Annotated in this window: 47 protein-coding genes, 1 tRNA gene and 2 pseudogenes (1 of these 50 running past the window's edge); 28 read left to right on the top strand and 22 right to left on the bottom strand. The window is 42.9% G+C overall.

Annotated features, from left to right (window positions below; translation table 11 throughout):
• A protein-coding gene (locus H6G92_RS13225; RefSeq protein ID WP_190894139.1) for an eCIS core domain-containing protein crosses the window boundary here: on the bottom strand, positions 1-2,907 show its 5' portion. The gene continues 2,550 nt to the left of window position 1, outside the view; the window shows 2,907 of its 5,457 coding nt (coding positions 1-2,907); it begins with the start codon at positions 2,905-2,907; its stop codon lies off the left edge, out of view.
• Between the two features lie 346 nt (positions 2,908-3,253).
• Between H6G92_RS13225 and H6G92_RS13220 the strand changes: the two genes are divergently transcribed.
• Positions 3,254-5,140 (top strand): ABC transporter ATP-binding protein, encoded by a 1,887-nt coding sequence (locus H6G92_RS13220; protein ID WP_190894138.1) that lies wholly within the window; start codon positions 3,254-3,256, stop codon positions 5,138-5,140.
• Positions 5,141-5,153: 13 nt separating this feature from the next.
• Here the strand turns inward: H6G92_RS13220 and ureG are convergent, their stop codons facing one another.
• The 9 genes from ureG to argF all read right to left on the bottom strand — a co-directional run bounded on the left by ureG (position 5,154) and on the right by argF (position 15,108).
• Positions 5,154-5,750 (bottom strand): urease accessory protein UreG, encoded by a 597-nt coding sequence (ureG, locus tag H6G92_RS13215; RefSeq protein WP_190894137.1) that lies wholly within the window; start codon positions 5,748-5,750, stop codon positions 5,154-5,156.
• A 48-nt stretch (positions 5,751-5,798) separates the two neighbouring features.
• Positions 5,799-6,491, bottom strand: coding sequence for an urease accessory protein UreF (locus tag H6G92_RS13210; RefSeq protein WP_190894136.1), 693 nt, complete (start codon positions 6,489-6,491; stop codon positions 5,799-5,801).
• Complete coding sequence (gene ureE, locus H6G92_RS13205; protein ID WP_190894135.1) at positions 6,466-6,912, bottom strand: urease accessory protein UreE; 447 nt, start codon at positions 6,910-6,912, stop codon at positions 6,466-6,468. The genes H6G92_RS13210 and ureE overlap by 26 nt, the downstream gene beginning before the upstream one ends.
• 90 nt (positions 6,913-7,002) lie before the next feature.
• Positions 7,003-8,901 (bottom strand): DUF3370 family protein, encoded by a 1,899-nt coding sequence (locus H6G92_RS13200; protein WP_190894134.1) that lies wholly within the window; start codon positions 8,899-8,901, stop codon positions 7,003-7,005.
• A 327-nt stretch (positions 8,902-9,228) separates the two neighbouring features.
• Positions 9,229-11,301: an AAA family ATPase gene (locus tag H6G92_RS13195; protein WP_190894133.1), complete on the bottom strand. Its 2,073-nt coding sequence runs from the start codon at positions 11,299-11,301 to the stop codon at positions 9,229-9,231.
• Positions 11,298-11,471 (bottom strand): hypothetical protein, encoded by a 174-nt coding sequence (locus H6G92_RS13190; RefSeq protein WP_190894132.1) that lies wholly within the window; start codon positions 11,469-11,471, stop codon positions 11,298-11,300. The genes H6G92_RS13195 and H6G92_RS13190 overlap by 4 nt, the downstream gene beginning before the upstream one ends.
• Before the next feature lie 330 nt (positions 11,472-11,801).
• On the bottom strand, positions 11,802-13,283 hold the full coding sequence (locus tag H6G92_RS13185; protein WP_190894131.1) for a DNA phosphorothioation system restriction enzyme: 1,482 nt from the start codon (positions 13,281-13,283) through the stop codon (positions 11,802-11,804).
• Between the two features lie 88 nt (positions 13,284-13,371).
• Positions 13,372-13,977 (bottom strand): transcriptional repressor LexA, encoded by a 606-nt coding sequence (gene lexA, locus H6G92_RS13180; protein ID WP_190894130.1) that lies wholly within the window; start codon positions 13,975-13,977, stop codon positions 13,372-13,374.
• A gap of 210 nt (positions 13,978-14,187) precedes the next feature.
• Positions 14,188-15,108 carry an ornithine carbamoyltransferase gene (gene argF, locus H6G92_RS13175; protein WP_190894129.1) on the bottom strand — a complete coding sequence of 307 codons (921 nt, stop codon included), beginning with the start codon at positions 15,106-15,108 and terminating at the stop codon, positions 14,188-14,190.
• Positions 15,109-15,476: 368 nt separating this feature from the next.
• On the opposite strand from argF, the gene H6G92_RS13170 reads away from it, so the two are divergent.
• Positions 15,477-15,548, top strand: a tRNA-Thr gene (locus H6G92_RS13170).
• A 447-nt stretch (positions 15,549-15,995) separates the two neighbouring features.
• Positions 15,996-16,634 carry a peroxiredoxin gene (locus H6G92_RS13165; protein WP_190894128.1) on the top strand — a complete coding sequence of 213 codons (639 nt, stop codon included), beginning with the start codon at positions 15,996-15,998 and terminating at the stop codon, positions 16,632-16,634.
• 195 nt (positions 16,635-16,829) lie between these two features.
• On the opposite strand, the pseudogene H6G92_RS13160 reads toward H6G92_RS13165, so the two are convergent.
• The 3 genes and pseudogenes from H6G92_RS13160 to H6G92_RS13150 form a co-directional block, all read right to left on the bottom strand.
• Positions 16,830-17,082, bottom strand: a pseudogene (locus tag H6G92_RS13160) (nitrogenase component 1); the annotation flags it as partial.
• A gap of 136 nt (positions 17,083-17,218) precedes the next feature.
• Positions 17,219-17,659, bottom strand: coding sequence for a hypothetical protein (locus tag H6G92_RS13155; protein ID WP_190894127.1), 441 nt, complete (start codon positions 17,657-17,659; stop codon positions 17,219-17,221).
• Positions 17,660-17,958: 299 nt separating this feature from the next.
• Positions 17,959-18,816 (bottom strand): DUF72 domain-containing protein, encoded by an 858-nt coding sequence (locus tag H6G92_RS13150; protein WP_190894126.1) that lies wholly within the window; start codon positions 18,814-18,816, stop codon positions 17,959-17,961.
• Between the two features lie 765 nt (positions 18,817-19,581).
• Here H6G92_RS13150 and H6G92_RS13145 point away from each other — a divergent pair.
• The 16 genes and pseudogenes from H6G92_RS13145 to H6G92_RS13070 all read left to right on the top strand — a co-directional run bounded on the left by H6G92_RS13145 (position 19,582) and on the right by H6G92_RS13070 (position 38,840).
• Positions 19,582-20,634 (top strand): serine/threonine-protein kinase, encoded by a 1,053-nt coding sequence (locus H6G92_RS13145; protein ID WP_190894125.1) that lies wholly within the window; start codon positions 19,582-19,584, stop codon positions 20,632-20,634.
• A 446-nt stretch (positions 20,635-21,080) separates the two neighbouring features.
• Positions 21,081-23,138: a serine/threonine-protein kinase gene (locus H6G92_RS13140; protein ID WP_190894124.1), complete on the top strand. Its 2,058-nt coding sequence runs from the start codon at positions 21,081-21,083 to the stop codon at positions 23,136-23,138.
• Positions 23,139-23,212: 74 nt separating this feature from the next.
• The gene (locus H6G92_RS13135; RefSeq protein WP_190894123.1) at positions 23,213-24,817 is read left to right on the top strand and encodes a sensor histidine kinase; all 1,605 of its coding nucleotides are present in this window, start codon (positions 23,213-23,215) and stop codon (positions 24,815-24,817) included.
• Positions 24,795-25,463, top strand: coding sequence for a response regulator transcription factor (locus H6G92_RS13130; RefSeq protein ID WP_190894122.1), 669 nt, complete (start codon positions 24,795-24,797; stop codon positions 25,461-25,463). Before H6G92_RS13135 ends, H6G92_RS13130 begins: the two co-directional genes overlap by 23 nt.
• Positions 25,464-25,640: 177 nt before the next feature.
• Positions 25,641-26,003 (top strand): response regulator transcription factor, encoded by a 363-nt coding sequence (locus tag H6G92_RS13125; protein WP_190894121.1) that lies wholly within the window; start codon positions 25,641-25,643, stop codon positions 26,001-26,003.
• Between the two features lie 2 nt (positions 26,004-26,005).
• Positions 26,006-27,145 carry a HAMP domain-containing protein gene (locus tag H6G92_RS13120; RefSeq protein WP_190894120.1) on the top strand — a complete coding sequence of 380 codons (1,140 nt, stop codon included), beginning with the start codon at positions 26,006-26,008 and terminating at the stop codon, positions 27,143-27,145.
• 54 nt (positions 27,146-27,199) lie between these two features.
• The gene (locus H6G92_RS13115; protein ID WP_190894119.1) at positions 27,200-27,766 is read left to right on the top strand and encodes a hypothetical protein; all 567 of its coding nucleotides are present in this window, start codon (positions 27,200-27,202) and stop codon (positions 27,764-27,766) included.
• Between the two features lie 195 nt (positions 27,767-27,961).
• A complete protein-coding gene (locus H6G92_RS13110; RefSeq protein ID WP_190894118.1) occupies positions 27,962-29,209 on the top strand; it encodes a glycosyltransferase family protein in 1,248 nt (415 codons plus the stop codon).
• Positions 29,210-29,224: 15 nt separating this feature from the next.
• The gene (locus tag H6G92_RS13105) at positions 29,225-30,412 is read left to right on the top strand and encodes a glycosyltransferase family protein (RefSeq protein WP_190894117.1); all 1,188 of its coding nucleotides are present in this window, start codon (positions 29,225-29,227) and stop codon (positions 30,410-30,412) included.
• Positions 30,413-30,435: 23 nt separating this feature from the next.
• The gene (locus tag H6G92_RS13100; protein ID WP_190894116.1) at positions 30,436-31,647 is read left to right on the top strand and encodes a glycosyltransferase; all 1,212 of its coding nucleotides are present in this window, start codon (positions 30,436-30,438) and stop codon (positions 31,645-31,647) included.
• A gap of 117 nt (positions 31,648-31,764) precedes the next feature.
• Positions 31,765-32,823, top strand: a complete 1,059-nt coding sequence (locus H6G92_RS13095; RefSeq protein WP_190894115.1) for a glycosyltransferase family 2 protein — start codon at positions 31,765-31,767, stop codon at positions 32,821-32,823.
• Positions 32,823-34,673, top strand: a complete 1,851-nt coding sequence (locus H6G92_RS13090) for an ABC transporter ATP-binding protein (RefSeq protein ID WP_190894114.1) — start codon at positions 32,823-32,825, stop codon at positions 34,671-34,673. Before H6G92_RS13095 ends, H6G92_RS13090 begins: the two co-directional genes overlap by 1 nt.
• Entirely contained in the window at positions 34,657-35,880 is a 1,224-nt protein-coding gene (locus H6G92_RS13085; protein WP_242059118.1) for a histidine phosphatase family protein, read from the top strand. Before H6G92_RS13090 ends, H6G92_RS13085 begins: the two co-directional genes overlap by 17 nt.
• Positions 35,881-35,986: 106 nt before the next feature.
• Positions 35,987-36,199 (top strand): annotated as a pseudogene (locus H6G92_RS40830) (hypothetical protein); the annotation flags it as partial.
• A 48-nt stretch (positions 36,200-36,247) separates the two neighbouring features.
• Complete coding sequence (locus H6G92_RS13075) at positions 36,248-37,237, top strand: NAD-dependent epimerase (RefSeq protein ID WP_190894112.1); 990 nt, start codon at positions 36,248-36,250, stop codon at positions 37,235-37,237.
• A gap of 19 nt (positions 37,238-37,256) precedes the next feature.
• The gene (locus H6G92_RS13070) at positions 37,257-38,840 is read left to right on the top strand and encodes an iron uptake porin (protein ID WP_190894111.1); all 1,584 of its coding nucleotides are present in this window, start codon (positions 37,257-37,259) and stop codon (positions 38,838-38,840) included.
• 87 nt (positions 38,841-38,927) lie between these two features.
• On the opposite strand, the gene H6G92_RS13065 is transcribed toward H6G92_RS13070, so the two are convergent.
• Together H6G92_RS13065 and H6G92_RS13060 are read right to left on the bottom strand one after the other, a co-directional pair.
• A complete protein-coding gene (locus tag H6G92_RS13065) occupies positions 38,928-40,130 on the bottom strand; it encodes a pre-peptidase C-terminal domain-containing protein (protein ID WP_190894110.1) in 1,203 nt (400 codons plus the stop codon).
• Positions 40,131-40,182: 52 nt separating this feature from the next.
• Entirely contained in the window at positions 40,183-40,431 is a 249-nt protein-coding gene (locus tag H6G92_RS13060; RefSeq protein ID WP_190894109.1) for a hypothetical protein, read from the bottom strand.
• Positions 40,432-40,630: 199 nt separating this feature from the next.
• Here H6G92_RS13060 and H6G92_RS13055 point away from each other — a divergent pair, with 199 nt between their 5' ends.
• From H6G92_RS13055 to H6G92_RS13045, 3 genes are all read left to right on the top strand, one after another.
• Positions 40,631-42,703 carry a serine/threonine-protein kinase gene (locus H6G92_RS13055; protein WP_190894108.1) on the top strand — a complete coding sequence of 691 codons (2,073 nt, stop codon included), beginning with the start codon at positions 40,631-40,633 and terminating at the stop codon, positions 42,701-42,703.
• Positions 42,685-42,828 (top strand): hypothetical protein, encoded by a 144-nt coding sequence (locus H6G92_RS13050; RefSeq protein WP_190894107.1) that lies wholly within the window; start codon positions 42,685-42,687, stop codon positions 42,826-42,828. Before H6G92_RS13055 ends, H6G92_RS13050 begins: the two co-directional genes overlap by 19 nt.
• Positions 42,829-43,058: 230 nt before the next feature.
• Positions 43,059-43,358, top strand: a complete 300-nt coding sequence (locus H6G92_RS13045; RefSeq protein ID WP_190894106.1) for a WGxxGxxG family protein — start codon at positions 43,059-43,061, stop codon at positions 43,356-43,358.
• Between the two features lie 110 nt (positions 43,359-43,468).
• On the opposite strand, the gene H6G92_RS13040 is transcribed toward H6G92_RS13045, so the two are convergent.
• On the bottom strand, positions 43,469-44,092 hold the full coding sequence (locus tag H6G92_RS13040) for a 4Fe-4S single cluster domain-containing protein (protein WP_190894105.1): 624 nt from the start codon (positions 44,090-44,092) through the stop codon (positions 43,469-43,471).
• Between the two features lie 193 nt (positions 44,093-44,285).
• Here H6G92_RS13040 and H6G92_RS13035 point away from each other — a divergent pair, with 193 nt between their 5' ends.
• Positions 44,286-45,479 (top strand): NAD(P)/FAD-dependent oxidoreductase, encoded by a 1,194-nt coding sequence (locus H6G92_RS13035; protein WP_190894104.1) that lies wholly within the window; start codon positions 44,286-44,288, stop codon positions 45,477-45,479.
• Positions 45,480-45,627: 148 nt separating this feature from the next.
• Positions 45,628-46,275, top strand: a complete 648-nt coding sequence (locus H6G92_RS13030; RefSeq protein WP_190894103.1) for an HAD-IA family hydrolase — start codon at positions 45,628-45,630, stop codon at positions 46,273-46,275.
• On the opposite strand, the gene H6G92_RS13025 is transcribed toward H6G92_RS13030, so the two are convergent.
• The gene (locus tag H6G92_RS13025) at positions 46,221-46,508 is read right to left on the bottom strand and encodes a globin domain-containing protein (RefSeq protein ID WP_190894102.1); all 288 of its coding nucleotides are present in this window, start codon (positions 46,506-46,508) and stop codon (positions 46,221-46,223) included. The genes H6G92_RS13030 and H6G92_RS13025 overlap by 55 nt on opposite strands.
• A 254-nt stretch (positions 46,509-46,762) precedes the next feature.
• Between H6G92_RS13025 and H6G92_RS13020 the strand changes: the two genes are divergently transcribed.
• From H6G92_RS13020 to H6G92_RS13010, 3 genes are all read left to right on the top strand, one after another.
• Positions 46,763-47,623, top strand: coding sequence for a Tab2/Atab2 family RNA-binding protein (locus H6G92_RS13020; RefSeq protein WP_190894101.1), 861 nt, complete (start codon positions 46,763-46,765; stop codon positions 47,621-47,623).
• Between the two features lie 294 nt (positions 47,624-47,917).
• Positions 47,918-49,231: a TldD/PmbA family protein gene (locus H6G92_RS13015; protein WP_190894209.1), complete on the top strand. Its 1,314-nt coding sequence runs from the start codon at positions 47,918-47,920 to the stop codon at positions 49,229-49,231.
• Positions 49,232-49,341: 110 nt separating this feature from the next.
• Positions 49,342-52,038, top strand: a complete 2,697-nt coding sequence (locus H6G92_RS13010) for a chloride channel protein (protein WP_190894100.1) — start codon at positions 49,342-49,344, stop codon at positions 52,036-52,038.
• Between the two features lie 13 nt (positions 52,039-52,051).
• On the opposite strand, the gene H6G92_RS13005 is transcribed toward H6G92_RS13010, so the two are convergent.
• Positions 52,052-52,243, bottom strand: a complete 192-nt coding sequence (locus H6G92_RS13005; protein ID WP_190894099.1) for a hypothetical protein — start codon at positions 52,241-52,243, stop codon at positions 52,052-52,054.
• 484 nt (positions 52,244-52,727) lie between these two features.
• Between H6G92_RS13005 and H6G92_RS13000 the strand changes: the two genes are divergently transcribed.
• On the top strand, positions 52,728-53,759 hold the full coding sequence (locus H6G92_RS13000; RefSeq protein ID WP_190894098.1) for a FecCD family ABC transporter permease: 1,032 nt from the start codon (positions 52,728-52,730) through the stop codon (positions 53,757-53,759).
• 74 nt (positions 53,760-53,833) lie between these two features.
• Here the strand turns inward: H6G92_RS13000 and H6G92_RS12995 are convergent, their stop codons facing one another.
• From H6G92_RS12995 to H6G92_RS12980, 4 genes are all read right to left on the bottom strand, one after another.
• Positions 53,834-54,955: a geranylgeranyl reductase family protein gene (locus H6G92_RS12995; protein WP_190894097.1), complete on the bottom strand. Its 1,122-nt coding sequence runs from the start codon at positions 54,953-54,955 to the stop codon at positions 53,834-53,836.
• 414 nt (positions 54,956-55,369) lie between these two features.
• On the bottom strand, positions 55,370-55,918 hold the full coding sequence (gene frr, locus H6G92_RS12990; RefSeq protein ID WP_190894096.1) for a ribosome recycling factor: 549 nt from the start codon (positions 55,916-55,918) through the stop codon (positions 55,370-55,372).
• Entirely contained in the window at positions 55,905-56,633 is a 729-nt protein-coding gene (gene pyrH / locus H6G92_RS12985; protein ID WP_069074277.1) for a UMP kinase, read from the bottom strand. The genes frr and pyrH overlap by 14 nt, the downstream gene beginning before the upstream one ends.
• A gap of 71 nt (positions 56,634-56,704) precedes the next feature.
• On the bottom strand, positions 56,705-57,259 hold the full coding sequence (locus H6G92_RS12980) for a thioredoxin family protein (protein ID WP_190894095.1): 555 nt from the start codon (positions 57,257-57,259) through the stop codon (positions 56,705-56,707).
• Between the last annotated feature and the right edge of the window lie 412 nt (positions 57,260-57,671).

Genomic DNA, 57,671 nt, shown 5'->3' with positions numbered 1-57,671 from the left:
AAGTAAGAAATTAATAATTGGAGCTTTGTAGCAATCATCCAAAGCTTGCCAAGCCCAACCTGCCAGGATGACCGGAATCATTCCCGGATTCACGATCGCTAACCCTAATGAAGTTAGCACGCCAATGTAGGGTTTAATCTTCGTGATAATTTTGCTAGCGAATTCTTGGACAGTCTTTGCGGCTGATTGGAATCCTTCTTGACACCAGCTGATGAATTCCTTCACCCCATTTGATACTGTTTGCACTAAGCTTTGTGCCATGCTTAATAACGGCACTCCGCTAATTGCGCCTAACAATTCTAAAACTGCTTCACTTAATTGAACTGCCTGATTCACCAAACTGCTAACTGTAGATTGCATCGTTTGAGCAAATCCTTCTACATTACTCAGCAGTTCCGGCAAAATCGTATCGCCCATTTCCTCATGAGCTTTTTTGACAATATCTTTATCGTCTTTATGCGCCCATAACCATTGCACCGCTTTGACTAGCTGCGGCACATATTTGACGATGAGGTAGATTGAACCCACTGGTGAAAAAGCTAGCAATACACTACCCACAGTCTTCAAAGGGCCAAGTACTGGGGCAAGAGTGCCTTTAATTTCTGTCCACACCTGGGAAGCTTTGGTCTTCAGCCATCCCAGAACGCCACCTTCGCCATCACCACCAATGCCGAGTTGTTCTTTCACCCAATCCCAGGCAGCACCTAGAGTATTGCGAACGGGGGCACCCCATTCCCAGATTGTGGTTGCCAGTACCTTAACGGTGTCAAATACGCCGCCTGCAACACTCATCAACGCATCAAACGCTGGGGCGATCGCTAAATCAGTAACTTTTTGGAAAACGCCTTTAACTTGAGAAAATACCGCCTGAATTTGTTTGACAGCGGCATTTTCCATGAAGGCGTGTCCTAAGTCTTGCAACGCCTTTAAACTATTGGCAAAATTCCGACAAGAGGCTGGATCACCTTTAGTAACATCCTGAATCCCTTCAAACACCCCTGTAAAACTGCCCTGCAATTGAGCAATCACACCAGCAATATCGATGTTTCCAGTGATGCTAGAAACCCAGCTTTTGATGCCGTCTTTGATTTTTTCACCCAGTAACCCCATCGGCCCTTGGCGAATCAAATCAGCCAAACCAGGGGCGACTCTCGCAACTAGGGCAGCAAAGGCATCTTTACCCATAGAAGCCACATCACTAGCCTTATCTCCGACCCATTCAGCGCCTGCACTAGCTTTATCACCAACCCAGTTAGCACCTGCACCTGCTGCATCCTTGATATCATTCCAACCCAGTTTTTGAATTGATTTGTTGTCTTTGTGGGAAGTGATGTTTTGAGCGATCGTTTTACGTTGTACACTATCGTCTAGATCACAAGCACTACATTTCATCTGCACTTTGTTAGTCTGCGGTTGTGCTTGTATGGTCGAATAGGGCTGCGAAGTAACTGAGAGAGTAGGGCTAAGTTTTGTTTGCAGTGTCGTTTTATTAGACAGAAAATCGTTACTAGAATTGTGCTGTAGGGTTTTTATCCCCGCCTGCTGCTTAGTTTGAACTTCTGTCTCTGCATTTGATCCATCTTCACTTTGAGAAACTTTTTCTGGGCCACACTGTACCGGGGTTACTCCTGTACCTTGAGTCAGTCCGTGCTTAGTTGTGGTGTCGTAGGTGTTGTTATCAGTATTTGCTTGGGCGTAAGTATCATTAAAAATCTTGTCAGATGCTGAGGTTGTTTTGCCAAGAAGCTTTTTGTGTAAATCTTTAAAAGCCTTCTCGTCAATACTAATGTGCCCATTTTCGTGCGTATCTAGAGCGCTATAAAACCTTGCCCATTCTTTTTTAACGGGTTCGCACTGTTGGTCGAGTTCAGTCCAGACGGGCATTGCCTTAGTTTCTGTAACTAGAACGTCTGCTTCATAGACAATTTCAGCAGATTGATCATCAGCTTGGTAAGTTTGGACACTTTTCTCTGGGGCACAAGTAACACTGCCTGCTTCGCCCTTTCCTTGTGATGTTAAGTTTGTAATTGCTTCGGTGATGTTTTTCCCAGAAGCGGTAATTGTGCCATTCTTTTTGTCAATTTTGGTTGTGCCTTTTTTGGGCGGCATACCACTTGCTGTCTGTTCAACAGGGGCTGTTGCTGTGGATGTATCGCTTTGTTTTTGCACCTTGCCTGTCTGCTGTACCACATGGGTTAACTCATGGGCTGTCAACTCGTTATTTCCAGGTGATTTTCCTGCACCAAAGTAAACATCACTACCATGAGTAAACGCCTGCGCTCCCAACGACTGGCTCATCTGCACAGCATTGGAGCCAGTATGTACTCGCACATTGTCAAAGTTACTACCAAAGCGCGGTTCCATAAAGTCTCGCACTTCAGCAGATAATGGGTTTCCCCCACCCTTACTATTATTTAACTGAGTCTCAATATTCTCTTGGGTCGGAACGCTGTGATCACTAGCGCGTTGTACTTCCTCTTCTTCTTGCTCACAAGCTGCACATTTTCGCTGCACTATATCTTGTGAATCTATTTCACCGGGATTTATCTTGGATTGAGGTCTAGGCAGGAGCATAATTTGGTTAGCCACCCAGTCAGCTGACTGCTCATACTGGTCTCCTGGCTGGCTAACTGTAAGTTGCGGCTGTGGACGACGCAAAGATATGCGACTAATGTCATGAACAAGAGGCTTTTCTTTGATAGCTTCTGGTTCTAATGATTGCTCATCAGCAGATTGGGCTTCTTGAACGTCGCCTGCTACCTCTGTGACTGTTGCGAGTGGAGTATTATTTGTTGGTAAACCAAAACCGCGTGTTGGATTGGCCAATGTGGGAATATTGGATGAGACAAGCGATGGATTTGTAAATGATGTCCCTGCGTTGTGTCGCGTCCATGTGCGATCGCTCATCTCTCAATTCCTAGGTTAAATTAGCCAACCCCTTATCTTTGTATTCCAGTATCTTCTATCAAGAATTTAACTATTTTATTGACATACTTATGTATAGACCTTAGTCTAATTTTGTCATCAATCATTCAACTGCCCAAAATGTAGAACAACTTCAAATCTACCTATTCAATAACTTAACCTTATTGCAAATGCGTGTATATTGTGGAAGTATGTGATGTCAATTGTGGTTGAGGTTTAAGCAGTGAAAAACTGCCAAGGAGCATAAAAACCATATTTACCGACATAATAGATCAAAACTATTGTTAAAATCCAAATAATTTTAAGTTAAGATTCACACCCAATTCCTATGAGAGAAACTGTCCTAGAGGTTCGCAATCTACAAGTTGAATTTCCCAGTGATGGCAACACTGTCAGAGCTTTGGATGGTATTTCCTTTGGCTTGCATCGAGGTGAAACTCTAGGAATAGTAGGAGAATCGGGGAGTGGTAAATCAGTGACAGCCCTAGCTGTGATGGGTTTGTTGCAAACTCCCGGTATAGTTACTGGCGGTGAAATCTGGTTTCGTCCGCAGGAGAATGCCAATGCCATCGATTTGGTAAAATTGCCTCCTGAGCAAATGCAGCTACACCGGGGTGGCGACATCGCCATGATTTTTCAAGAACCGATGAGTTCGCTAAATCCGGTTTATAACATCGGGTTTCAGCTAACAGAAGCGATTATGCGGCATCAAAATGTGTCAGCAGCCCAAGCACGACAAATTGCGATCGCAGGTCTACAAGAGGTTAAACTTCTCGCTAGCGATGAGGAGATCCAGCAGCAGTATATCGAAACTTGGCATCAAACCAACAGCAATTCATCGAAACCAGAACCATCAAAGTTGTCCCAGTTGGTTAAAGAACACAAAGAAGCCATGCTGGAACGCTACCCTCATGAACTTTCTGGGGGTCAGTTGCAACGGGTGATGATTGCAATGGCAATTTCTTGCAACCCGTTAATTTTAATTGCTGATGAACCAACTACAGCCTTGGATGTGACGGTGCAAGCGACAATTTTAGATTTGTTGCGGCAATTGCAGCAAAGCCGTGACATGGCAATGATTTTCATCACTCACGACTTGGGGCTAATTTCGGAAATTGCTGACCAAGTAGCGGTGATGTATAGAGGTAAAGTTGTCGAATCTGGTACTGCGGAGCAAATTTTCAGCAGTCCCCAGCATCCATATACTAAAGGTTTAATAGCTTGTCGCCCCACACTCAACCGCCGTCCCCAAAAATTACTCACCGTTTCTGATTACATGAGTGCAGAAGAGACAGCAACGGGACAAGTAGTAATTCAAGCCAAAGAACCCACACAACCGACAGAAGTCACCACTGAAGAGATTGCTGCAAGATTAGCAAACTTCAATGAGAAGGAACCTTTGCTGCAAATCCGCAACCTGAAAGTTGGTTTTCCAGTGCGCGGGGTGTTTGGTGGGACAAAACGCTACAATATGGCAGTTAATGGCGTTTCCTTTGATGTCAAACCAGGGGAAACACTAGGTTTGGTGGGGGAATCTGGTTGCGGTAAAACCACCCTTGGCAGAACTTTGCTGCGATTAATTGAACCGATGAGTGGTCAGATTATCTTTGAGAAACAAGATATTACAAGCCTCAAAGGAGAACCGTTGCAAAAACTGCGGCGGGAAATGCAAATAGTCTTCCAAAACCCTTTCAGTTCCCTCGATCCCCGCATGAAGGTTGGGGACGCGGTGATGCAACCATTGTTAATTCACGCCGTTGGTAAAACAAAGCAACAACGACGAGTGCGAGTAGCCGAACTTTTAGAACGGGTGGGTTTGAGTGCAGATGCGATGAACCGCTATCCTCATCAGTTTTCTGGCGGTCAACGCCAGCGAATTTGCATAGCCCGTTCTTTGGCATTAAATCCTAAGTTTATCATCTGCGATGAATCAGTTTCAGCGCTGGATGTTTCCGTACAGGCGCAGGTATTAAATCTTCTCAAAGAATTACAGTCAGATTTTCAGCTTACTTATATCTTTATTTCTCATGATTTAAGTGTGGTGAAATTTATGAGCGATCGCATTTTAGTCATGAATCGCGGTCAAATTGTTGAAGAAGGGACAGCCGAAAGCATTTACCAAGAACCCAAAGAGGAATATACGCAAAAATTAATTGCTGCGATTCCTACTGGTAGTGCTGAACGTGTGCGAAGTCGTCATCTAAGGGCTTTATAGAAAACCTTCAGGTTTAACAGATATTTGTGCAAACAAAGTTAATTACATCTGCAAGTCCTAACTGAGTTTTTAAATTAGTAAAAATAAAAGGTTTATCACCGCGCATTTTTTTAGCATCTCGTTCCATCACACTTAAATCTGCACCAACATAGGGTGCAAGATCAGTTTTGTTAATTACCAACAAATCAGATTTAGTAATACCGGGGCCACCTTTGCGGGGAATTTTATCGCCTGCTGCAACATCGATGACGTAAATTGTTAAATCCACCAATTCGGGACTAAAGGTAGCAGCTAAATTATCGCCGCCACTTTCTAAAAATACTAAATCCAAATCGAGAAAACGTTCCTCGAACTGTTCAATTGCGGCCAAATTCATCGAAGCATCTTCGCGGATAGCAGTATGGGGACAACCACCAGTCTCTACACCCAAAATGCGATCGCTTGCCAACGCCTGAGAACGCACTAAAAACTGAGCATCCTCCTGAGTATAAATATCATTTGTCACCACCGCAATCTCATACTGCTCACGCAATCCCTTACACAAAGCATCAACTAAAGCCGTTTTCCCCGAACCCACTGGCCCAGCAACTCCCACTCGAAATGCATTCATAACTCCTAACTCCTAACTCCTGTACAGACGCGATTAATCGCGTCTCTCCTAACTCCTAAACAACCTTGTATACTGCGTTTCATGCTGCATACTCGCCAGCGACAAACCCCAACTACAACAGGCGAGTTGATCATCCTCCAACGCAAGAATTTCCAATGCCGCAGCACTAATTAATGGTTGTAAATCTAGCAATAACTGCTGTCCTGCGGTTTGTCCAAGGGGGATAAGTTTCACACCAGCAGTAATCAAATTACTTGCCCAACTATGCAGATATCCGAGTAATCCGGCTTTAATACTGATTTGCCAATGGGCAATGGCAATGCCAAAAGCGATCGCATAATTGCAAGGATTACCTATAGCATTGACAATAGGCGCAATCTGTGGTTCTAGTTTACCAAGTAATTGGATGAGCGATCGCCCCATCTGCCAACTAGAGGCGCGTAACTCTTCTGTTTCCCTAGCAGCGGATAACCACAGATTCCAACGACATAGCGACTCTACATCATGCATTTTGGCAGCTTGCTGCGATCGTACCATTACCGCCGCTTCTAGCCGAATTGCCCCGTAGAGTAACTCTGCTTTTAACCAATCTTTGAGATGTGTGTGGTTAGCGATCGTACCATTTTCCACCAGCATTTCCAAGCCTTCAGAATAGCTATATGCTCCCACAGGTAAAGCGGGGCTAGCCAGTTGTAAAATACTCAAAAGATGGCTATCAGTGAGCATGATGGTGTTGTCCATAAGCTCCCAATTCTGGCTGAAACGGTAAAATTTCTTCTTTAACTTCTAACCCCAATTGTTTCAACATTGTGTGTAAAACCGAATCTGAGGACAAGCGTAAATAAGTCGGGGTAATTTCTACAGGTACATGGCGATTTCCGAGATGGTATGCCGCCCGTAGTAATAAAAGTGGTGTTTGGGCAAAGGCAGTCAGCACTAGTTCTGGTTTGGCAGTAATTCTGATTAAACTGCTATGGGTTTCTTCTTGGAGAATATCACCATCATGTAAAACAGTTCCCCTGGGTAAATGTAGAAACACAACCTTGCTATCTTCTGTTTCAAAGCGATGACGGCTGCGGGTACGTTCTTCTGCTGTCAGCGCCAGAGTAAAGGTGACTGCGGCATCAGGATTAGGTGGTTTAAGTTGGGTAAATGTCAGCATAAGAGTTTTGCCTGGACTTCCACTTTTCATTATGATTTGAGTGTGAACACCAATTAGCACAGGGCTTCTGAAAGCTGTGTAGTGAAAAAATCACCCCTCCGTTTTCACCGTCAACACCTGCGGCGGCGTAGAATCTGGAGGATACAAAAAGTCCACCTGTACTTCTCGCTTCCCACCCGCCAACATCTTCAGCGTCACCAATGGTTCACCCCTTTGTCCCCGACGCTGTACCAAATGCACATAGCGCGTCTTTTCCACACCATTATCATCGATATAACGCACCCGCACCGTTCCCCGAAAGAATATTTGTTCTACACCTGGCTTTAAAAACAGCAGTCTATCTGTTCCTCCTTCATCCTTAATAGGAGTCTGGATTGATACATTTACAACCTGAGTTTGATTGGTAATATTTCTGAGGGGTAAAGTCAGATTATATTCAACACCATAGTTACTGTGAGCAAAGTACGCCGTATCAGGATAGCGTTTTAACATCGGTGCGCTTTGAATTTGTCCAGTGCTAAGAGTAATTAAATGTACAGTTCCCAAAGGATAAGAAAACGCCTTTCCTGGTTGGGGTATCGTTAACTCAGACACATTAAGATTATCCGTAAGCTGTGTTTGCCATTGCGTTCCTTGGGAGACACCAGCGACGCGACTAAATACTGTTGGTTCTCTGGGAGGGTCGAGAGGTGTTGGAATGGGGTCACGCTTTCCTGCTAAATTGGCTGTATCCAGAAGCTTTTGCCACTCGGCTAAGGTGGGTGAAATATTACTATTTTTAACTAAATTTGCGAGATAAACTGGGCTACTACTTGCCAAGCGCATCATCGTAGTGCGACCGTTAGAAGCAGGAGCCTGTACAGGAATGGGTAAATTCGCTAGGATTTGCGTTTCTTTTGGTTCTATTACCAGCTTTTGGGGAAAAATCCCTTGGCGAACTCCCCGCAATACATCATTCATTGTGCGATCGCCCGGCCCAGAGTAAACTGTACCTTGGGGATTTTCCACCACATCAGGTAAAGCGATAAACGGCGCTTCTCTGGTGAGATGACTAGCTGCTTGTAATACTTGCAACGTGACAGGTTCATTTCCTGGATTATGTACGATTATCCCTTGGTAAACAGTGCGGCTTTGGGCTGGTGTTTCCGCCCTGACGATATGATGAGCAAATATATCAAATCTGCCTTGAAAGGGATAATTTAAATGTGCTGACTGTACTTGTTTTCCATCTGGGGGGAAAGTTGATAGTAAAATTCCTTCAGTTGTTACCAGTTCGGGACTATTGCTGTTAAAGGTGGGAATAATATCGAGTTTTCCTGGTAAAGGGCGTACTTCTTGGGGATGTACTTCGACTCCAGCAATATATTGTGGCGGAACCGTGTAGATATTTAACGCCCGACATATCAAAGCCGCAACTTCGCCTCTAGTAGCGCTTTGCAGTGGTTTTAGCTGTTTGACATTGGGATAATTGACAACAATACTATTAATAGTCGCAGATGCGATCGCATTTTGGGCATAGTTAGGAATTTGTCCCGCGTCGTTAAAATATTGTTGTAATATCTGCATTGGGCTGGATACAAGGCTATAATTTTTCCCACCAGCTACGACACCAATGATTTGGGCGCGAGGAATTGGCTGGTTAGGCTGGAAAATCCCACCGGGATAACCAGAAAAAAATCCTTTTTGGTAAGCGGTAGAAATTGCTTTATTTGCCCAGTAATTAGCGGGTACATCTTTAAATGATGCAGCGGTGCGTTTCACTGGTGAATCAGGAAAAGCATTTAGCATTAACACTGCTGCTTCAGCGCGTGTCACAGTTGCTTCTGGGCGAAAACTACCATCAGGATAGCCTGTAATCAGTTTACGCTCTCCTAATTGCTGGACACAATTTTTTGCCCAATAGTTTTGGGTGTCAGAAAACGCTAGGGCGTTGGGAGTTGATAGAGTTAAGAGGGAGACGACGACTACTGAAGTTTTTCTGAGTAGCATTAATAAACTTTAGTATAAACTCAAACTATTAAAGCATTTTATGGATACTTGAGAAGAATCAACTTAACCTTAAAAAGGTACTTAAAAACCTCATCTGCACAAGACTTTACCCGCCTGCGCGGGTTAAAATAATTTGCTTAAGCGTCTTGTTATTTTGCTCTTACTCTTAACCCACCTCCGTAGGCTACCCTGCGGGTGACGCTCCTTCTCTGCGAGACGCTACGCGAACGTCGCTACCGCTGCGCTAACGCTGAAAGCGTTCTCGTAAGAGTAGCTGCTTTAGGTTTATGTTTTGTATAACCGCAAACTCCATTCGCCGGGGCGTAATTATCTATCTCGTTCAACTTCCATAATTTCGGTATACTCAAACTCATTCGGACTTTGTTTCACTAAAGCATATCTTTCGCCACCCAACTCAATATAATCTTGTTCGCAATCCGGCTTAGAAGAATAATATGTAAGCACATATTCTCTACCAATTCTGTCTGTCATTTCCGCTTCTACTTCACCCCGCCACTGAGTCTTAGTAACTAATACTATCAACTGATTCGCTAATTGGGGAATTGTCTTCGCAATGTGTCGTCGCGAACTTTCATCTAAACTACCAAACGGTGAATCCATGACAATTGGGAAAGTACTACTATCGGGAATCATCATCATTTTTCGCTTTTCACTCCATTCCCGTACTTTGTCAATGATGCTGGCAATAAAGGATAAACTGAGAATCTGATTTTCTCCAGTGGATGCTGCAACTGGTGCTTCTATACCTGTGGTATTTTCTACTAATGTCAGTTCATATTTATCGCTGATTTTAGGAATGTATGGAGTCACAGAAATCTCCATAAATATTTCTTGTACTCGCTTTTCTAGTTGCAGACGAAATTGTTGCTCTTGACGATTCCTAACTTCTGTTAACCGTTCGATTGCATCTTGAGTAGCGTTAATTCGCCGCTGTGCTAAAGTTTGCTTGTCTTCATTCAGCTTTTGTTTGGCGATTTGTTTGTTCAAACCTTCAATTTCAGTTGTGAGTTGAGCAATTTGCTGCTGATTTGCACCTTGTTCTCGGTTTAATTCATCAATTTTACTTTCAATTTCATCTAACCGTTTTTGCAAACTGCTAATTTCTTCATTAGCATCTTTTCGCAACCGTTCTTGAATATTGTCTAAATCACTTTCAATTTGGGATATGATTTGCCTTAACTGATTAATCCTAGTTTGTTCTCTATCAACTTCTTCCCAAAATCCTATGGCTTGTTTATCAATTTCATCTACTTGAGCGCTCATCCGAATTGCAGTTTCTTCCACCGCCGAGGAACCTGCTTTATTTAACCAAGCACTCACATGAGTATGAGAATGATTACCCTCATATAGCTCTGCACCACAAATACAGCGTTGGGAATTGAGTAAATCATTCACAAATTCCCGCGAAATCCCAGATGTTAACTCACCTCGCTGCTTCAAATCATTAATAATTCCTCGAAACTGGGATGTAGTTTCTGAGAGTAAAACTGTATACCCCCGCGCGGAAATAACTTTTTTCAGGGCTTCCTTAGTTTTTTTGTATTCTTCTTGATTTGCTGCTTTCTGCGATTCTAAATCCTGCCATCTTTCTTGCAATTCTTTCGCAGCACTCAATTCTCGTAAACGATTGCTTGTCTCTTTTTTAAAAGTTTGTTGATATTCTAACTCTTCTTTAATTTCAGTTTGCCGTTTGGTAATGCGTTCTCGCTCTTGCTCTAGCTTTTCTTGCTGTCGTAATAGTTGTTTGGTTTCAGAATCACCAATAGCTTTTAACTCATTTTCTAGAGTTTTTTTAGCATCTCCCAAATGTCTGATGGAACGGTTAATCACTTCCACACCCAAGAAGATTTTTGTAGCTTCGGCAATTTCAGCTTTTTTATCAGAACGGACTATTTCTTCAATTCGTTCGCCGTCAAAGAAAAAATATTGATGTAAAGTAGCGGGTAAAATTTGATTAATTATATCGTCTGGTTGCTGAGTTGGTATATTCCATTTGCCATCATCCGCACCAACCCACATGGTTAATTGAGTTTTGCCAGCGTCAAAATCACCTTCGTTTTTATAACCTCGACAAGCGCGTTTAACTCGATAGCGCTTACCTTCATGTTCCCAGCCAATCTCTACCCAACATTCTACAGCTTGACCTTTTTGAGTTTCTGCGATCGCACGTTTATTCACCAACTGTTCTATCGATGCAAATGCTGCACTAAATTTATCATACAATACCCACGTAAAGGCATTTAACAAGCTAGTTTTACCAGAGCCATTATTACCATGAATAATCGTCGTGTTCTGAGCATCTCCACCAGCCAGGATCATCTCTGGTGTCGTACCATAAAAGGAGCGAAAGTTGCATAGCTTGATTGAAGTCAGCTTCATCGCACCTCTTCCTTAATAATGTCCAAAATATTATCATTTATATGGGTGTTAATCTTCTTATCTAGCCTGCCTTTTTCCAGCTTCCATACCCGCTCAATGATTTGCCGTACTTCTGATGGAGCACTGGTTATTGGCTCTTGTACATCATCGATATTCGTCTCTTGTGACATATCGGATTTTGAAATATGCTTTTTCCATATTTTAACTTTCTCTAGTGTTGCAATTGCCTCCGTAAAGCCACTGTTTGCATTATCTTTAATTTTGCAAAAACTATTTTTTTAAATTTATAATTTTATTTGAAAAAATACTTTATTATTTAATCGCTCTCTGTTATTATTAATAGTAATAATCTAGATCATAATGGGATGTAAGTGAAATTTTTAACGCGGCTTACATCCCATTATGATCTAATTCATAATTTTATTATTTCATATTTAATGCTTCTTTTTTCAAATCTCGAAAAATTTTACAAAAACATACAACTATTCTCTGGTTCATGATCAAATATCTAATAAACCATATCGCTTTTGTAAATCAAGTAACTTCATTCTTGCAACGCCTGCATTATCAGCCAAATCAGCAAACTCTACAAAGCGGCGCAATTCCTTTTTTAACAGATTACGCTCAACTTCTATAGTTTCTCTATCTAAATCTGGTGGTAAAACAATCATGTCAAATATAGTGGCGCGTTCTTTACCAGGATGAGGGCGTAAAACTCGCCCCCGCCGCTGAATAAATTGCCGAGGATTTCCAGAACTTGATAAAATCACCGCAGTTTGAATTGCCGGAATATCGACACCTTCATCTAAACAACGAATTGCCACTAAACCCTGTAATTCACCACTTTCAAATTGATGACGTAATAGTTCTCTTTCTTGTAAAGTAGTTTGGGCTGTATAGGTACTTACCTTGTACCCCAAATCCACCCCCAGAATTTTAGCAACAGCTTTAAGTTGGCGTAGGGATGAACGTTGTCCCGTATCTTGGGAACCATCACTACAATAAAAAAGTGTATGAGTAGTTTCGCGGCGAGTTGCCATTAAATCCCGTAAAGCATTTAATTTATTTTCTGCTGCACCAATTAATCTTGCTCTTTGCATCAATAAAGGCTTTAAATCTTCATTGTCTTCAAAGTTTCCCGTTTCGCCATTTTCTCGATCTCGATAAAGTAGCGATCGCCCAATTCTTTTAGTTAACTTTAAATAAGCAATGCTTTCTGCTTCAGTTAACTCTACCAACACCGGATAATACAGATAATGCACCAAAGCACCTTGAGCGATCGCATCCCTTAAAGTAAACTCTGGCTGGAGAACTGGGCCAAAATAATCAAATAAAGATTGCGTGCCAAAATCATCAAAATACCTTTCCGGTGTGGCAGATAAAGCTAGTCTCAACCCCACACTGCGCGGTAAACTTTCTTCTAACTTGGGTGCGCCTAAATTATGTGCCTCATCACCAATAATTAAAGTTTTGGCGGGGAAATATTTGAGTTGAGACTGAAACCCATCTCCAATTAAAGTGGAGTTCGTAGTAATTACAGTAATAAACCGTTGAGAACCAGAACGCAGATTATAAATTTGGGTAGAAAGTTGACTTTGCCAAGTGCGTAAATTCTCAAAGGCTAAAATGGGTTGCAAATTAAACTTTTCGCATTCTCGCGCCCATTGGGTAACGAGATGACGGTAGGGACATACCACCAACAGAACTTGTAAATTAATCTGCTGATATAATTCGCAAGCGATCGCTAGTGCGGTAATGGTTTTACCACTACCAGTAGCCATTTTCAGCGTCCCTCTGCCATTGTTGGTAAACCAGCTAGCGATCGCTTCTCGCTGATATTGCCGTAATTGCAGAGACGGAGGCATTCTTGGGCATCCTGGTAATGGTTGCGAAGTGTGATAACTGCCCTTACTTTCCCTTGCAAATGGCAATTTTAATCGGAAAGCGGGCAGTTGCTGCACTGAATTTTGCGTCAGGTACATAAAATGTTAAGCACAAAGGTAGTCATGAACCCTAATTAATGGGCATTGGGTATTGATTATCTCTCCCCCACTCCCCATTTTCTATTACTCAGTTGTAACCCCTCCAAACACCGATGAGAGAACCTTGTACCTGCACTTGTATGGCGCTGACTTCAATGGGATTGTACTTAGAATTTGCTGGTTTGAGGGTAACGCGATCGCCTTGGCGATAAAAACGTTTTAATGTGGTACCAAATCCATCTACTCTGGCGGCGACAATAGTGCCGTTTTTTAAATGATTTGGTTCTGCTACTGGACGCAGGAATACGACATCGCCATCAGCAATTAAGTCTTCAATCATGCTATCGCCAGCAACGCGCAAAGCGTAGGTTTGGGGAGGTAACGAGATATTAGAAAAGTCTAAATGATCTACAGCATCAGTAAAGGGTTCTATTAAACCACCAGCAGCGATTGTCCCCAAAATTGGTACACCTTGCTTAACAGGACGCAAAATCCGAATCGTTCGTGCTTGACCTTCAGTCCATTCTATATATCCTTTAGTGCGTAAATGTTCCAAGCGACTTTGAATTGGTGCTGGTGACTTCAAGTTCATCGCTTGCATCATTTGCCGAATTGAAGGCGAATGCTGGTGCGATCTGATGTATTCTGCCAACCATTCGTAAAGTTCTTGTTGAGCTTCAGTTAGACGTTCCATAAAGAAAGCCGGAAGTAATTATAAATGTCTCTAGAACATTAGTACTACAAAAAACTCCCCATAACAAGAGAAAAGTAAAAATATGAAAGGCAAAAGAAAAATAATTCTCTTTTCTTTTACCCATTTATTTTGGATTTTTTACCAGGAAGTAGTTAGGAGCCAATCGCACATTCGCTATTTTGACTCCTAACTCCTAACTCCTAACTTCTTTCATTCTGCCCCTAAGATACTGGCAAGCAAAGCCTTTTGGGCGTGTAAGCGATTTTCTGCTTGTTCCCAAACTCGTGATTGAGAACCTTCAATAACAGATCCGGTAATTTCTTCACCACGGTGGGCTGGTAAGCAGTGTAAAACAATTGCCTCTGGGTCAGCAAGACTTAATAGCTGCTCTGAAATTTGGTAAGGCTGGAAAATTGGCATTCGGTTGTCTGCTTCTGCTTCTTGCCCCATACTTGCCCAAACATCAGTGTAAAGTACAGCAGAACCCTTAGCTGCTAATTCAGGATCATGAGTGACAAGGACTTCCGTTTTGTTATTAGCGATCGCTCTTGCTTGTTCTACAATCTGAGAATCTGGCTCATATCCGCTAGGAGTGGCAATTCTGACATTCATCCCCACTAAAGCACAGCCCAACATCAGAGAATTAGCCATATTATTCCCATCACCCACGTAGGTTAAAGTTAAGCCAGCAAGGGTATTAAAGCTTTCTTTAATCGTTAATAAATCCGCTAAGACTTGACAGGGGTGTTCTGCATCAGTAAGCGCATTAATCACCGGAATCTTGGCATAGTGAGCAAAAGTTTCCAGATCCTGCTGTGCAAAAGTGCGAATTGCCAAAATATCCAGATATCGGTCTAACACCCGCGCCGTATCCTGCAAAGGTTCCCCGCGACTAACTTGAGTGACATTGGGGTTGAGATCGATTACCTGTCCACCCAGTTGGTACATCGCCACAGTAAAACTTACCCGTGTGCGAGTTGAAGCTTTGGAGAACAACAACCCCAAAACTTTATTACACTGCAACTTCAGTTGTTGTGATTTAAGTTGAGTTGCCAATTGCAGAAGTTCTTGAACTTCCATTGGACTGAAGTCCGCTAGACTTAATAAATCTCGTCCGAGCAATGCTGCCATGCTTGTGATCTGTAAAAAATAATTATATATTTCTGTTCCTTTATTCAGCCGTGTCAAGAAAATACACTTTTAGAACTGTACACAATATTTTTGCGTCCAGCCCAGGATTTGAGTTAGCTTTTGCCATGAATATCAATTTATCAACATAATTTTTTTCTGTTTCGTCACAATTGCAACGCCAACGCTCCCATCTAAGGGCATAAAAGCAGCGTTATTGCCAAAATCTCAGGTCTTTGAGCCTAATTTCTGAAGAGGCAGATATTTTTTAGCAATTACAGGTAGACAAATAAATTAATTATGGTACAATCATAAATTGTGGTTGCTATTTAAAAGCAATGCCTACAGTAGGCTACACCTACGCCAAAGTTGCCAGCATAGCACAGTGGTAGTGCATCCGACTTGTAATCGGAAGGTCGCGAGTTCAAATCCCGCTGCTGGCTTTAACGTAAAATCCCCCAAATCTGGGGGATTTTTGGCTATAGATTACACGAGTTTATGTTTTAGTATCTAAACTATGGCGGTTCCCGCATGGATCAGGTACGGAAAAAATAATTAACCACAGATAAGCACAGATACTCGTAGGGACAACCGCTTGTAAAAGTGTGGGAGTATGTGACTTAGGGACTTCCAGAAATTAAATTATCCAATTTCTGGACTTCACTACGACTATCCCTCCCCCTGCTCCCTGCTCCCTGCCTCTATAGCGATGGTATATTTTTTTATTTGGAAGTCCCTTAATAATCTTTACCTTCCCTCGTCCCTTATCCGAGAGTGGTGACAACCTAAAATTTTGTTTCAAACCGCTAAAGTCCGATTGGGGAATAGGGGTTTTATGTCATGATGGCAAAGTAGAACACATATGCTTTTCTAATTACAGGGAATCTCACATGGCTCTCCGTCTAGGTGACACAGTACCCAACTTTACGCAAGCCTCAACACACGGCGACATCGATTTTTACGAATGGGCAGGTGACAGCTGGGTTGTGCTGTTCTCTCACCCTGCTGATTTTACACCTGTTTGCACAACAGAACTTGGCACAGTTGCCAAGCTAAAACCAGAATTTGACAAGCGCAATGTCAAAGCGATCGCACTCAGTGTTGATGATGTTGAATCCCACAAAGGCTGGGTGGGAGACATCGAAGAAACTCAAAGCACCACCCTCAACTACCCAATTTTGGCGGATGCGGATCGCAAGGTTTCTGATCTTTACGACATGATCCACCCCAATGCTAATGCGGCTTTGACAGTGCGATCGGTTTTCGTAATTGACCCCAATAAGAAACTCCGCCTGAGTTTCACATATCCCCCCAGCACGGGACGCAACTTTGATGAAATTTTGCGGGTGATTGATTCTCTGCAATTGACTGATAATTACAGCGTAGCGACACCAGCTGACTGGAAAGATGGAGACGATTGTGTAATTGTCCCCTCACTCAAAGATCCAGAAGTACTCAAAGAGAAATTCCCCAAAGGCTACCAGGAAGTCAAACCCTATCTGCGGCTAACTCCTCAGCCTAACAAGTAAATCTGAAAATGATTTCGGATAAAAAGCAAAGACGCAATGTTATAACATTGCGTCTTTGTTTATTTGAGTCAATGCAGAAGTTTGCTTGCGCCTAGTTTGTTGAACATTGGTTAGTATATTCACCAATCGACGTATACGGCTTTTCAGTAACTATCAAAGCTGAAGTTGATCGGTGAGATTGTATCTATTGCTAGATTTGGATTTCTGCACCAAAGTCAAGATTGCTTGTTCAACCCTTTCCTCACCACCCAAAATGGTTCCAACTTCTGTCATCGCTGTACTGGAAAGGGGAATCGTCTGACGGAAATGTTGTACTAATACCGCCTTAGTCAAAGCAGTACAGCCTTGAAAACCGTGTAATAAAGGCATGATTCCCGTCACCCACAGTTTGACTTTGCTTGAGGGGATTAACTACAACAGATGTACTTGTAACGCTAATAATCGCCATTAAATATCCTCCTCTGGATACAGCGGTTCCCACTCAGATACGGTACAACATTAGATACCCTAAGTGTAGGGGCACGGCAGTGCCGTGCCCCTACGGGTGTACCTCACGTAAACGAGAATCGCTATAATAGCCTCCTTCAAATAGTTCTTTGCCGCACATGTTGCCCATTAAGCCCTTGTTTAATCCAACTCAGACATTCGTATTCAGATTTGAATAATTTTGGAGCTGCAATATTATTCAATAACTCTGGTGGATAATGGTCATAAAAGAATTTGTCTCTTTCTTGGAAAATGATAATTAAATTGTTTCGGTAAATGTAGCGAGACTTAAAACTATCCCCTCGATGAACAAACTCTGAATTTTTATCTAGATGTTCTTTAGCAATATCAACGATATTACTAACGCTACTTCCATAAATTTCTGCTGGGTTTTCTGCTTTATGAAATTGGCTTTTATTACCAATTTCAGATAGTAATTTATACGAATAAATTTCGTAATTATCAACTTTTCCAAAAACAAATGGAATGATGAGATATCCTTTGTATGAGACTGAATTTTCGTAAAGAAGACGACTCATCTCAACCTCCTCGGTGTAACTGCGTTCAAAAAATGCGCTTAAATCACATACACACTAAAATTGAATACTTTTCTGTTAAATATATTTATGAATCACTTAAACCCTTATCGCCATTTAACAAAGAGGGCTATTACTCCTTTAGCTAAAAAGAAAGGAATATCAAGCTTTAACAAAAAAGTATCGCAACACTAATTATCGCTCTTTTTTTTAAATCTAAGCATTAGATATCTGATAAAAGTCAAAAACTTATAAACTTCATTCTCTGGGACTACTCCCCCCTGTTCCTTATGCCCTGCTTTTCAAGACCATAAACTGAGTTGAGTGGGGGGATGCTCAAGGTTATTCCAAGGTAGGGGTGGAATTGGTGTATCACTCTGTTCTAATAGCTCTTGGAAGTGACGGGCTATGCTGGGCGATCGCGCTTCTATTGGACAATGGACAAAGAAATAAATTCGTACTCCCGTCTGCAACCATTGCTGAATCTGCCTTACCCATTCTTCCATAAACGGCTGATTCACTAATAAATTTGGATGAGAAATAAACCGAATCAGAGTAAAAGGTGCTGTCACACTCAATTGCAACGGTAATTTGGGTTTACGCCGTTCCGATTGCAACTGCGGGTCATCATCTCCAGTGTAAATAGGGCGCGAGTCTAATAGTACCCGTCCCACACCTAGCTTTTCTAAAAGCGCCGTTAAATTACTAGCATGGGGTTCTCTGAACCAGTCAGGATGCCGAACTTCTAATGCTAGGGGCGCTTCTGTGCGCGGCCAAGCTTCCAAAAAGTTGGTCAAATCGTCCAGCAATACAGGTGCATAACTGGGTGGTAACTGGGCAAACATCGGGCCAAGACGTTTACCTAAAGGACGCATCCCTTCCAGAAATTTTAATGCAGCCGGAATATAAGGTTGTAGCAATCCTTGATGGGTAATATCTCGCGGTAATTTTAGACAAAATTCAAAACCTGCTGGTGTTTCGGCAGCCCAACGGGTTACAGTTTCTTGGTTAGGCACGGCATAAAAGGTGGTGTTACCTTCTACGGTGGTGAAGCGACGACTGTAAAGATGCAGAAAATCAGCTGTGCGAGTGCCTTGGGGATAGAGTTCGCCCACCCAACCTTTATATGCCCAAACAGCACAACCGATAAAAAAGTTCACAGTGCCTGCCTAAAAGCCTTGAGGTATCATATTCAATTTTACAGGCAGGTTGTAGGGATAGATGAAGCTAGGTCAGATTCCCGACTTCTGAAGATACTGCTCAATATGCTTGATTGTTTACTCAAGCTGTTTACGTGAGTACATCCGTAGGGGCACGGCAGTGCCGTGCCCCTACACCTCGTCTTACTTAATGTTGTACCGCATGTGAATGGGAACCGCTATATCAATATAGATAGTGTTAAAAATCGATTCACAATCTGTAAAGTATTTTCGATAATTCAGCCATCTTGCATTTCTTCTGAGTACAAAATACTTGCTTACCCTAAAACGGCACTGGCAATGATGAGGTTATTGTAAAACGATCGCATCTAGGACGCGCTACGCCTACGCGCAATTTAACTGCATACTAAAGCGTTTTTAGCGATACAGGTAATATTTCACAGCTTTGTGCCAAATCTTTAATTAAGTTTTGAATCTGCGAGTTATCAAAACTTTGCAGATTAAATTTATACAAACCTCATTGATAATTTGCGTACTAACAAGTAGGTTCTCTTGACTTGTAACCTTTGTGGCTATTTAATGATAATCTTTGTAAAGCATATTGAATTTCTCTTGTCAATGCGTAAATTCTGCAAAATTTATTTTTACTTTTTGAATTTTCAATAGGAGAGTAATAAGGATTTGGCAAAGATGCAGTAATCTTACTGCTCCCAATGAATATTTATCGTAAGATTAGAGACATTTCAGAGCAGATATTTTATACTAATGAATCGCTTTTCTCAGAAAATAACTAATTCTCAAGAGAGCATTTCACAGCAAACTCAACTTGGTCAGATGTGTGGTTCCAAAAGGCTATTTCGCGATCGCTATGAAATATTGCAAATTTTGGGTAGAGGTGGTTTTGGCATCACATTTTTAGCCAAAAATGCCGTATTACCTGGGAATCCCCTGTGTGTCATTAAACAGCTTTGTCCGAAAGTAACTAGCCCCCAAAGTTGGCAAAAGGCGTGTACGCGCTTTGAAAAAGAAGCAAGAACTTTGGGTCAACTCGGTAGCCATTCGCAAATTCCCATGCTATTAGACTACTTTCAGGCGAATGGGGAGTTTTTTTTAATTCAAGAATACGTACCGGGTTTGACTTTGGCACGAGAAATGCGGCAAACTGGGCCCAAAAGTGAAGGCTCAGTTAAACAGTTTTTGCAGGAATTATTACCTGTATTACAGTATCTTCATAAACATCATGTGATTCATCGGGATATTAAGCCCCAGAATTTATTGCGCTGTGAGTATGACGGGCGGGTAGTGCTGATTGATTTTGGTGCGGTGAAAGAGCAATTAGTTAATGCTTGTGAAAACTCAATCAATCAAACTGCAAACACCAACTTTATCGGAACTAGAGGATTTGCACCACCAGAACAGTTTTCTCTACGTCCAGTTTATGCCAGTGATATTTATGCACTGGGTGTAACTTGTATTTATATGTTGACTGCTAAAAGTCCTTTAGAATTTGACTACGACGCAAATACTGGTGAGATATGCTGGCAAAAAGAGGTAAATATTAGCGATAGTTTCGCCCAGATTTTAGGAAAAATGGTGAAAATTACGTTAAATGATCGGTTTAAGACTGCCGATGAAGTGATGAAAGCTTTAAGTAACGAAAGCTATTTGCCTACTTTGGCTAACTGTCTAACTACCCAAAAATTAAATAATAAAAGTATTGCACAACACGGAAATTCCTCCGAAACTCCTGATGTATACATACCACCTGTCGCCAGGACTGCTAGTGCTATTCGTAAATGGAGAGCAAGGCTCAAGTAAGCAAGTTCGCACAGTTAATTTGAAGCCCTTTTTACCTAACGTATAAAATGAATAATTAATTATGGCGATTTAAAATAGCTAAAACAAATTTAGTAAGCATTTTAACTACATTTCATAATCGGTGATGGTTAATTAATCAGGGTTTCTCTCTAATACTTAGTCAGTTATTGGTTGACAATATACAAGCAAAATTACTAGGTTTAAAAGTTTAGAAAAATTTTTTATTCAGATTACTATATAATCGAAAGAATAATTAATCTTATGGCTCTCGTAGTTTTCCACAAATAAGGAAGACTGACTACTATTTACAAACGCTAACTATATTAAGTAATTCCCCAATCCCCAGAACAGGGTTGTCTACCACAAGTAAGCGAGAGCTAATTTTTTTAAGGGAAAGTTCGGGGCAAACTTAGCCTAAGTTGTCATGCAGTCGCGCCTGTCAGATCATGATCTGCTGCTTAAATCCCGATTGCTCAAATCCCCTGAATCCCAATGGAAAGAAGTTTTGCCAAAGTTGTAGCACCCCATTGGTGTCACTTTTAAGAAATCGTTTCCGTGTCATCCGAGTCCTTTCAGATGAGGGGGGATTTGGCAGAACCTATCTATCAGAAGATGTAGATAAACTCAATGAACGCTGTGTTATCAAGCAATTAGCTCCAAAATTCCAAGGAACTTGGTCGCAAAAAAAGGCGATGGAGTTGTTTGCGGAAGAAGCGCAGCGACTACAAGACCTTGGTGAACATCCCCAAATTCCGACTTTGCTAGCTTACTTTGAGCAAGACGGCTGCCTATATTTAGTGCAGCAGTTTATCAATGGAGAAAATTTATTAAAGGAGTTGCAGCAACGCAAGGCGTATAACGCTAGGGAAATTCAATCTATTTTGCTAGATTTACTGCCCATCCTGAAATTTATCCACGATCGCAAAGTTATTCATCGGGATATCAAACCAGAAAATATTATCCGTCATAAAAGTGATGGGCGATTAAGTCTGATTGATTTTGGTTCCTCAAAGCAATTTACAGCCAGAGTTCAGCAAAAATCTGGCACATCCATTGGTTCACATGGTTATTCTCCCCTGGAACAGATTAGAGATGGTAAAGCTTTTCCCGCCAGTGACTTGTTCGGTTTGGGGGCTACCTGCTTTCATCTACTAACGGGAAATTCTCCTTTTCAGTTATGGATGGAATCTGGGTACGCCTGGGTGAGTAATTGGCGGGAATATTTGCGGAGTCCATTAAATCCTGAATTGGATTTTGTCATCGACAAGCTTTTGAAAAAAGACATCCATGAACGTTACCAATCAGCCGATGAAGTCCTCAGAGACTTGACTCCAAAACAACTCCTGGCACTACCACCTGCGGGTAAGTCATCTGGGAAAATACCCGCAACTCAAGCCCCATATTTACCAAAAACTTATCCCTTACTGAGAACATTAGTTTTGGTAAGTGCTTTTATTCTGTTGTTCGGATTCCAAGAATCTTGGTATAAACATTTTCGCCGGATTCAGACTACTTTGGTCTCTAGGCTGAGTCAGCACAATAATTCTGGCAAAAATGAGGCGGTTTTAGTTCAACCACCAAAGATTACTTTGGGGAACGTTTCCTTAGCGAACACCCTTCAGGGACATGAAAACTCGGTTTTATCCGTCACCATCAGCCCCGATGGTAAAACAATTGCTAGCAGTGGCGACGATCGCACAATTAAACTTTGGAATCTAGCAACCGGAAAAGCAATCTCTTCACTCAACGCCTATTCTCAGCAGGTGAATACTGTGATGATTAGCCCAGATGGCAAAACTTTGGTTAGTGGTAATGATGACAGCACTATCAAAATCTGGAATCTAGCAACCGGAAAACAAATTCGCACTCTTACAGGGCATTCTGACTCAGTTCATGCCCTAGCCATCAGCGCTGATAGCCAGACCCTAGTTACTGGTAGTGATGACAACACCATTAAAATCTGGGATTTAGTAACAGGAGAGCAAATTCGGACACTGGTAGGGCATACATTCTGGGTGCGATCGATAGCCATGAGCCAGGATGGCGTGATTCTTGCCAGTGGCAGTTTTGATAAGACGATCAAAATCTGGAATCTAACAAAAGGGTATTCAATCCGTACACTGGAGGGAAATTCTCAAACAGTAACAGCCGTAGCTATCAGCCCAGATGGTAAAATTTTAGCCAGTGCTAGCCGCGATGCCTACGACAGGCTACGCCTACGCTCCATTAAACTTTGGAATCTAGTTACGGGAAAAGAAATTCGCACACTAGTGGGACATGGAAACACTGTCACAACCGTAGCCTTCAGTGCTGATGGTAAAATTATTGCTAGTGGTAGCCGCGATCGCACTATCAAACTATGGAATTCAGCCACAGGAGAGGAAATTCTCACATTGCCGGGGCACACTAACACCGTGACATCCGTTACCTTCAGTCCTGATGACAAAACCCTTGTCAGCGGTAGTGAGGACAATACTATTAAGATTTGGCGCTTGTCTCAGTGAGTAGGGATTGGGATAGTTCATCAAATCACAAATCCTCAATTGCGATAAACTGTCTCAAGTGAGGAGGGGTGAAAATGAGCAGCGCCACAACCCATCGCCGCGATCGCAGGTTTGGCATTAAAATACCTAAGCTATTTTCAGGTTGGCAGCAAGTCTTTGGAGAAGCACGCACCCGAATTTTGCTCTGGTACTTGCTGATTTTGGGGATAACCTTTCTCATCGCCATTCCCGCATTTCGCTACCAGCTCTACCAGCGCATTGATGAGCGCGTCCGTCAAGATATGTTACAAGACATGGTGGCTTTGGATGCGTTAATGAAAGGTGAAATTTTTGCTCCAGAGGATGCACTCACTGAGGACGACCCAGAAGACATAGTGATTGGGCCAGAGCAATTGAAATGGTTGCTGGCTGGCAAAAAACAAATTGCTCCTCCAGCTTCCAAAGAAGATTTGATCAGACTTTTCAGAGCTTATCTGTTGTATCGACTACCAGAGGATGACTCTTACTTCATCACCTTTGTTGATGGAGAATTTTATAAATCTAGTCCGAGAGCGCGTCCCAAATCACTTGCCAAGGATTCACAGCTCATGAAGCGGTGGGCAAAACAAACCAAACCAGAGCAGGGAGAAAAAGAATTTTCTGACCCTGATCTTAGTAAAATTCTTTATATTGTAGAACCAATTAAAATTAATGGAGAAATTCAGGGTGTCTTCGTTATTGCCCATACTACAGATGGTGAGCGGGCAGAAGCTCTAGAAGCAGTTTCGGTAATTATTGAGGTTTCTAGTTTAGTATTTGTGGTATCGTTCATCTTGGCGTGGTTGGCGGCGGGACGGGTTCTAGCTCCCCTAAGGGCGATTACCACAACTGCCCATGCAATTAGTGAGTCAGATTTAACCCAGCGCTTACCTGCGCGAGGTAAGGGAGAACTGGCAGAACTAGCAACGACATTCAACGAAATGATGGACAGACTAGAGGCAGCTTTTGCCACCCAGCGGGAATTTGTCAACGATGCTGGGCATGAATTGCGGACTCCGATTACCATCATTCGCGGACATCTGGAACTGATGGGAGATGACCCCCAAGAGCAACAGGAAACCTTGGCGCTGGTCATAGGAGAATTAGACCGGATGAGCCGTCTAGTCGATGACATGATTTTGTTGGCAAAGGCAGAACGCTTAGACTTTTTGCAGTTGGCAACGGTGAATGTAGCAGACTTAACCCAAGAGTTATTTGTCAAAGCCCAGGCACTAGCAGAGCGCGATTGGCAAATAGATGCGGTGGCAAAGGGTCAGATTATAGTTGATCGCCAAAGAATTACTGAGGCTATGATCAATCTGGCGCAGAATGCTACTCAGCATACTTCAAAGAGTGATACTATCTCCATAGGTTCTGCGATCGCGAAAGGAAAGGTACGTTTCTGGATACGCGATACAGGCGAAGGCATTCCCCTTGTTGATCAAAAACGGATTTTTGAACGTTTTGCTCGAACTTCTAACAGTCGCCGTCGTTCCGAGGGTGCGGGATTGGGACTGTCAATTGTCCGAGCGATCGCCGAGGCGCACGGTGGACAGGTATTGCTTCGGAGTCAACTAGGAAAAGGTTCGATGTTTACCATCGTTTTACCCCTCGATCCACCGCAGGAAATGAGTGCATATGCCCAACATTCTCATCGCTGAAGATGAACCCCGGATTGCCTCATTTATTGAGAAAGGATTGCGATCGCAAGGATTTACAACCGCAGTTGTTGCCGATGGACTGCATGTGCTGGACATAGCACAGAGTGGAACTTTTGACTTACTAATTTTGGATTTGGGTTTGCCTGGAAAAGATGGATTTCAGGTACTAGAAGAACTGCGGGGCCAGGGAGAAGATTTACCTGTAATTATCCTCTCGGCTCGGAGTGATATTCACGATAAAGTCGCTGGACTAGAAGGGGGCGCAGATGATTATGTCACCAAACCCTTCCGATTTGAAGAACTTCTGGCGCGGGTAAGGTTGCGTTTGCGAACTGCTAGACCTGTGAAAGATGCCCAAGAGTTTGTCCTGAAAGCTGGTAACGTAGTACTTGATCTGCGAACTCGACAGGTGAAAGTAGGCGATCGCTTGATAGAATTACCTGCTCGTGAATTTACAATGGCAGAAATGTTTTGCCGTCATCCTGGACAGGTTATTAGTCGAGAACAACTGCTAGATTACGTTTGGGGCTACGACTATAACCCAGGTTCTAATATTGTTGATGTATATGTCGGTTATCTCCGCAAAAAACTAGGCAGCAACGTCATTGAAACCGTTAGAGGGATGGGTTATCGCTTGCGAACATAATTGTTTAGTACTTACCCAAGTGCTAATAGAACTTTGTCAAGCTAGTTCTGATGGTTTGTAGTAAGCACAAAGGGTGCTTAGAAAATAAGGACTAAAGTCCTGACTACGAAATTGTTGACCTTATATTACGGCAATGGAGAAAACGAGACGATTCTTCTGACTCCTGAATTCTGATTTATGAATCAAATTTTAATTGTTGAAGACGAAGCAGGTGTTGCTGCTTTTATAGAAAAAGGCTTACGCAGACAGGGATACACAACCACCGTTGCCAAAGATGGACAGCAGGCGCTCCTTCTGGCTCAAAATAGTAAATTTGATTTGATGCTGCTTGATTTGGGATTACCATTTGTGGACGGTTGGACAGTATTAAAAGAACTTCGTAGACAAGGAGAGACTCTACCTATTATCATCGTCACAGCTCGTAAAGACGATCATGAAGGAGCGATCGCATTCAACAATGGAGCAAATGACTATATCACTAAGCCATTTCGCTTCAGTGACTTGCTGGAACGAATTCAAATCCATCTAAGTCGTGGTTGAGTATGAAACAGTACAGTAAGTTCGGTAAACTGACTTCTAAGCAATCAAATAGCCGCTTACAACTATCAAACAACTTAGCTACACACACAAGTATCTCTAGACATTGGTTTAGCTATTTGAAGGTTGGTCAAAAGATCGGTATTGGATATGCGCTGCTTGTTAGCATCGCCGTGCTGGGAACTACTATGGGTTTTGTGATTGCAGATCATTACAAGCAGAAAGCGCAAAAGCGGGAAGACGCAGCATTTGAAGAGTTATATCAAGCATCTCAACTAAAAACGAGCGTTTTTTATGTACGCACCACTCAACACCAACTGATTCTCTACATGGATAGACCAAAACTGTGGGAAAAAAATTATACTCAATTAATTGAGCATGTTGCCGAAGCCCGACAACTTTGGTTTGAATTAACAGCAAACTATACCATTAACAAGCCCACCGTATATGGTTCTATAAGTGGGCAGAAAGCAGTTTACCCCTTGTTGCAGAACTATAAAGGTTTTAGTGCTTACTTACAGCGTACAGAAGCTTTTTTTCGGGATAATAATCCCAATAAATTATCACCCAGTCAAATCAAGACAGCACAAAGTCAATTGTTCAATTTCATGCATGGCTCGTCAGTTTTTTTGATGGATGACTTTCTCAATGACATCACGAGCCTTGTGCAAATTACAGCCGAGGAGTATCAGCAAGCAAAACAGGAACTACAAACGGCAGAAAAATTACGCTTATACATTATCATCGGTAGCCTGTCACTATCAATTGCGATCGCCACATTACTAGCAATTTACACCAGTCGCGCCATTGCCCGTCCCATTCAAGCTGTCACTCATATTGCCCAACAGGTTACAGAAGAATCTAACTTCGATTTACAAGCACCCGTTACGACTAATGATGAAGTTGGCATCTTAGCGACTTCCCTCAATCGTCTTATTCAAGAAGTTCAGCAACTCATCAAAGCCCAAAAGGATGCTAACGAACAGCTAGAAGTATATAGCCAGGTGCTAGAAAAGAAAGTGCGCGAACGGACACGGGAGTTAGATGAGAAAAATCAACGCTTAGAATTGGCGTTAGCGGAATTACGTTCCACCCAAGCACAACTCGTGGAAAATGAGCAGGGGGAGGGGCAGAGGAAGCATTAGTTTGTAGGGTGCCCAGTTGAGCAAATTCATGTGTGGCAAGTATAATTATTAACCATGAAATTATTCAAATACTCCGTTAACTTTGCTTCTTCTTGCGTTGTCGCCTGTATCATTGCTTCTACGGCTACGGTGATTGCTCAACCTAAACCTTCACAAACCAATTCGGTAATAAAATTAACACCGACTCAGTTAAAAGTTTTGCGATCGCTAGGGTTAAAATTAGCATTACCAAGTTACGTACCCGCAAATTTTCATGCCGATAAAGTATTAGTCTCGGCTGGGCGCGAAAATGTTGACAGCTTGCGTTACTTAGTTATTTACCAAAATTTAAGTGCAGATAAATGCTTTGCGATTGAGTCAGCATCTGGTGGTATTGGCGACTTGCCCTCTGGGTCACGCAGTTACCCGATAAATTCTCCGATATTTGGAAAAAGTGTTTTGGAACAAGGATTATACGGTAATGCCAAACAACCAACATTGCTATCGCAGTGGTTGGGAGAGCAAAATGGCCCCTTTTACAGATTTGTTGGTACGGGAGTAATACCAGAATTGTCTAATTGTAGTAACGTTACTCCCCAAGAAGCAGTCAAAGTTTCGCAGTCGATTCGATACTTGAATTAATCGACTACGGCGACTAAAGATTTACTTTATAAATTGTCTCTAAGCAAGCCCCTTCTCTACGAGAGGCTGTGCCAACAGGGCAGAATTATGAGAAAATTCTCATACAAGTTTCATAAAAGACTCATAGAAGATTGAGAACCTATTTAATTAGTACTGCATGCATCTATTCACTGAATAATTGAGGGACATTTAGCCATGAGACTGATGGTATATTCCCACGATGGCTTTGGTCTCGGTAATATTCGCAGAATGCTGGCAATCTGCACCCATTTACTTGATTCGATTCCAGAACTTTCTATTTTAGTTGTTTCTGGTTCGCCGATGCTGCACAGTTTTCGTCTCCCGAAAAGACTTGATTACATTAAGCTACCCTGTTTAAATCGGGGAACATCAGGTGAAATGTATGTCAAGTATCTGGGGACAGAAATAGATGAAACAGTGAAATTGCGCTCAGAGTTAATTTTATCTGCGATCGCTAATTTTAAACCGGATATATTTCTAGTAGACAAAAAGCCCTATGGTATCCGCAATGAATTAAAAGCTACTGTCGAATATCTGAAAGCAAAATTGCCGGAAACTCCCTTAATTCTCCTGCTGCGTGACATTTTAGATCATCCAGATGTGACAATCGCAGAATGGCAAAAGCACGGTTACTACGAAGCAATCGATACATTTTACAAGTCCGTGCTTGTGGTTGGCACTCCCGAAATTTTCGATATCCGCCAAGAATATCAACTACCGCCAATGGTTGCCCAGAAGGTGCAGTTCTGTGGTTACATCCGCACAGAACTGGGGCGTAAAAGTCCAAATCTTATCCGTAGTGAGTTGCGATTAAGTCCAGAAGAACAACTTATTTTAGTTACGCCGGGTGGTGGCGAAGATGGTTACAGCTTAATTGATAACTATTTATCGAGTTTGGCATTGTTGCCAGCTTCTTATAAATTACGAAGTTTAATTATATGTGGCCCGGAAATGCCCGTCAAAGATAAAGCAGCATTAGAACAAAAAGCTGCTGCATATCCTCAGGTGCAGATGAGCGACTTTACCGATGATTTGATGAGTTACATCGCCGCCGCAGATGCCGTAGTAGCAATGGGAGGCTACAACACAACTTGCGAGATTCTCTCAGTGGGTAAGCCAGCAGTAGTCATACCTAGAATTAAACCATCACGAGAACAGTGCATTCGTGCAGAACACTTGGAAAAATTAGGGGTTTTAGCGGCTATTCATCCAAATGATCTAGCTCCAGATTTTTTACTGCGATCGCTGTTAAAACAACTCCAAACTCCGCAGATTTCCCTGACGACAATTAATCTGGATGGATTGCCCAAAATTAGCCAATATATCTCCACCTTACTAGCAAAAAAAAAGAGCGTGATTCCATTTTGCTACAAGTCCCCGGAACAATTACCGGAATTAGCAATGATTGCCAAAATTGTTTAAAGAGGTAAAGTTGTTATGAAACGTCTTATGTTCTACTGCCAACATATTTTGGGTATGGGGCATCTAGTTCGCAGTCGGGAAATTGTGCGCGGTTTAACCAAAGACTTCCAAATTTGTTTTATTAATGGCGGTGAAATAATTCAAGGATTTGAAATTCCTGCTGGTGTCGAAGTCATAAACTTGCCTGCAATTAAAACTGACGCAGAATTTACAGAACTGCAAGTAGTAGATGATGTCTTTAGTCTCACCGAAGTCAAGGAAATCAGAAAAAATCGACTTCTGGAAATATTTGACCAATTCCAGCCTGATATTTTAATAGTTGAGTTATTTCCCTTTGGAAGAAGACGCTTCTCTTTTGAATTAATTCCCTTGTTAGAAAGAGCAAAATCAAATAGAAGCTCAACCAAAGTTGTTTCTAGCTTGCGAGATATTGTAGTTGCTAAACCAGAGAAACAGGCGAAACACGAAGAAAAAGTATGTAACTTAATTAACAAATATTTTGATATGTTACTGGTTCACGGTGACCCGGAATTAGTCCCACTAGAAGCAACCTTTTCTAGAGTTAACGACCTTAACTGTGAAGTATATTACACGGGATATGTTGTGCAAGAACCACTGACAAATCCTATTTTAACTGATGAAGATCGAGAAATTATTAGCTCAGACAAACCCCTGATTTTAGTCAGCGTAGGAGGTGGGAGATTTGGTCATGAATTGCTTGAATCTGTAGTGAAAACAGCCCCTTTCTTAGAGAAAGTATTACCGCACAACATTCAGGTTTTTACCGGACCATTCATCCCAGATTCAAAATTTCATGAGTTGCAAGCAATGGCAAGACATAGTAAAAATCTCCACATTCGACGCTATACTCCTTACTTGCTAAATTACATGAAAAAAGCAGACCTTTCCATAAATATGTCTGGCTATAACACCACAATGAATGTTCTAACCACAGGTGTACGAGCCATGATTCTTCCCTTTACAGGCAACCAGGATCGAGAACAAACTATTAGAGCCGAAAAGTTAAGCAATTTAGGAATCGTCAAATTTATCAATCCTAATGATTTGCAACCCGATTACTTTGCTATTAATATTATTAATTACCTCAAAGAGCAACCAAACAAAATTAGCTTTGATTCCAGCGGAGTTGAAAAGACTGCAACCATCTTAAAAACTTTAGCAGTTAAACAAAAAGTTGCATAATAAATTCATAGAAAAATAGAATCATGGATAAAACAAGAATTTGTATTACTACACTCGAATATCCACCCGATATTGGCGGGGTTGGTGAATCAGTACATCGAATTTCCCAGATGCTAATTAACAGTGGCTATGAAGTTCACGTTGCAGTTTTTCGTTCAAAACAACGCCTAGTTTATGATGGAAGTCGCAGACGAGCAAGTTGCACATCAACGCTTCAAAATGGTGTGTTTGTGCATCGCATTAAGTCAGCCGTTCGCAATCAAACAACAGAAATCCAAGACTTTTTTAGCGACGTTTACTTTCAACTCAAATGTCTGCATCAAAAACATAGCTTTGACTTGTTTCACGCCTTCTTTATGAATGAAACAGGTTATGTAACAACGCTTTTAGCAAAAGAAAATGATGTTTCGGTAATCAATAGTGTTCGTGGTAGCGACTTACATAAGCATATTTTTAATCCTAAGAATCATGCTCAAATAGCATGGATTTTAGAGAATTCTGCTTGGGTGACATTTGTCAGCCGTGACTTGCTCAAAAGAGCTAGTGTTATTAGTCCAAGTGTGAAGTTAAAATCATCAGCTTTCTGGAATTCCATCGCACCTATTAACTTTGAACAATTCCCCACTCCGTCTCTAATTAACGAATTGCCAGGTATTGTTATTGGTTCATCGGGTAGGTTCCGAGACAAGAAGGGCATTGAATTTCTCCTCGATGCTTGTGCCCAATTGGGTAAAGAGTTAGATTTAACACTATTGTTGATAGGTGATTTTGTTGAGAAAGAACGAGAATACTGGGAACAACAAGTACAGCAAAGCGGTATTGGTAATCGCCTCCGCATCACTGGAATTACCAGCCGCCAAGAAGCTTTAGCTTATCTCCCCCATTTAGATATTTTTGCAATTCCCTCACTGCATGACGGTTGCCCCAATACGCTTTTAGAAGCGATGCTAGCGAGTCGAGCAGTAATTGGCACTCGTGTAGATGCGATCGCAGAAATTATAGAAGATGGTGTAGACGGTTTACTTATCAATCCCGGCAGTACAGAAGAATTAATTGCTGCACTTCGATATTTAGCAACACAACCAGAATTGCGGCAAAAGTTGGGTGCAGGAGCCAAAACAAAAGTAACTCAACAGCTTGCCCCATCAGTAGAATACCAAAACTGGATGAATGTTTACCAACGAGTCTTAGCGGCATCTGAATCAGTTTTGTTAGGCGAAATATCCCTCGTGTAGTCCCTTCCAATCCAGAGAACTAAAAGAATTTAGGACTCACACAAGATCCCTCTAAAACACCTCTTCCTTAGCGCCCTTTGCGCCCTTCGCGGTTCGTTTTCTTATAACTTTGAAACCATGAACAAACCACAAATCACCATAATTGTTTCGCAGCGTGAGCGATTCAGTTACACCCGCGAATCGTTAGAAAGCATTTACGAACACACTCAACTACCTTTCTCCCTAGTTTATGTAGATGGCGGTTCACCTGAGCATATCCAGCGCTACCTCAAAGAACAAGCCCAAGCAAAAGGATTCCAATTAATTCGTACAGAACACTACCTATCACCCAACCAAGCCCGTAACCTGGGTTTACAACAAGTTAATAGCGAGTATTTAGTATTTATTGACAACGATGTAATTGTTAGTCCAGGTTGGCTCAACTCCTTACTCGAATGTGCCAAAGAAACAAACGCGACTGTAGTCTGTCCCCTTACTTGCATTGGTCAGCCTTTAGGAGAAACAGTACATTTGGCGGGTGGTGAAGCTCATATTGTTGTGGAGATACAGGAAACTGCAATCAAGCGACGGGTGCATGAAAAACACTACTTTGTAAATCGGAAAGTTGCTGAGGTGCAGGATCAACTTCATCGTCAGCAATGCGAGTTTGCCGAGTTTCACTGTATGTTAGTTCGCACTGAGATTTTTGGGCGAATTGGGCTGTTAGACGAGAAATTCCTGAGTACGCGGGAACATATCGATTTTTGTCTAAAAGTGGCTGAGGCAGGAGGTACATTTTACTGTGAACCAGCCTCGGTAGTTACCTATGTACCAGGGCTAAAGTTTGAATTGTCAGAACTGGCATTCTTTATGCTGCGCTGGAGTGATGCTTGGGAAATTGCCAGTTTAAAACACTTCTCCGAAAAGTGGGATTTAACGTCTAATGACAAGTATTTTAAGAAACGCTACAAGCGGATGGGGCATCGTCGTCATCAGGGATTTTTGAAGCCGTTGCTAAGTCGTCTCACCTTTGGGAAAAATCCCCTGTGGCTGGAGAAAATAGCGATCGCTCTTGAAAGAAAATTAAATTACTACATTAGCGATCGCTATACTCAAAGTCATCCCACAGTCAACACAACCAAACCCGTCCCCAAGTTAGTCTCTCTCGTTCATTCCCTGGAGGGAGATAAGTCGTAATGGCGGCTAGAGATCCCAAAAGTCTGAGGGCTGCTTTACCAGGAATTGTGCGGATTTTGCAGCGGTTTTCGCCCCAGTTGAGCAAACAAAAGGCGCTGCTGATTGTCTCTTTTGTGGCACTGATGGCTGAGATTTTCTTGCACCTGCTGGAACCCTGGCCGCTAAAGTTTATTTTTGATTACATCCTTGTACCTGGTTTTCGATCTCAGTCTTTAGGAATTCCCCTACTTTCAGGACTGGGCCCATTTGCCCTATTAACAGGCTTGACGTTGGGTTTAGTAGCGATCGCTTTACTTCGGGCTACTGCTGCTTACTTTAGTGTGGTGGGCATGGCACTGGCAGCTAGTAATGTGTTGACTGAAATTCGTTCTGACCTTTACAGTCATCTCCAAAGTCTCTCTTTATCATTTCACCACAAAGCCAAAACCGGCGATTTAATTACCCGCGTTACCTCCGATATTGAACGACTGCGAGAGGTGACGGTGATGGCAGTATTACCCCTAATTGCCCATTCCCTCACCTTAGTCGGGATGATTTTTGTCATGTTCTGGCTGCATTGGGAACTAGCGCTAATTGCTGTCGCCGTGTTTCCCTTATTTATTTTCTTCACCATGCGCTTGACAAAACGCATTCGGCAAGTAGTGCGATCGCAACGTCAACGCGAAGGGGCAATGGCCGCAACGGCGGCGGAATCCATCGGGGCAATCAAGGTTGTTCAAGCCCTCTCTCTGCAAAATATGCTGGAGAGGACTTTTTCGGGACATAATCGCCAAAGTTTAAAAGAAAGTGCCAAGGCGCAAAAACTCGCAGCCGGTTTAGAACGGATGGTAGAACTGCTGGTAGGCATTGCTACTGCTTTGGTGTTATGGCGGGGTGTGCAGCTGGTATTGAGACAGGCGATCACACCTGGGGATTTGCTTGTATTTGTCAACTATCTCAGGATTGCTTTTAAGCCGATGCGGCAACTTGCCAAATATACCGGGCAAATCGCTAAAGCTACCGCTTCCGGTGAGCGTATCCTGGATGTGCTGGACACCGTACCCGAAATCAGCGATTCACGGGGAGCAATGGATGCACCGCCTTTACTGGGAGGTGTGCGGTTTGAAAATGTCACCTTTGCCTACGAACCAGCAAAGAGAATTTTGCAAAATATCAGCTTTCAGGTGCAACCTGGTCAACACGTTGCTTTGGTGGGACCATCTGGTGGCGGTAAATCCACCTTAGTAAGTTTGTTGTTACGACTTTATGACCCATTCGAAGGGCGAATTTTAGTTGATGGTCATGACCTGCGCGAATACAAGGTGCAATCTATCCGCCAGCAAATTAGCGTGGTGTTACAAGATACAATTTTATTTGCTGCCAGCGTCAAAGATAATATTGCCTACGGCTGTTTGGGGGCTTCAGACCAAGCAATTGAACAAGCTGCGCGTCTGGCAAATGCCCACGATTTTATCATGGCGCTACCTGAAGGCTACGAGACTATTTTAGGGGAGAGAGGGGCGACACTTTCGGGAGGACAAAGGCAGAGAATTTCCATTGCTCGTGCTGCTATTCGTCAAGCTGCGATTGCAATTCTAGATGAGCCTACCACTGGCTTAGACAACGAAAACGAACACGCCGTCAACGAAGCACTCGATCGCTTAACTCAAAAATGCACCACCTTTGTAGTTTCTCATAATCTTAGAGCCGTTGAACAAGCCGATTTTATTCTCTACATCGAAGACGGACAGATTTTAGAGCAAGGTACGCACAAAGAATTGCTGCGTTTAGGTGGACGCTACAGCGCAATGTATGCCTTGAAATCTGCGGTAAATTCCCACGAGGATGATGTGTATGCAGTTGAAGCTTGATGAGAAGGGAGTAGGAAATGAGGAAGACAAGAAAAATCCCCAATCCAAAATTGACTCAACCCGTGTAATTTTAGTGCGTCATGGTCAGAGTACCTACAATGCCCAAAAGCGCTATCAAGGAAGTTGCGATGATTCAGTGTTAACTGAGAAGGGGCGCAGCGATGCTTACCAAACTGGGGTTGCTCTCAAAGGAATAGAATTAGATGCAATTTATATAAGTCCTCTCCGACGAGTCAAGGAAACTACATTTGAAATTCTAGAAGGGATGGAAGTAGAGGAGCAGAAGAGAATCTTTACATCTTCCTATCTCAAAGAAATCGATATGCCCACATGGCAGGGACTGACATACAAATACGTACAAGAACACTTTGCGGCAGATTATCGCTGCTGGAAGGAGCGACCCCATGAGTTTCAAATGGCAGAACCGCAGCCAGAAAAGCATTTAAAAACAACAGGTGTAGCGGTTGCGACATGTGTACAGCAATGCTATCCCGTACTAGATTTGTACGATCGCACCCATCAATTCTGGCAGGAAATTCTGCCGCGCCATGTTGGCAAGACTATTCTAATTGTCAGCCACAGTGGCACAATTCGGGCATTAATCAGTACTGCGATCGCCATGAAATGTGAAAAATATCATGTCCTCCAGCAATCAAACTGTGGCATCAGCATTCTGAATTTTCCTACACCCGGTGAACAGCAAGGGCGACTGGAGGCAATGAATATTACCACCCATCTAAGTGAAGTCATCCCCAAGCTGAAGAACGGTAAACAAGGTCTGCGTCTACTTGTAGTACCAGCCACAGGCACAGCGCCACATTTAATTCATCAGCTAGCTGAACGCTTTCAGACAATACCAATAGATTTCAGTCTCAGCAGTGATTTAGATAGTTCCCAACAAAACGCCGAGCAACTGCTTAAATATCATCCAAAAACCGTGCAACTTCAAGTACTGCGGCAAGATTTTCTCGCCATCTGGCAGCAAAACCTTTTATCTAAACGCGCCGTAGTGCCATCAAATGACATAGATTTAACCCGTCCCACAACTGGATTAGTAGTTGCTTCTCCCTCCATCATCGAAAATATGCTGGTTCACATCTTGGACACTTCACCACAGTGTTTGCAAGTGATTCCCGACACTCTTAGCGTTGTTTATTATCCTCTAAAAAGCTCTTTCCCTGTGTTGCAAGCCATGAATATTACTTAATTTGTCATTTGTCATTGGTTAAAGGCTCAATTTCCGAGTTCAGAGGCTCAACGTTCAAGCTAAAAGGCTCAACGTTCAAGCTAAAAGGCTCAACGTTCCAGCTAAAAGGCTCAACGTTCAGGCTAAAAGGCTCAATGTTCAGGCTAAAAGGCTCAATGTTCAGGCTAAAAGGCTCAACGTTCAGGCTAAAAGGCTCAACGTCCAAGCTAAAAGGCTCAATGTTCAGGCTAAAAGGCTCAACGTTCAGGCTAAAAGGCTCAACGTCCAAGCTAAAAGGTTCAACGTTCAAGTTCTGAACTCGAAATTTTCACAATTCTAAAAGAACAAGTCAAGTTTTTGACCAATGACAAATGACAAATGACAAAGCATGAAAATACTAATTACTGGAGTTGCTGGTTTTATTGGCTTTCATTTAGCACAGCGTCTCTTAACAGAAGGGATACAAGTTTACGGCATCGATAACTTTAATAACTACTACGATGTCAGCTTGAAAAAAGCCCGCTTGAATCAACTTTATCCCGAAACTGGATTCACCTTTCAATTTTTGGACTTGAGCGATCGCCTTTCTACTGCCGAACTATTTCAATATTATACCTTTGATTGCGTGGTTCACTTAGCAGCGCAAGCAGGAGTCCGCTATTCCTTGCACAACCCCTATGCCTACGTAGACAGCAATCTTTCAGGGTTTGTCAACATCCTGGAAGGTTGTCGCCATAGCCAGGTTAGTCATTTAGTGTTTGCCTCTTCCAGTTCTGTTTATGGCACAAATACTAAAGTTCCATTTGCTACTAGCGATAACGTTGACCATCCCATTTCACTCTACGCCGCTACCAAAAAATCAAACGAGTTGATGGCTCATGCGTACAGCCATTTGTACAACTTACCAACTACAGGATTACGCTTTTTTACAGTGTACGGCCCTTGGGGAAGACCGGATATGGCATATTTTAAGTTTGTGCAAGCGATCGCTAATAACCAACCAATTGACGTTTACAACTTTGGCAAAATGCAACGAGACTTCACCTACATTGATGACGTAATTGAAGGGCTGGTTCGAGTGATGCACAAGCCACCCCAAGCGAATAATCAAAATAGCTCAATTAGTAAAGCGCCCTACAAGCTCTACAATATCGGGAATAACAGCCCAGTAGAGTTAATGACGTTTATTGAAATCATCGAAAAACTCTTGGGTAAGCAAGCCAAAAAGAATTTACTACCAATGCAGCCCGGTGACGTTCTTTCTACCTATGCTGATGTAGATGAACTGATTCAAGATGTAGATTTTCAACCTGTAACTCAAATAGAGCAAGGCATCGAGCGCTTTGTGCAATGGTATCGAGACTATTACGATAACTAAAAAAAGCATTCCCGGACGGATGAAAAAGCAATCTCGGTGGAAAAATGTCTGGAATGTTTGCCATCTCAGTTTGCTTGCTTTTACAACGACGTTTGTATTGACAAGTAAGGTTTTTGCTAACGAAGCTTCCCCTGCTGTTTTGACTAACAACACTGATTTCTTTGCCAAAATTAATGCTGTTTCTGAGTTAGCAAAAATTCAACCTACTGACTGGGCTTTTCAATCTCTCAAATCCTTAATTGATCGCTACAGTGTGCTTGTTGGTTATTCTGACAGCACCTTCAACGGTAACCGAGCTATGACTCGCGATGAATTTGTTGCCATTCTGGCCACAACTATCAACCGCATCGACAAACTGAAAAGTGCAGAGACAGCTAACGGAATCAGCCAGGAAGACTTGGAAAATTTGAAGCGCTTGAAAGCTGAATTTGGCAAAGAACTAGAGGTTATCCAAGGGCGATTAGCCAATTTGGAAAACCGCATAGAGTCTACAATACAACCATTTTCTATCACTACTAAATTCAAAGGAGAAGTTCTTTTTGCCGTTTCTGGGGTTAGCAGTGGGGAAAAAGTTGATGGTAGCGGCGATAGCACAGACAGTAATCTTACCTTGAGTAGTCGAGCACGCCTGACTTTCGATACAAGCTTCACCGGAAAGGACAACCTCAGAATTCGCCTACAAGCTAGTAATCTCCCTAGAATAGATGATGCGACGGGAACTGATATGGCTCGTTTAGCCTTTCAGAGCAATAGCGATAACGAATTTGAATTGAGTGTTCTAGAATATCGCCTTCCCATAGGAGAGCAAGCTACTGTTTATTTTGAGGCGGAAGGTGGTGACCTTGATGATTTTGCTGATCCGCTGAATCCCTTTTTGAGTAGCAGTGGTCATGGTGCTATTTCTCGTTTTGCACAGCGTAACCCAATTTATCGCCAAGGAGGGGGTGCTGGAGTGGGGTTAGTTTACGATTTTAGTGAATCAATAAGCTTAAGTTTGGGGTATTTGGCTGATGATGTTAACGATCCCGAAGTTGGATTTGGTGAGGCGGAATATGGAGCGATCGCTCAACTGACTCTTGAACCCAGCGATTCCTTCAAGGTTGGCTTGAGCTACATCCACTCATACAACAGCCTCGACACAGGAACTGGTAGCAGTCGCGCCAACGATCCTTTTGATGATGAGAGTGATGCTATTCTTGCAGATTCCTTCGGATTACAATCAGCGATCGCACTTAACAATAACTTGAATGTCTCTGGTTGGGTTGGCTTTACCCGTGCAACAGCGATGGATTTACCAAACAACCCAACGGCAGATATTTTTAACTGGGCAGTAACTTTGGCTTTGATTGATTTGGGCAGAGAAAACAGCATTGGAGGAATTGCGATCGGTCAACCACCCAAAGTTATTAACAATGACTTGGAAGTTGCAGATCAAGAATACAAAGATCAAGACACCTCTCTCCATTTAGAAGCCTTCTACCGCTTCCAAGTCGATGACAATATTACGATCACTCCAGGACTAGTATTGATTACTAATCCAGAACACGACGGCAACAACAGCACAAGCTATATCGGTACAATTCGGACAACTTTCAGGTTTTGAACTAATCCCAGAATTTCACGAAATTCCCGTTACCAACGTATTTGTAGCAGGAGTTTCGTGAAATGGTATTAAGCGAATTAAATTAACTTAGAAGATAGTCAATCTGTATTTACCGAGTTCCTTTGGATTCTTGGAAGTAACAACTATATAGTAAGTATCATCTTCAGGCAACCTAGCTCGGTCAATTAAAGCACTGTACACACCATTGTTGTCTTTGTCTTTATCTATAGCAATGCTCTGTCCTTGAGAATTTAGCAAAGCTACATAAGGAGAAAACTCTTCATCAACACTATCTACCCGAATACTTACAAGCTGATTTTTTTTACCTTGAAAATTGGAAATATTGTAAGCACCGCCATTTTGTTTTAGGGTTGAGCTATTGGCACTTAGTTGACCTGATTCATCTAAGGTATAGCTAGCCCTGTCATTTCTCAGAGCCAAACTATAGCGGCCTATCTCTCCAGGTTCTTGGCTAGTAACTGCAATCTTGTAAGTGCCCTTTGCAGGTAGTCGTGCAAAAATGAATGCATCATCGCCACCACTGCTTTTATCCAAAGTGCCTTTTTTCACAATGATATTATTATCAGGATCGTGTAAAAACAGCAAAGGATTTAAACTCAAGTTATTTGATCTGCGTGTATCATTACTGCCAATCAGCCTAATTTGGACTAGTTGATTTTCTCTGCCCTCAAACTCATAGAAATGAAAGTATCTACCTTGAGATTGAAAGTCACTCTTACTCAGAATCCCCAATGCGACATCTGCAAAGTTAATCTCCTTGTAAGTAGGTGTCATGGGTTGAGAAACTGCTGGACGGTTGGCACTGGTCTGGCGACGTGTCCCTCGGTTGGCACTGGTCTGGCGACGTGTCTCTTGGTTGGTGCTGGTCTGGCGACGTGTCCCTTGGTTGGTGCTGGTCTGGCGACGTGTTCCTTGGTTGGCACTGGCCTGGCGACGTGTCCCTCGGTTAGTATTGGAACTATTGGATGTTGGCTGGGGATTTTCTGGCTTAGACGGTACACTACGAGCCTGCTGTATTGGTGACTCAACAGATGGCTTGCGTCTTGGAGATACTGACGCTTGAGAAACGGGAATTTGCTCAATTGCTTTCTTTACTGCTTCTGGTTGTCTCTCATCTGGTGATTTGGCAATTATGAAGTCTTTAGAATTTTGAGGTCTTCCCAAAGCACTTATAGGCAGCACATTACCTGTGATCAACAAACTACTACTTAAGCAACAAATTAAAATACGATTTAATTTGCGACGATAGCTGTTGTTTTCTAGTAGCATAATTACGCTCCTAATTTTGCTGATGATTTTCTATTTAACAGGTAGACAAATTTTAAATCGAAAAATTTAAGTCCCAATCTAAAGTATTAGTACACTGTGGCAAAAGGCGATTTTGCCCCAAGCATTGTTTGAGATGGTAGCTGGATTTTTGCCAAGCTGTACTAGAGTGAATGTCAATGTTGTAGGTATATACTGAGCTACAAGCAGAAATTGCTGTTTTTCGGATTTTTGCTGGGATATTTTTGCCAAACTGAGCCAGATGCTGCCGGACTACTAAATTGAGAATGCCTACATAATGCATAAGTTTAATTGGTGCCAATCAATTCTTCAAAAGGCATCGCTCAAGCACAACTTGTTTCAAGTTATCTAAAATTGTTCAATACCTTATGAGGTAAGGAAATTGGGGATTTGTATGGTGTCTCAGTGATATTTACTAACAAGAGAGATTATACTGCATGACTTAAAATGAATATATACTCCAATTGAAATGGATTCCCAGTATGCTCTGTTGTGTGAATCCCGATTGCCAAAAACCCCTAAATCCTGATAAAAACAACTATTGCCACAGTTGTAGATCAGAATTGATACCCCTGCTGGGAGGTCGCTATCGTCCTACTCAGGTGTTGTCAGATGAGGGCGGATTTGGTAGAACTTATTTGGCAGAAGATGTACACAAACTGAATGAATGCTGTGTTGTTAAGCAATTCGCCCCAAAACTTCAGGGAACTGGGCCACTAACAAAGGCCATTGAGCTATTTAAACAAGAAGCAAGCCGACTGCAAGAACTCGCAGAACATCCTCAAATTCCCACTTTATTGGCTTATTTTGAGCAAAATAGCTATCTGTTTTTGGTACAGCAGTTTATCAATGGCCATAACTTGCTTAAGGAATGGGAGACGCGGGGAAGCTATAACGAAAGAGAGATTCGCGGACTTTTGTTAGATTTACTGCCCGTGCTGAAGTTTATTCATGTACAGGGAGTGATTCATCGGGATATCAAACCACAAAATATTATTCGCCGTCAAAAAGACGGGCGATTAGTGCTAATTGATTTTGGAGCCTCAAAGCAACTGACGGCAACGGTGCAGACTAAGATGGGCACTGTTATTGGCTCACACGGTTATACTGCACTTGAACAGATGCAAGATGGAAAAGCTTACCCAGCCAGTGATTTATTCAGTTTGGGGGCGACTTGTTTTCATCTACTGACTGGGGTTCGCCCATCTCAACTGTGGATACAGCAGGGCTATAGTTGGGTGGCATCTTGGCGACAATATTTGATCAGTCCAGGTAGAGACGAAGTTTCTGTGTCTATAGAGTTGGGTGAAGTTTTGGATAAGCTGTTGCAACTAGACATCCAAAAGCGTTACCAATCGGCTGATGAAGTCATTGCTGACTTGACACCTGGGCTATCACCATTGGCACCAGTGCCACCAACTGTACTTGCACCCACATTTACAACTAGTTCAGCAAACACCGGGCCCGTTTCACCAAAACCCAATAACAAGCGGAGAATTCAACTCCTGTTAGGTAGTAGCATTTTGGTGTTCGGATTAGGGGGAACTTGGTATTTCCAAACTCGCTCCCATACAATGAGCGAGTTTTCTCAGCCGATTTCTCAGCCGATTTCTCAACCGATTCAGCCCCAAAAAAGCGTCTCAGAAAATTCTTTTGTGCCCAAACCCCTGAAGGGGCATTCCAGCGATGTGAATTCCGTAGCTTTCAGTCCTGATGGCATAACCCTTAGTAGTGCCAGTGATGATAAGACAATCAAGTTATGGAATCTCGCAAGTGGAGAGGAAATCCACACCTTAGAAGGACATTCCACTTGGATTTGGGCTGTAGCCTTCAGTCCAGATGGCAAAACCCTTGCCAGTGGTAGCGCGGACAAGACTATCAAACTGTGGAATGTGGAGACAGGAAAGTTAGTCCGCACCTTAGAGGGACATAGTGACGGAATTACTTCAGTAGCTTTCAGTCCTGATGGCAAAACTCTTGCCAGTGGCAGTGCTAGTAAGGATATGAAAATCAAACTGTGGAATCTAGAGACAGGAAAGTTAATCCGCACCTTAGAGGGACATATCAATGGTGTTCCATCTGTGGCTTTTAGTCCTAATGGCAAAACCCTTGCCAGTGGTAGCTGGGATAAGACAATTAAATTGTGGAATCTAGAGACAGGAAAGGAAATCCGCAGCTTGGAGGGAAATAGTGAGTCGATTCTTTCGGTTGCTTTTGCTCCCGATGGTGTCACCCTTGCCAGTGGCAGTAAAGACAAAACAATCAAATTGTGGAATCTGGAGAAAGGAAAGTTAATCCGCACCTTGAAGGGACATCAAGATAAGGTTAATTCCGTAGCCTTTTTGCCCAGCTTAAGTCCAAATGGTGTCACCCTTGTCAGTGGCAGCAATGACAAGACAATTAAATTGTGGAATCCTTTAACAGGAAAGGAAATCCGCACTTTAGAGACGGGTTCTGGATATATTTATGCGATCGCCATCAGCCCAGATGGACAAACTATTGCCGGTGGTGGGAGTGGTGAGAACATTCTCAAGATTTGGCAGACGATTTACTGAAAAGTACAGAAATTTTTGTAGCAATAATTCATTTATGCAATATTTTAATTATTAATGGATTTTCTCAACCAGAAGCGATCGCTGCGGCAATATTACCTTCAATTATCGGCATTTTTCATATCTGAGCACGTAATTTCCTCTTCTGGAATCGAGCTAGTTTTAATGCGATCGCTAACTTTACTATTGCTTAATTTGCCATGCATGATAGTTTATTGTCTACCAAAATGCTTATTTACTCGATCGCAAATGCAACTTTAAGCGGATTTATATTTGCAGCTAAAGATTGATGCTGTCGCTGTCAGAACTTAATAAGCTTTAACTATTACTGACAGCAAATTAATTGAGGAATGTGATCGTGAAACGCTTTAATGTCTCCAAAATTTTAGGAAGTACTGTCCTAGCTTTAAGTTTGGCTACCTTGCCCACAGTTTTGCCCGCTTCTGCTCAAACAACAACTGCTCCTGATGGTACTGTCACAGATACCACTACAGATCGCACTGCTACCGACGGAGATTACCAAGATGGTGATTGGGGTTTGCTGGGCTTGCTCGGTTTATTTGGTTTGTTTGGTCGCAAGAGCCGCAGAGCCAATGATACTGTAGGTTATAGTGACCCTAATGTGGTAAGCTCCCCTGGCTCCCGTTCTAACTATTAATAACGAGTTGCGTTGTGTTTTAGCGTAAATCCTAAAGATAATTACGGGGAAAGCCTGCCGGTGCAGGCTTTGTTTGTGTATTTACAAATAATAGAACTGCCCTTTAGCCCCTACGTCAATTCCAGCCCACCTTGATAGCCAGTAACGATGCGGCTACCATCCTTGAGGACATGAACCTCAATCTGGTCACTGGCCCAGGTAATCTGGTCTTGGAAAGCCGGGTTTAATACCCGAACCCGTTGATTGCTGGAAGAAACCGGAGAGTTGGGAGAATTAATTGCCAGAGATTGGACAAAAGGCCCGTCAATCAGGATATCAAGTTGTTCTAACAAAGCTTGGGAACCTGGCGGTGCGGATTGAGACTGTAGTTGCTTGAGGGTAAACCCAGTAAAAGACATTACATTTAATCCAGCAGCTTTTACCTTACGAGCTAAAGATGCCAGTTCAGTTGCTTGCCAAAAGGGTTCTCCACCAGAGAACGTTACACCCGTGTTGTGGGGATTGCTGAGAATATTCTCGGCAAGGGTATCAACAGCAATCAATTGGTTAGCCTCAAAAGACCAGGAGTTAGTATTAAAGCAGCCAGGACACTCACGAAGACAACCTTGTACCCAGATGACTGCACGACAACCAGGGCCATTAACTTCTGACTGATCAACGTAACCCATAATATTGAGATAGCCAGGGGGAATTTCCATGAGTGCTAGCGATGGGTCAGTTGGCTTAATTTCCATCTCTTTAACTCCTTTTAGCCGTTGCCTGTTAACCGTTAACTATAGCGAATCTTCAGTTATATAACCGTGACTAATGACTAATGACTAATGACTAATCCCTGAAAAACTTTATGGGATTTTGAAAAGTCAGCTTTAACTTACTAGACTGAAGTTAGTTGCCCAGCTAGTATTGACCGTCCCATAGATAGAATCGATGACTCAACAAACTTCTAGAATTTGTATCCTTGGTGGAGGCTTTGGTGGTCTCTACACAGCCTTGCGCTTAAGCCAGTTACCTTGGGAATCTACGCAAAAACCCGAAATTGTTCTGGTAGATCAAAGCGATCGCTTCCTATTCTCTCCTTTACTTTACGAATTACTCACTGGCGAATTGCAAACCTGGGAAATTGCCCCACCCTTTGAAGAACTTTTACAAGGCACAGGGGTGCGTTTTTATCAAGGGGTTGTGTCTGGAATTGACATCGACCAGAAACTGGTAAATATACATGAAGGCCCGGAAATTCCTTATGATCGCTTAGTGTTGGCACTAGGAGGTGAGACACCGCTAGATTTAGTCCCTGGTGCAACATCCTACGCCTATCCATTCCGCACAATCTCTGATGTTTATCGTTTGGAAGAACGCCTGCGATTTTTAGAAGAATCGGATGCTGATAAAATTCGGGTGGCAATAATTGGGGCTGGCTACAGTGGTGTCGAGTTAGCCTGTAAGTTAGCCGACAGACTAGGTGAAAGAGGACGCTTTCGGATCATTGAAATTGCTGACCAAATTTTGCGAACTTCTCCAGAGTTTAATCGGGAAGCAGCAAAAAAAGCTTTAGAAGCCCGTGGCGTGTTTATTGATTTAGAAACCAAAGTAGAATCAATAGAGCAAAATTCCATTTCTCTAGAGTACAAAAACCAGTTAGACACGATTCCCGTAGATTTGGTAATTTGGACTGTGGGAACTAGAGTCGCGCCCGTAGTGAAATCTCTTCCCCTCAAGCAAAACCAGCGTGGTCAAATTAGCACTACATCCAATCTGCAAGTCCTTGATCATCCAGAAATCTTTGCCTTGGGAGATTTAGCAGATTGTCATGACATTGAAGGACAGCAAGTCCCCCCCACTGCACAAGCCGCCTTCCAACAAGCTGATTATACTGCTTGGAATATCTGGGCAAGTCTGACTAATCGCCCCCTCCTTCCCTTCCACTACCAACAGTTAGGAGAAATGATGGCACTAGGCATAGACAACGCCACTCTCACTGGTTTGGGAATTAAACTAGATGGTCGCTTGGCATACGTCGCCCGGCGGATTGCCTATTTATATAGGTTGCCAACTTTAGACCATCAACTCAAAGTTGGTTTTAATTGGCTAGTCCGTCCGATTATAGAAACACTTTCTCGGTAACTTAAGGTTGGGCATTGGTAAAAACCAAGGCATTTACGATGATTTGCTTTATTTTCGCCAACCTACTTAGCAGATGCTAGACTCTACCCACAGAAGCTCTTTAACAAGCCAAAATCTAACATTCAACATTCAAAATTTTCAAACTTTGATGGAACAACCGAAAGTTATTTTTTTAGATGCTGTGGGTACACTCTTCGATGTCAAAGGTAGTGTGGGCGAAGTTTATAGTCAGATAGCCCAAGAATTTGACGTTACAGTTTCAGCCGAAACATTGAATACAGCCTTCATCAAAAGTTTTAAAGCAGCGCCGCCGCCGATATTTCTAGATGCAGAACTGCAAGATATTCCCCAGCGCGAGTTTGATTGGTGGCGGATAATTGCTCTGAACACTTTTGAAAGTGCAGGTGTTCTCAAGGAATTTTCTGACTTTTCGGCTTTTTTTAGCGAACTTTACATCCACTTTGGCACTGCCGAACCGTGGTTTGTCTATCCCGATGTTTTACCAGCTTTAATCAACTGGCGGCGATTGGGAGTTACCTTGGGGGTACTGTCCAATTTTGATTCTCGGATTTACTCAGTATTGCAAAGTTTGGGATTGAGAGAGTTTTTTACCTCCGTCACCATTTCTACCCAGGTACGTGCAGCTAAACCCGATCCTCAAATTTTTGCCATTGCTTTAGATAAACATCAATGTTCTCCAGAGGCAGCATGGCATATCGGCGATAGCATCATAGAAGACTACTACGCAGCTAAAGCAGCCGGACTTAGAGGCGTTTGGATCAACCGGGGAAAATGAGAGGATACATTGGCGATCGCTTCAAGCATCACACTCATGAGTATTGTGTGAACTGATTTCCATGCTGCTTCGACTTTATCTGTCCAACGCTGCGCCCGCAGCGTTTGCTCCAGCGCCCAAAGCAAGCTCGCTCCCACCGTCGAGTAGTGTTCGGGGCGGATGCTGTAGGAGACATGTCGCCGTCCCAGTTCGCGCACCGTATCGGTAATCTCGTTGAGAACATCTCCTCGCACAACTCATCAATCGCAGTCACAGAACTGGAAAAGACGGCAGAGCCAGTCAGTTCTTCCCGTGTAAGGAAACCGCACATACATCCAGCGAAATTGTTATCGGCAGTTGCTTTTTCTGAAAGCATCGTCTCCTCTGATAATCGCACTAAGTCTCCCACTTAACTCGGACTACCGAATTAGCATTTCTCCATGCTGCCCCAACACTCGTATGATCAAAATATCAGGAAAACATAACAGCCAGATTTTTACCGCAAAACATGGGCAGTATTTGGGAAATCGATTTTTACTCCCGTCCGATTTTGGACGATAATCAGAAAAAAATTTGGGAAGTCTTAGTCTGCGAAAGCCCCTTAGATATCAGCACAAAACCAGATTCTTTGTTTCGCTATGCTCAATATTGTCCCAGTACCCAGGTAAACTCGGGCTGGTTGCGGACAGCATTGCAAGAGGCTATTAACCAAGCTGGAAAGGCACCAATTAAAATCCGCTTTTTCCGCCGCCAAATGAACAACATGATTACTAAAGCTTGCCAAGACTTGGGCATTCCCGCCCAGCCTAGCCGCCGTACTTTGGTTCTCAACCAATGGTTAGAACAGCGGATGGAGGAAGTGTATCCTCAAGAGGCAGGGTATCAAGGGGGGACTAATCCCTCAGTCCGCTTGGAGAAACCTTTGCCGCAACGTTTACCAGATGCTTTGGAAGGACAGCAGTGGGTATTTGTTACCTTAGATGCTGCGGATTTTGCTGAGATGCCAGAATGGGAAATTGGTTTTGGTGAAGCTTTCCCTTTAGAGTTGGCGAAAGTTTCACCCGAAGCCCGGATTCCTGGTATTTTGATTTTCTCACCGAGAGCGTTGCCCTTAGCTGGCTGGATGTCTGGTTTGGAGTTGGCTTTCTTAAGATTTGACACCAGCGAAGAGGCGAGATTGCTTTTAGAAACTGGTGTAACTGAAAGTTGGATTGTAGCAAATATCAAAAAACCTCAAATCTTAGCAGAAGCTAAAGCTTTTGAAGAAGCCAAGCAAAAAGCTAACGGAGTGCATTTTATCGGTGTGCAGTCTGATCCCAAAGCACAATCTTTTGCTGGTTTTTGGCTGTTGCAAGAGGTTAATCTCTGAAAATGGGCATGGGACATTGGGTATGGGGGAAGAATGAATAATAACTAATGACAAATGACCAATGACCAATGACTAATGACTAGAAACGTTGAGACATGACAATGATTTGGGATAATTAACTGCGTCCATCAGTGTTGATCTGTGGTTTCAAATCGTAACTATAAGGAAACGCTGATGATTTTTGGATGGTTATCTGCGTTCATCAGTAGAAAGTTTGATCGTCAAAAGCCGACGATCGCACTTTCAAGAGAGGGCGTTGATATGCAATTCAAAATCCACAATTCACTAAGGGTCATGGGTTCTGAAAATTTGTCACAAGATACACTCGCCGAACAGTTGCTGGAACTAGCTATAAAATCTGGAGCAGAAGCTGCTGAGGTGTATCAGTCGCGATCGCTTTCTCGTCCAGTGTTTTTTGAGGCAAACCGACTCAAACAGCTAGAAACCAATCAATCTGAAGGTACAGCCCTACGGCTTTGGCGAAACGGGCGTCCAGGACTCACAGTGGCTTACGGTTCTGTCCTAGCCGAAGTAATGGTGGAAAAAGCTCTAGCACTCAGTCAACTGAATCAACCAGAAACAGTAGAATTAGGCTCTAATTTTCAGCCCTCCTACCCAGATTTAGGGGAAAGTGTGCCGATAGAGATTTTGGTAGATTGGGGCAAAGAAGCGATCACACTCATCCGCGATGCCTATCCCGATGTTGTTTGTAATGGTGACTGGGAATGTGATGTTGAAACTACCAGAATAGTCAACACTAAAGGTTTAGATTGTCACTACACCGATACTACTCTCAACTGCTATATATCAGCAGAATGGGTGCGTGGTGATGATTTTTTAAGTGTTTCCGATGGTCAAACCAAGCGGGGCGAACTCCACCCTGAGATATTGGCTAACCAAATTTTACAACGGTTAATTTGGGCCAGAGAAAATATTTCACCTCCTACTGGTCGCATCCCGGTTTTGTTCACTTCTAAAGCAGCTGATATGCTTTGGGGCACTGTGCAAGAAGCTTTGAATGGCAAGCGGGTCTTAGAAGTAGCTTCCCCTTGGGCAGAACGCCTGGGTACCCCAGTAATAGCACCCAGTCTCACCCTCTACCAAGACCCGGAAGCCGGCCCTTACAGTTGTCCTTTTGATGATGAAGGCACTCCTACTAAATCTTTAGTATTTATCCAAAACGGGATTTTACAGCATTTTTATGGCGATCGCACCACCGGTCGCCAACTGGGTACTAACACCACTGGAAATGGTTTTCGCCCTGGTTTAGGTAGCTATCCCACCCCTGGTTTATTTAATTTTCTGATTGAGCCAGGTTCGGCATCTTTACCAGATTTAATTAAAGAACTGGATGATGGCATAATTGTGGATCAAATGCTAGGTGGTGGCGGCAGTATTTCTGGAGATTTTTCAATCAACGTTGATTTAGGCTACCGCGTCCAAAATGGTCACGTAATTGGGCGCGTTAAGGATACGATGGTTGCAGGTAATGTCTACACAGCCCTGAAGCAATTGGTTACACTGGGTAATGATGCTGATTGGAATGGTTCTTGTTATACTCCATCTCTGATAGTAGAAGGGCTATCCACTACGGGGAGAAGCAATTAAATAATTGGTAATTCGTAATTTGTAATTCGTAATTGGTATAAGATTCCACTGAGCAGCTTTTTGGTACAGACTTGTAATTCAAAGTCCAAAATCTAAAATCCAAAATTGCTATGAATCAGCGCTTTCGCACCTGGTGGCAGCCTAGAAGAGGTTTAGCGATCGCCGAAGCTTGTGTTATCGGTCTGGTTGCTGCCCTATCTGCGGTGTTCCTGAAAGTAGGATCGGGATGGCTGGGGACATGGCGAGTCCATACTACCCATCTGTTGCCGGCATGGCTGGTACTACCCACAATTGGTCTTGTCCTGGGGTTTGTGGCTGGATGGTTGGTGGATAGATTGGCACCAGAGGCTTATGGTAGCGGTATTCCGCAAGTCAAAGCAACTCTTGCCAATGTGCCGATGGTATTATCCTGGCGCGTAGCAGGTATAAAGTTACTCAGTGCCATCATCTCCATAGGTTCTGGCATGACTCTGGGACGACAAGGCCCCACCGTTCACGTCGGGGCAGGTTTGGCAGCAGGGATGAGTCGCTGGGTTCCCACTTCCCCAGATCATCGACGGCAAATGATTGCAGCTGGTGCGGGTGCAGGTTTGGCAGCTGCTTTCAATGCCCCGATCGCAGGTGTATTGTTTATCGTTGAAGAATTACTCCAAGATTTATCAGGATTGACTTTGGGAACTGCCATTATCGCCTCCTTTATTGGAGGGGTGATATCCCGACTTTTAGGTGGTGGCAGTTTAGACCTTAACCTGCAATTGGTACAATCTTCCAGCCAATTCTCCATCCCAGAAATTCCCTTTTTCGTGCTTTTGGGGATTTTGGCAGGGTTGTTGGGTGCATTGTTTAATCGCGGCTTAATATTTAGTATTAAATTTTATAGAAAATTACATATCAGCTTACCACTGCGGGTAGCTTTGGCTGGATTTATCTCCGGTGTTGTCGTGGCAATGCTCCCGGCATCCTTTCGTGATAATACGGGATTACGGGAGTCCTTAATTACTGGAGGGGCCCATCCTACCGTAGCAGCGATCGCCTTTGCGGCCCAGTTTATCCTCACACTCATCGCATTTGGTTCAGGAGCGCCTGGGGGATTATTTGCTCCCAGCTTAATTTTAGGTTCTTGTTTAGGACATATCATTGGTGTCTCTGAGCTATACATCACCGGAACAGGTTCTCCTACTACTTACGCGCTAGCGGGTATGGGGGGATTTTTTAGCGCCGTTTCTAAAGTGCCAATCACAGCAATTGTGATTGTGTTTGAGATGACTACAGATTTCAATCTGGTGCTACCTTTAATGATTGTTTCTGTAGCAGCCTACCTGGTTGCGGATAAGGTAGTGCCTGGTTCGCTTTATGAGAAACTTTTGGAATTAAAAGGCATCACTCTCACCAAAGAAGCTCCTATGGAAGGAGCATTAACCAAGTTAACTGCAAAAGATGTGATGCAAGAACGGGTAGAAACTCTGGATGCAGAGATGAGCTTGGAAGAAGCAATGCAGTCCTTTGCTCGTTCCCATCATCGCGGTTTCCCTGTGGTAGAAGATAGCAAGTTAGTAGGGATTGTGACGCAATCAGATTTGCTGAAAATCCGCGAGAGTGCAAAGCACACGTTTCACGAACGCAATTTAGCCGATATTTTCTTAAAAGAAATTATGACCCCTGTCCCGATGACAGTAACACCAATCCATACCCTGAGCAATGTGCTGTATTTACTCGATCGCTATCAAATCAGTCGCTTACCTGTGGTGGATGGACGAAAACTGATTGGGATTATTACTCGTGCAGATATTATTCGGGCGGAAGCAGATCATCTCAATTGTGATAACCGGACTCTTAAACTCCGACCAGAACCTTCATACATAGTTTACCAAACGCGATCGCCCAGTACCGGCAGTGGTCGATTATTAGTGCCTGTAGCTAATCCCGAAACAGCCGCTATTTTATTACAAATGGCAGTAGCTATTGCCCGCGATCGCCATTATGAAATAGATTGCGTGCAAGTGATGTTGATACCCCGCCACAGTTCCCCATCGGAAACACAGGTAAGGACGGCAAAAAGTCGCCGCTTGCTACGACAGGCGGAAGTCTTAGCAAAAAAGTGGAAAATTCCCTTACACACGCAGATACGAGTTACTCACGATGTAGCACAGGCAATTTTGGAGACAATTAACGAACAACACATCGACCTAATCTTAATGGGATGGAAAGGTAACACATCTACCCCTGGCCGGATTTTTGGCAACGTTGTTGACACCATAATTCGCCAAGCCACCTGCGAAGTAGTTTTGGTAAAGTTGGGCACTACTCAGCACCCCACACAGTCTAAAAACCCCGCTATTGCTAACAGCACTCCACACGGGCTAAACCTCAGCTATCCACTAACAGCACTCCACACTCACCACTCCTTCAACCGCTGGCTAGTCCCGATGGCTGGTGGTCCCAATTCCCCTCTGGCGATTAAATTGTTACCTGCTTTAATTACATTGGGAAATGATCCGCAAATTCGCCTGACACAGGTGTTTAAGTCATCTGAATTCAAGCCAGATATGTCCGTTTCAGAACAAGCCATCCGCCATTTGATGCGTCGCCGCAAATTGTCCAGTACTGTAGTTGCTCTCCCAGTCCAAGCTAATTCAGTTGCGGAAGGTGTGATTAACCTAGTGAAAACCGAAGGTTATGATGTTGTAGTTTTGGGAGCTTCGCGCGAGGGATTGTTACAGCAAGCGATTCAAGGTAATATTCCAGAAGCGATCGCCTCTGGTGTAGAAAGTACAGTGATTTTGGTTAGGGGTGCGATGAACAAGTAAATTATTCATTTGACTAACGATAAAGTACACCAATAATCAGAGCAACAATTATTGGTATTAGGATTGGAATAGCAACTATAAGTCCCCACTTACCAAACTTAATTTCCTCACCCTCAGATTTTAAAAAAGCAATCCAACCTACAACTCCCATCAAAATCCAAATAGATCCAAAGGCAAGAAATATAACAAATACTGAATCTTCCATTTTTCCCTAATTAAATGTATACAAAAAAGCTGTAAGATAAATTTTGGTTTATATCCTTTTTTACTAAATAGCTGAAATTTAGCTGTTACTTTGCAGTTTCTATTAGCACATTTTGGATACTACTTTTCATCGACTGATTGGGATAAATTTTATCTATCTTAATACTTATATCATGTCCGCTTAAATAACCGTCATTGCCACCGTTCGCCAAGCATCTCGTACAGAAGGGAAGCAATCACAAGGTTTTTGGGATTGTTTCCCTGTGGGAACGCCAAAGGTGAACATTTCACTTTGTTACAGTTGCAATCACAAATGATAAGTAATTAGCCGTAATTGATGTTAAGCGTTTCATTAATTTAAAATTGGCGGTTTCGTAACACCGGGCTGTACTAGAAAAAATGATCAAGACTAAGATAAATATGCAAATACCTCTATTGAGAATTTCCTCATTAAATACAGCTTTGTTTGGGACGGATTATAGTTAATGAAATTACTAGATCGGAATTTCACTAGATTATTTCAGACAATTTTTACTGAACACCGTGTACTTTGGGCTGTTTTGCTCCTTGGTGCAGCACTGGTGGTAACGCTAGCGCTGTCACTTTCTCAAGGAGCAGTACCTTTAAGTATGTCGGAATTTGGGCAAGCCATACTCCGAAAAGGCGATCCGGTTAAACAGACAATTCTCTGGGATTTGCGACTCCCACGGATTACAGCTGCTCTCATTGTCGGCGCAGCCTTGGGAATGTCTGGAGCACTGCTGCAAGGAATGTTACGCAATAGTCTTGCCGATCCATTTATTCTGGGCATTTCAGCGGGTGCAGGATTAATTGTGATTCTGATGATCGTGTGGCAAATATTCCCGATCGCAATTCCTTTAGCAGCGTGGATGGGAGCAATTTTGACTTCAGCGATCGTTATTTTGCTCGGTCGTGCGGGGTCGGGAATTTCAGTGGAGCGGTTGATTTTAGGCGGAGTGGCGGTGAGTTCTTTATTTGGTGCTGTGCAAAGCACATTGCTGCTTTTAGCTGAAGATGGTCAAATTCAAATTGCGCTCAGTTGGCTGGTTGGTAGTCTCAACGGACGGGGTTGGCAAGAAATTGCTACGGCTGGCCCTTACATCATCGTTGCATTGCTTGGGGGATGCTTACTGGCGCGATCGGTAAATGTGCTGGCTTTGGGAGATGATTTAGCTGTGGGTTTGGGGGTTTCGTTGACGCGATCGCGTCTGTTAATTGGTGGTGTCGCCACTTTATTAGCCGCAGGTGCAGTCAGTATTAGTGGTTTGATTGGATTTGTTGGTCTTGTTGTCCCTCACGGTGTCCGCCTGATCGTTGGTACAGATCATCGCTTTGTTTTGCCACTTTCCGCCCTTGCGGGTGCATGGTTACTAACTTTTGCAGATTTACTTTCTAGACTAGGAGCAGTAGAACTACCAGTAGGTTCTGTCACCGCGTTGCTGGGTTCACCGCTATTTATCTGGTTACTTTATCGTCGTTCTGCTGGGTTTAAGTGAACTACCCACACTTCTGCTGACTCCGAAGTGTGGGCATCTCGCCCGGTAGAGATTCGTTACCTAATCTCTAATATTTAACCCCCAAAACCAGGAATTAAACGCTTGAGGGCACGACCAGCGACATCGCCATAGCGCAGTTCTCCACACAGAATCTTACCCATGATTTTGGCACCAGAGGGGCGCTTAACACCAACTTTGTAGCCAATGCCAGGAAAGCGATAGAATGCTCCACCTAATTTTTGCGCCCAAGCCATCTCAGTACCCCATTCTTCATTAATGGCTTCACTATATTTTTCTAAAGCGTTGGTATCACCAGAAAGTGCCTCATTAATGGCTCCTGCTGCAATCAAACCGCTAAAAATTGACGGACGAATGCCTTCTGCTGTCATCGGATCAACTACACAAGCAGCTTCCCCAGCCAAAACTGCATTTTGAGTATGCAACTTTTGGTTGCCATCCCACAAGCAAAGGGGATAACCATACTGCTTACTAGTTTTGATATCTACATCAAACGATCGCGCGTACTCATCTAAAATCTTCTTAAAGTCCTGAGGTTCGCCACCAATAAAGGTACCGACACCAATTGAATAACCGTCCGCCTTCGGAAAGTTCCAAATATAACCGTTTTTTACCAAGCCAAACTCAAAGTGAATTGTGGATTTGTCCTTCACATCTGCGAGAACTTCTGCTTCCAAAGCTCCTGCTAAACGGCGTTTACGGTCTTTGAAGCCTAGCCATTTTGCCATTGGCCCTTTAACACCATCAGCCGCTATTAAGTAGCGAGCTGTAACTGATCCATTGGCTGTGTTAACTTGCCAGTGGTCACTTTTAAATTCAATACCCGTCACTTCAGTATTATCTCGTAGTTCAGCCCCTTGCTTCTGTCCTTGCTGCACTATGAAATGGTCAAAAATATCTCGTCGCACCATCCAGACTGGTTCTTTTGTGGCAATTTTCGCTTCCACGGGGTCACCCAATTTCCAGGTAAAGCGAAGAGAGTCGGCTTTTACAGAAATTGCTGGGCTAAAATCAAAGTCAAACCATTGAGCGATCGCTGGAGATACACCACCGCCACAAGGTTTATATCTTGGTAGGGATTCTTTTTCTAACACTAATACTGAGCGACCCTGCTTGGCTAAATGATATGCAGCTGTTCCACCAGCTGGCCCAGCGCCGACGATGATGCAGTCGTACATATGGCTGAATTTTTGCTCCTGAATTAGTGATTTTCCGCTGTATATCTTTTTTTGACAAAGATGCAGTCTGATCAGACTTAAAACTAATTTTAAGATTTACTGCTGAAAATTACATAGCATTCAGTTTTATTTAGCTAAATATTTATTTTTTGGTAGATATTTTTTAGGGAAAACCTTTCCCTTAATCGATTTGGGGTTTATATGTTTAAAATTTTGATGAAATCTATATTAGTTTATAGCTAGGTGCAGCACTGTGACAGATGTCTTTAAATAGAATTCAAGCATCTGAATGATGTTATGTACTCTGACTACCTTTACTACACCTAGCTTAAAATGGAAGTAAAGTACCAGGGATCAAGTTTTTCTACCGCTATAGATAGGGAGAGGGATTTATCCCATCCTCCCTAAGTTAGATTAAACGGTTGTGATGTCCTTTTCTTTTTCTGCTAGCAATTCATCGATTCTGGCGGTGTACTTGTTTGTCAGTTTTTGCAATTTATCTTGCTGATCCCGCGCTTCATCTTCAGAAATTTCAGTATTCTTTTCCTGTTTGCGAATGGCATCTATAGCATCTCGGCGGATATTGCGAATAGCAACACGGCCCTCTTCAGCATACTTCGATGCCATTTTGACGAGTTCTTTACGGCGATCGCTTGTCAAAGGCGGAATATTCAGCCGAATCACGGTACCGTCATTGCTGGGGGTTAAACCCACATCTGAGAGGGAAATCGCTTTTTCGACTATATTTAAACTGCTGCGATCGTAGGGTTGAATTAAGATCGTCGTGGCATCAGGTGTGCTGATGTTTGCCAATGATTTCAAGGAAGTGGGCGAACCGTAATAGTCCACCGATACTTTATCTAATAGACTCGCATTGGCGCGACCAGTGCGAATCGTGTTAAAAGCTCGTTGAGTTGACTCAACGGTTTTTTGCATCGTACTCTCAGCTTCAGCTAATTTCACAAGAACCTCCCACAAGGGTGCCGATAGATTCTCCCAAGACTGCTCGGTGGATGTTACCTCGCACCGTTAGGTCAAATACCAGAATTGGGATATTATTTTCTTTACATAAGGCGATCGCAGTACTATCCATCACCCGCAAATCTTTGGCTAAAACGTGCGCGTAGGTGAGGCTATTGTAACGCTTGGCATCAGGATATATATGAGGATCAGCATCATACACTCCGTCTACTTTAGTGGCTTTAAAAATCACTTCTGCATCAATTTCTGCGGCTCTTAATGCCGCAGTCGTATCTGTAGTAAAGAAGGGATTTCCAGAACCAGCACCAAAAATTACCACCCGTCCTTTTTCAAGATGACGGATGGCACGACGACGGATATAAGGTTCCGCTAATTCTTGCATAGCGATCGCTGTTTGCACCCGCGTCTGTACTCCTATGCGTTCCAGCGAATCTTGCAGCGTCATGGCATTCATTACCGTGGCAATCATCCCAATATAGTCAGCGGTTGCCCTGTCCATCCCTGCCGACGCTGCTTTGACGCCACGAAAAATATTGCCGCCGCCAACAACTATGGCGATTTGAGTGCCAGTGGCTATCACCTCTGCTAATTCTTGTGCTATGCCTTTGACCACTTCGGGATCAATGCCATAGCCCATGTTGCCCATTAAGGCTTCACCGCTCAGTTTGAGTAAAACCCGTCGGTAATTCGTTCCCATGAAGTTCCGCTTTATCAAAAAAGTTGCAATTGCCTCCAATTTAAGATAGCAGTTACAGGGACTATCTATGTCTAGTTACGCCAAATCAGTGTAGTACCTATTGGTTCTGTTTGTGGTATATCTATTTCTTGACCAAGAAACAGAGAAGCGATCGCAGTTCTTAAATAATTCTCTCCCAGCGTTGATGGGTCTTGGGGATGATCGTCAATTTTACCTTTGTAGCGTACTATACCATTAGTATCTATTAAAAATGCCATTGGTGTTTTAGTAGCACCAAAACTGCGGGTCACATCTTGCGTTGAGTCCCACAGGTAGGGGAAGTTTAAGTTGTGACACTCGGCAAAAGCTTTCATATTTTCAAAGCTTGACCTAGTGTTGTAATTACCATCACTACCATTCATACCAATTAATGTGAAACCTTTGGGGGCAAATTCGGCTTGAATGTTTTTTAACCTGTCTATATACCACTCTACATAAGGGCAGTGGTTACACATGGAAATAACGCCAACTGCTCGGAACTTCTCAAGATAACGCCTGAGATGGTGTACTTGCTCATCAATTCCTGGCAGTTCAAAATCGGGTGCATAGCTCCCAACGGGAGTATCGATTGTTTCTAGTAGATTCATGATTTCTGGCTCGCAGAACTAGGAACAAGAAAATTATTGTTAAATTCAGCGTCAGTTTCCAGTTGCAAACCACCCCTTAGCCGATGCCTCATATTCGACAATCTTATAGACCAAATTGGCTGTCGTAAATTGTGAAACTACTGAATCTAGCACTGATGCTAATTCACTCACATCTAAAAAATAGCGAAAATATGACTCATATTGCAGAAGCTATGACTCCTAAATACTGACATAATCAAAGTTATGAGTAAATTACCCTTATAGAACCCATTTGACATCTAAGAGGGTGCAGCAAGCCTCTTAACCATCAACCGAATAAAACAAAGATTAACCTTGGCAGTCGCATTCGCTAAAGTTCTCTCAAAGTTCTTGACGAGGATTTTGCATCTTTCCATCCAAGCATTTGACCGCT

The sequence above is a fragment of the Nostoc foliaceum FACHB-393 genome (assembly GCF_014698505.1).
In the GTDB taxonomy this organism is placed as follows: domain Bacteria; phylum Cyanobacteriota; class Cyanobacteriia; order Cyanobacteriales; family Nostocaceae; genus Nostoc; species Nostoc foliaceum_A.
The sequence above is the reverse complement of the archived record's forward strand: the minus strand, read 5'-3'. Positions and strand labels throughout refer to the sequence as shown.

Bases quoted from the DNA above. Each gene is read 5' to 3' on its own strand.
- H6G92_RS13115 (WP_190894119.1), top strand. From the start codon at position 27,200: ATGAAATTATTCAAATACTCCGTTAACTTTGCTTCTTCTTGCGTTGTC.
- H6G92_RS13030 (WP_190894103.1), top strand. From the start codon at position 45,628: ATGGAACAACCGAAAGTTATTTTTTTAGATGCTGTGGGTACACTCTTC.
- H6G92_RS13075 (WP_190894112.1), top strand. From the start codon at position 36,248: ATGAAAATACTAATTACTGGAGTTGCTGGTTTTATTGGCTTTCATTTA.
- H6G92_RS13130 (WP_190894122.1), top strand. From the start codon at position 24,795: ATGCCCAACATTCTCATCGCTGAAGATGAACCCCGGATTGCCTCATTT.
- H6G92_RS13035 (WP_190894104.1), top strand. From the start codon at position 44,286: ATGACTCAACAAACTTCTAGAATTTGTATCCTTGGTGGAGGCTTTGGT.
- H6G92_RS13155 (WP_190894127.1), bottom strand. From the start codon at position 17,659: ATGAGTCGTCTTCTTTACGAAAATTCAGTCTCATACAAAGGATATCTC.
- argF (WP_190894129.1), bottom strand. From the start codon at position 15,108: ATGGCAGCATTGCTCGGACGAGATTTATTAAGTCTAGCGGACTTCAGT.
- H6G92_RS13195 (WP_190894133.1), bottom strand. From the start codon at position 11,301: ATGAAGCTGACTTCAATCAAGCTATGCAACTTTCGCTCCTTTTATGGT.
- H6G92_RS13190 (WP_190894132.1), bottom strand. From the start codon at position 11,471: ATGTCACAAGAGACGAATATCGATGATGTACAAGAGCCAATAACCAGT.
- H6G92_RS13005 (WP_190894099.1), bottom strand. From the start codon at position 52,243: ATGGAAGATTCAGTATTTGTTATATTTCTTGCCTTTGGATCTATTTGG.
- H6G92_RS13220 (WP_190894138.1), top strand. From the start codon at position 3,254: ATGAGAGAAACTGTCCTAGAGGTTCGCAATCTACAAGTTGAATTTCCC.
- H6G92_RS13070 (WP_190894111.1), top strand. From the start codon at position 37,257: ATGAAAAAGCAATCTCGGTGGAAAAATGTCTGGAATGTTTGCCATCTC.
- H6G92_RS13090 (WP_190894114.1), top strand. From the start codon at position 32,823: ATGGCGGCTAGAGATCCCAAAAGTCTGAGGGCTGCTTTACCAGGAATT.
- H6G92_RS13100 (WP_190894116.1), top strand. From the start codon at position 30,436: ATGGATAAAACAAGAATTTGTATTACTACACTCGAATATCCACCCGAT.
- H6G92_RS13125 (WP_190894121.1), top strand. From the start codon at position 25,641: ATGAATCAAATTTTAATTGTTGAAGACGAAGCAGGTGTTGCTGCTTTT.
- H6G92_RS13010 (WP_190894100.1), top strand. From the start codon at position 49,342: ATGAATCAGCGCTTTCGCACCTGGTGGCAGCCTAGAAGAGGTTTAGCG.
- H6G92_RS13145 (WP_190894125.1), top strand. From the start codon at position 19,582: ATGAATCGCTTTTCTCAGAAAATAACTAATTCTCAAGAGAGCATTTCA.
- H6G92_RS13065 (WP_190894110.1), bottom strand. From the start codon at position 40,130: ATGCTACTAGAAAACAACAGCTATCGTCGCAAATTAAATCGTATTTTA.
- H6G92_RS12995 (WP_190894097.1), bottom strand. From the start codon at position 54,955: ATGTACGACTGCATCATCGTCGGCGCTGGGCCAGCTGGTGGAACAGCT.
- pyrH (WP_069074277.1), bottom strand. From the start codon at position 56,633: ATGGGAACGAATTACCGACGGGTTTTACTCAAACTGAGCGGTGAAGCC.
- H6G92_RS13185 (WP_190894131.1), bottom strand. From the start codon at position 13,283: ATGTACCTGACGCAAAATTCAGTGCAGCAACTGCCCGCTTTCCGATTA.
- H6G92_RS13055 (WP_190894108.1), top strand. From the start codon at position 40,631: ATGCTCTGTTGTGTGAATCCCGATTGCCAAAAACCCCTAAATCCTGAT.
- H6G92_RS13210 (WP_190894136.1), bottom strand. From the start codon at position 6,491: ATGGACAACACCATCATGCTCACTGATAGCCATCTTTTGAGTATTTTA.
- ureG (WP_190894137.1), bottom strand. From the start codon at position 5,750: ATGAATGCATTTCGAGTGGGAGTTGCTGGGCCAGTGGGTTCGGGGAAA.
- H6G92_RS13105 (WP_190894117.1), top strand. From the start codon at position 29,225: ATGAAACGTCTTATGTTCTACTGCCAACATATTTTGGGTATGGGGCAT.
- H6G92_RS13120 (WP_190894120.1), top strand. From the start codon at position 26,006: ATGAAACAGTACAGTAAGTTCGGTAAACTGACTTCTAAGCAATCAAAT.
- lexA (WP_190894130.1), bottom strand. From the start codon at position 13,977: ATGGAACGTCTAACTGAAGCTCAACAAGAACTTTACGAATGGTTGGCA.
- H6G92_RS13110 (WP_190894118.1), top strand. From the start codon at position 27,962: ATGAGACTGATGGTATATTCCCACGATGGCTTTGGTCTCGGTAATATT.
- H6G92_RS13165 (WP_190894128.1), top strand. From the start codon at position 15,996: ATGGCTCTCCGTCTAGGTGACACAGTACCCAACTTTACGCAAGCCTCA.
- H6G92_RS13020 (WP_190894101.1), top strand. From the start codon at position 46,763: ATGGGCAGTATTTGGGAAATCGATTTTTACTCCCGTCCGATTTTGGAC.
- H6G92_RS13085 (WP_242059118.1), top strand. From the start codon at position 34,657: ATGCAGTTGAAGCTTGATGAGAAGGGAGTAGGAAATGAGGAAGACAAG.
- ureE (WP_190894135.1), bottom strand. From the start codon at position 6,912: ATGCTGACATTTACCCAACTTAAACCACCTAATCCTGATGCCGCAGTC.
- H6G92_RS13000 (WP_190894098.1), top strand. From the start codon at position 52,728: ATGAAATTACTAGATCGGAATTTCACTAGATTATTTCAGACAATTTTT.
- H6G92_RS13140 (WP_190894124.1), top strand. From the start codon at position 21,081: ATGATCTGCTGCTTAAATCCCGATTGCTCAAATCCCCTGAATCCCAAT.
- H6G92_RS13040 (WP_190894105.1), bottom strand. From the start codon at position 44,092: ATGGAAATTAAGCCAACTGACCCATCGCTAGCACTCATGGAAATTCCC.
- H6G92_RS13060 (WP_190894109.1), bottom strand. From the start codon at position 40,431: ATGCATTATGTAGGCATTCTCAATTTAGTAGTCCGGCAGCATCTGGCT.
- H6G92_RS13095 (WP_190894115.1), top strand. From the start codon at position 31,765: ATGAACAAACCACAAATCACCATAATTGTTTCGCAGCGTGAGCGATTC.
- H6G92_RS13200 (WP_190894134.1), bottom strand. From the start codon at position 8,901: ATGCTACTCAGAAAAACTTCAGTAGTCGTCGTCTCCCTCTTAACTCTA.
- H6G92_RS13135 (WP_190894123.1), top strand. From the start codon at position 23,213: ATGAGCAGCGCCACAACCCATCGCCGCGATCGCAGGTTTGGCATTAAA.
- H6G92_RS12980 (WP_190894095.1), bottom strand. From the start codon at position 57,259: ATGAATCTACTAGAAACAATCGATACTCCCGTTGGGAGCTATGCACCC.
- H6G92_RS13015 (WP_190894209.1), top strand. From the start codon at position 47,918: ATGGGTTCTGAAAATTTGTCACAAGATACACTCGCCGAACAGTTGCTG.